This is a genomic window from Bacillus sp. BPN334 (assembly GCF_008368885.1).
GTDB lineage: Bacteria > Bacillota > Bacilli > Bacillales > Bacillaceae_G > Bacillus_A > Bacillus_A wiedmannii.
In genome coordinates this window covers 1-57,671 of record NZ_QOZW01000009.1, presented here as the reverse complement: position 1 = coordinate 57,671, position 57,671 = coordinate 1, and the positions used below count along the sequence as shown (strand labels likewise).

Genomic DNA, 57,671 nt, shown 5'->3' with positions numbered 1-57,671 from the left:
TTTCAATGTACCAGTCACAGAAATCGTCCCAAATGAAGTTGTATAATGAACGACCAGCTTCACCGAACTCATATTTATCCATGTTACGCGTTACGCTTTCGATTGTTTCGTTTAAGCGAGTTAAAATCCACTTATCCGCAACTGATTTTTCACCAGTTAAATCGATTTCTTCATACTTCATATCATCCATGTTCATTAATACGAAACGTGATGCGTTCCAAATTTTATTAATGAAGTTCCAAGTAGACTCTACTTTTTCCATACTGAAACGTAGATCTTGACCTGGTGCGCTTCCTGTTGATAAGAAATAGCGCATTGCATCTGCACCGTACTTCTCGATAACATCCATTGGATCAATACCGTTACCAAGAGATTTACTCATTTTACGTCCTTGCTCATCACGAACTAAACCGTGAATTAATACATCTTTAAATGGACGCTCGCCTGTAAACTCTAAACCTTGGAAAATCATACGAGATACCCAGAAGAAGATGATGTCATAACCCGTTACTAATGCATCTGTTGAATAGTAACGTTTGAAGTCTGCTGCATCTTCATCAGGCCAACCAAGTGTTGAGAATGGCCATAACGCTGAACTGAACCATGTATCAAGTACGTCGTTATCTTGATTCCAATTTTCAATATCTGCTGGCTCTTCTGTACCTACGTATACTTCACCAGTTTCTTTATGATACCAAGCTGGAATACGGTGTCCCCACCATAATTGACGAGAAATACACCAGTCGTGAATGTTTTCCATCCAGCGTAAATATGTGTTTTCGAAACGCTCTGGTACGAACGTTACTTTCTCTTCTTCTTTTTGTTGAAGCTCTACTGCCTTCTCAGCAAGTGGAGCCATTTTTACGAACCATTGTGTTGATAAGTAAGGCTCAACAACTGCACCACTACGCTCACTATGACCTACTGAATGCATATGAGGCTCGATTTCTACTAATACGCCCGCTTCTTGTAAGTCCTTCACTAACGCTTTACGGCATTCGAAACGATCCATACCGTTATACTTACCAGCTTTTTCGTTCATTGATCCATCTTCGTTCATTACTAAGATACGTGGTAAGTCATGGCGGTTACCTACTTCAAAGTCATTCGGGTCATGAGCTGGTGTAATTTTTACAACGCCTGTTCCGAAATCTTTTTCTACGTACTCATCAGCAATAATCGGAATCTCACGGCCTACGATTGGAAGTGTAACTGTTTTTCCGATTAAATGTTTGTAACGATCGTCTTCTGGATGAACTGCTACTGCTGTATCACCAAGCATCGTTTCTGGACGAGTAGTCGCAAGACGAATATGACCAGAGCCATCTGTTAATGGATAGTTCATATGGTAGAACGCACCTTGAACTTCTTTATGAATTACTTCAATATCAGAAAGAGCTGTGCGTGTTGCTGGGTCCCAGTTAATAATATATTCACCGCGGTAAATTAAGCCTTTTTCGTATAATTGAACGAATACTTTATTAACCGCATCAGATAAACCTTCGTCTAATGTGAAACGTTCACGAGAATAGTCTAGTCCTAAACCAACTTTCCCCCATTGTTGACGAATGTGAGACGCGTATTCCTCTTTCCATTCCCAAGCTTTTTCAAGGAATTTCTCACGGCCAAGATCGTAACGTGAAATACCTTCTTCACGAAGTTTTCCTTCTACTTTCGCTTGTGTTGCGATACCCGCATGGTCCATTCCTGGAAGCCATAATACATCGTAACCTTGCATACGCTTCGTACGAGTTAAAATATCTTGAAGAGTTGTATCCCAAGCATGACCTAAGTGTAACTTACCAGTTACGTTCGGAGGTGGAATTACAATTGTATATGGTTGTTTCTTCTCATCTCCTGTTGCTTCGAAATATTTGCCTTCAAGCCACCATTGATAAAGGCCTTCTTCAACGGACATATGATCATATTTAGTTGGTAAATTCTTTTCCGTGTTTGACATTATTTTCCCTCCTTAAAATAAAAAATGCCCCTCATCCAAAAAGGACGAGGGACATCGCGGTACCACCTTTATTTACAAACAAATTCAGGAATTTGCTTATACTCTTAATTTGATAACGGACAAATCCGTCTTTTCCTAATGAGAACTATTCCGTTCAGAAAAGATGCTCCAGGGCTACCTTCTAACATAACTATCTAGAGAATCTTCCAGCTAATGATTCTCCTCTCTGAAGACGTTTCTTGTTATACTCTTCCCTTTCAAGGCATTTATATGATTGTTAATTATTATATACAATAGTGTAAAAAACGAAACCCTATTCGTCAAGATAAATTTAATACTACGGCTTTTTGGACGAACGAAAAAAAAAAGATAAGTAGAGATACTACTTATCTTTTTATCCGTTCCCTTGCTGGGCAGCTTGTAATTGCGAAAGGAAATATTCTATATTGCTAACGAGCCAATGCGATTGTTGTAAGCTCTTTACTCCGAGAAGTTCATTGTCCTCATTGCGACTCTCTCTTCTTTTCTTATAAGACTGGATTTGCCGAATAAATTGCGATGGATACGTCATATACGCAAACATGAGTAGTTGCTCTTCTTTCGTAAAAGGGAAATTTTTTTGGTACATTTGATACCATTCAAACCGATCACTTCGCGCAATTGGATACGTGTTTAAAGACCGAGAATAAAACCCTACTATATCTTGCACCGGTGTGGCAAACTTCGATTTTTCTAAACTAATAAAATAGCCATTCCGTTCATAATCAAATAAGAAATGATTAAGCGATACGTTACCATGTACAAAAGTAATACGTGTTTTTTCTTTTTCCTTCATCGCATCGTTCCACTCAGTTAATTGCTTCGTTGCAAACTCACGCGCCCTCATTACATGATGATAGTACGTACAATATTGCAATTCAAACGGAGACATATACCACTTCGCTTCAGATTCTACGAGAAACTCTTCTAACATCTCACCATCATTCTCCCAGCGATCGGATATATTTGTATAATGTTTTTCTAAATCTTCTTCTGTATACGTTTCTTCTTTCACCGTTTTTTGATGTAACGTCCCGAGAGTTTGAAACATTTTATGGTATTGATCATTATCCTCGCCGTTGCCTTCCGCACGTTCTAACCAAGGCATTAAATAATAATTATACGTCCCGTCACTTAAAATATAATTTCCATCCGTCGCATGGTATATAGGTACATAATTTGAAAAACCGTTCTCCTTCAAATATTGAATATGGTGCAAAAAGTTATTCCGCTCTAACTTCCCGTCTTCTATTTTCTTGAGCGCATACGGACCTTGATTCGTGTAAATTTTCGTTACACTTCCGTGCTCTTCCATATGCTGTGTATCCAATCTATATTGCCTTACAATGGGTTCATAGCGATTTCGTAATTCAATATCCATACGAATAACCCTTTCTATTCAAAACATAGCCTTTAGGAAAATAAGTGAGTGAAAACACTCACTTACTTCGCTTTTGCCCTTGAAACAGGAATATAAATAATTTGTCCCGCAGTTAAATATATATCTTCTGTTTGATTGACACGATATAAGTTTTGTACAGACGTTTCATAACGGTCTGCAACAGATTCGATTGTATCCCCTTCTTGCACGAAATACATTCTTAACTTTGTAAATTCTTCTTCCGGTTCTTTCGTAAATATTTTCGTTAAATAAAGTGCATTTTCATCCCGCTGTGAATACGTTTCTTCTTCTTGCTCTTCTTGTTTTTTCGCTTTTTCTTTCTTGAAATCTTTTCTTCCGAACAATTCAAATTGTGGCGTTGATTCTTTCTCCTCTTCACGCTCCACAAATTCATGTTCTTCTACTTCCTCTTCCTCTACTTCCTGCTCTTTTCTTTCCTCTAGTTGAAACGGTTCAAATGCGTAATCTTCCCACTCATCTGATTCCTTATAGACTGGTTCTTCTACGTGCATGGCAGGTCTATTTTCATCTTCTTGTGCGGAATCAGTCTCTAACTCAGCATACGCTGTTTCTTCCTCTTCATCCTCGATTCTTTCTTCATCACATAAACCAGTGATAGATATATCCGCTAATAATTGTAAGCAACCATTTTCCTTTAATTCATAATCAAATTCCTCAATAGATACATATAGTTCTTCAATTACTTTCACACGGTTTCTCGGAATTGATATTTCAAGCGGAAAGGAATGAACAAGTTCATTAACCCCATCTTCCCTTGTTTCTACATAATCAATTGATTTCGCTGGCGATAAATCTCTTAATGAATAAGCCGAATCATCTTGCCGCGCAACATACTCTCCCGTTAAATCTAATTGCCCTCTCACGATAACTTCATGATCAAGCTCTTCTATCTCAACGTCTGGATCTAACGAAATTGACAAAAGTTCTTCGACTTCCTGTCCTTTTTGGAACCAAACAGATTCTTTTAATGAAAAACGTAATGAATGATCTGTTGCCACTTCTTTTCCCCCTCCCAAACTATATGTCATTACAGATTTATGTATGGAAAGCTGACTTTATGAATAAAAAAAATCGCTCCCCTTATGGAGAGCGATTTTCTTTCAACAATTAAGCTTTTAATTTTGACATTGCAATTTCAGCTGCTGCAATCGTCGCTTCAATATCTGCATCACTATGTGCTGTCGATAAGAATAGACCTTCGAATTGAGATGGTGGCAAGAATACACCTTGTTCTACCATTTCACGATAGTAAGCCGCAAAGAATTCTAAGTTTGAAGATTTTGCTGCATCGTAATTAATAACTTGTTCATCTGTAAAGAAAATACCAATCATAGAACCCGCACGGTTAATATGATGCGGAATGCCATGTTTTTCAGCCGCTTTACGTAAGCCAGCTTCTAACATTTCAGCTTTACGCTCAAATTCTACATATGATTCTGGCGTTAACTGTACTAACGTTTCATAACCTGCTGCCATTGCAAGTGGGTTACCTGATAAAGTACCTGCTTGGTAAATCGGTCCGCTCGGTGCAACTTGGCGCATAATTTCTGCTTTACCACCGTATGCTCCTACTGGTAAGCCACCACCGATTACTTTACCTAAACAAGTTAAATCAGGTGTTACACCGTAATAACCTTGTCCGCAATTATAAGCAACTCGGAATCCTGTCATGACTTCATCAAAAATAAGCAATGCACCATTTTGCTCTGTTACTTCACGAAGACCTTCTAAAAATCCTGGTTGCGGAGGAACAACACCCATATTTCCTGCTACTGGTTCTACAATTATACAAGCAATATCATCACCAAATTGTTCGAAAGCGTATTTCACACTTTCTAAATCGTTATACGCTACGGTAATCGTATTTTTCGCTACACCTTCTGGTACACCAGGGCTATCTGGTAAACCTAGCGTCGCCACACCAGAACCCGCTTTAATTAATAACGAATCACCATGACCGTGGTAACAACCGATGAATTTCAAAATTTTATTACGTCCTGTATAACCACGAGCTAAACGTAGTGCACTCATTGTCGCTTCTGTTCCAGAGTTAACCATACGTACAATCTCAATTGATGGTACGCGCTCAATAACAAGTTTCGCTAATTTATTCTCAATTTCCGTTGGGGCACCGAAGCTTGTTCCTCTTTCAGCAACAGATTTTAAAGCTTCAACAACACGATCATTCGCATGACCATGAATTAAAGGACCCCATGATAATACGTAATCGATGTATTCATTTCCATCGATATCATATACTTTAGAGCCTTTTCCGCGCTCCATAAACAACGGATTCATACCAACAGACTTAAAAGCACGAACGGGGCTATTTACGCCACCAGGCATTAAATCTTGTGCCTCTTCAAACGCCGCAATCGACTTATCAAACTTTTTCATTATTTAGCGCCTCCTTCTTGTAACCATCTTGCTGCATCTTTTGCATGATACGTAATAATTAAATCTGCTCCTGCACGTTTCATGCTAATTAATTTTTCAAGTACAACTTCTTTTTCATTAATCCAACCATTTTGCGCCGCTGCTTTAATCATCGAATATTCACCACTTACGTTATAAGCAACGACTGGTAAATTAAAGTTATTTTTCACATCACGAACGATATCTAAGTAAGAAAGAGCTGGCTTTACAATTAAGAAATCTGCCCCTTCCATTACATCTGATTCTGCTTCACGGAATGCTTCCATACGGTTCGCTGGATCCATTTGATATGTTTTACGATCACCAAATTGCGGGGCACCGTGCGCCGCATCACGGAATGGTCCGTAAAATGCTGATGAATATTTCACAGCGTACGACATTACTGGTACGTGTCCAAAACCATTTTCATCTAATGCATGGCGAATTGCTGTTACGAATCCGTCCATCATGTTTGATGGCGCAATAATGTCCGCTCCTGCTTTCGCTTGGCTTACAGCTGTTTTCGCAAGAACTGCAAGAGACTCGTCATTTAAAATAATACCATCTTCAATTACACCGCAATGACCATGGCTTGTGAATTGACATAAACATGTATCTGCAACTACTACTAGCTCAGGGAATTCACCTTTAATTTGCTTAATTGCACGTTGCACAATTCCATGATCACAATATGCTGATGATCCAACTTCATCTTTTTCAGCAGGTAAACCAAATACAATAACAGAACGAATACCTAAATCAACAACCTCTTGCATTTCAGCTTGCAATAAATCTAAAGACATTTGATATACGCCTGGCATAGAAGGCACTTCATTACGAACATTTTCTCCTTCTAATACAAAAATAGGGTAAATAAAATCTTCCGTATGTAAAAACGTTTCACGCACAAGCGCACGCATATTACCGCTTTGTCTTAAGCGACGATGACGATTAAATTGTAAAGAGTTCATAGATTTCTATCCCCATTCTTTTATTTTATAGATTCACAAATGCATTGTAGTAATGCTTCTACAGTGTACTCTTTCGGCGTAATAACATGTGGAAAATAAAGGATCGCCTCTTTTTCCGTAATAGGCCCTATACAAGCAATTGTACAGTTTTTTGTCCATTCTCTCCAGTTTGTACCCTCAAGTAAACGAACAAAACTAGTAACAGTTGAAGGGCTCGTAAATGTAATAATTTCTACTTTCCCTACTTCTAACGCTACTATAAGCTCTTGCCTTTTCTCTATATTCTCTTTCGTACCATATACGATTAGCTCCTCTAGAGAAACACCAATTTCGCGAAGTGCAACTGGAATTACATCTCTTGCTAAATTCCCTTTCGGAAATAAAATGCACTCGTTTCCACTTAGTCTTTTTACAAACTCTTCTGCAAATACTTCTGCAACAAATGAAGTTGGAACGAAGTCCACTTGATAGCCCCGCTTTTCTAACTCTAACCTTGTTTTCACGCCTACTGCAGCAATTTTAGTCTTTGCGGGTAGCTTCTTTCTCAAACTATCTAGAAAAAAAGCTACCCCATTTTTACTCGTAAAAATAACCCAGTCATACGAATGCAGCTGCCCTGCTATATGTTGAATTTGCCTATGAGACATACCTTCCATACGCAAAAGCGGAATTTCCAATGGAATTCCGCTCTTTTCTTTCACCGCTACACTCATTTGTTTCGCTTGATGCTGGGCACGTGTAATTAATACCGTTTTGCCAGCGAGAGCGTTCATATTTATTGTTGCCCCTTATTTGCAGCAAGAATGAGTTCTTTTGCGCCTTGTTTAATTAAACGGTCCGCAGCCTCTAATCCTACTTCCTCTGGATTAGTTCCTACTACTGTCTCTTTCAATAAAACAGAACCGTCCATAGAACCGACAAGAGCTGTTAATTCGATTGCATCATTTTCTGTAAGAGTTGCATATCCAGCGATCGGAACTTGGCATCCACCTTCAAGTTTATGAAGAAATACTCGTTCTGCTGCGACTGTCCTTTCTGTTACTGCATCATTCATATGCGCTAACAACTGTAGTAAATCCTTATCATCCTCACGGCACTCAATCGCTAATGCACCTTGTCCTACAGCAGGTACACATAACGTCTCATCTAAATGTTCTGTAATAACTTCATTATCCCAGCCCATTCTTTGTAATCCAGCTGTTGCTAAAATGATTGCATCGTAATCTTCTTCTTGTAATTTACGTAAACGTGTATCGATATTTCCTCGAATCCACTTCACTTGTAAATCTGGTCTCGCAGCTAATAATTGTGCACTGCGTCTTAAACTACTCGTACCTAAAATAGCGCCTTCTGCTAACTCTTTAAACGATGCTCCGCTTTTTGAGATAAAAGCATCACGAGGGTCAACACGCTTCGGTGTACAACCAATCATTAATCCTTCTGGAAGTACGGCCGGCATATCTTTCATACTATGTACAGCCATATCAATTTCTTTCGTAAGTAACGCATGTTCAATCTCTTTAACAAACAAGCCTTTTCCGCCTACTTTTGAAAGAGTAACATCTAAAATAACATCACCTTTTGTGACGATTTCTTTCACTTCAAATTCATATGGTAAACCTAGTGCTTTTAACTGATCAATAAACCAGTTTGTTTGCGTTAATGCTAATTTACTCTTTCGTGACCCTACAATAATTTTGCGCATAATTCTCTCTCCTCATTATAAATACCAAAAGTGGAAGTTGGATAAACTGCTTAATAGAAAAATATTGATTAGCATTACGAGAAATGCTCCGATGTTCCACTGCACGATTTTCTTCCCTTGCAACACATCTGCCACTCGTAAATATAGGCCAGCACAATATACAAATAGAACGACAAAAGACCCGATCACTTTCGTATCATACCAATGGAAATTGTCCAATTTCGTATATCCCCATATGCATCCTAATAAAATAGCTAGTAAGAAAAATGGAACAGAAAATAAATTTAATCCGTAAGACATCGATTCTAGCTTCGGTAAATTCCCTAACCTTCTTAATCTCGCATTCCATTTTTTCTTTTTTAATAGGCGATATTGCAATAAATACATAATAGAAAAAATGAACGATACAGTGAAAGTTGCATAAGAAATAATAGCCATACCGACATGTACATATACAAGTTCTGAAACTAATTGCTCTGCCAGTACCGGCGACATCTTTCCGAGCGGTGTAAAAATAGAAAAAGCGCTTACGCCAAATGCGACAACATTTGTAAAAAAGACTAAAAAGTCAATTCTCATAAATCGATTAATGACTAACGACATCGTAATCAATAGCCAAACATAAAAATAAATCCCTGATAATAAAGTTAATATAGGGTTCGTTTCTGAATCTGTAGCCCTAAGTAACATAAAGATAGACTGCAGAACCCATACAATCGAAAGTAACCAAAAAGCAAATCGGTTCGCCTTTCGGTTACTTTGGAAATAATCTATAAAATATAAACTAATGCTACAAGCATATAAAATAATTGCAATATGATAAATAATACTGTTATTTAAAAAACTCATCCGATCATCCTTCCAAATTATAAAGATGGAACGGATGGTGTCCACGCTCTTTTATGTTCTACTTCTTCCGCACAACTCTCTACATCTTCCATTTCTAAGTCAAAAATCTTTGCAAATAACGCTAATTTTTCGTCTGCTCCCTCTTCAGCAGCTATTTCTTTCGCTACTAAAATTGGGTCTTTTAATAATTGATTAATAATACTTTTCGTATGCTTACTAATTACTTTTCTCTCACGATCACTAAGATTCGGTATTTTTCGTTCCAAGCTTTCCATCGTTTCACTTTGGATAGCAAGTGCCTTATCACGAAGAGCTGCTATTAACGGAACAACACCAAGTGTACTTAACCACGTTTTAAATAAAACAATTTCCTCTTCAATCATAAATTGAATTTTCTCTGCTTCTTTCAAACGCTCAGCACGATTTGCTTCCACTACTCCTTGCAAATCATCAATGTCATATAAGAAAGAACCTTCTAGTTCATCAATCGCTGGATCAATATCACGCGGCACTGCAATATCCACCATAAACAACGGACGACCAGAGCGCATTTTCTCTACCTTTGTCATCATCTCTTTCGTAATGACATATTCAGATGCACCAGTTGAACTAATTAAAATATCTGCTTCTAATAATGCACATTGCAATTCACTTAAAGGCTTTGCATGTCCCATATATTTCTCAGCCATTACTTCCGCTTTCGTAAACGTTCTATTCATGACTGTTACTTTTCGAGCACCGCTTCCATATAAGTTTTGCAGTGCCAATTCACCCATCTTACCAGCACCAAGAATAAGCACATGACAATCTGTTAACTCACCAAATATTTTCTTTCCGAGCTCAACAGCGGCATAACTAACAGACATCGCACTTTCACCAATCGTCGTTTCTGAGTGCGCACGTTTCGCTAACGTAACCACCTGCTTAAACAACTCATTAAAAATTGTGCCTGTCGCTTTTACTTGTTGCGCTTCTAAAAAGCTATCTTTTATTTGGCCTAAAATCTGTGTTTCTCCAACTACCATAGAATCTAAACCGCACGTCACGCGGAATAAATGATCTATTGCACCATCTTGTTCAAAAATAGTTAAATATGGTGCGACTTCTTCTATTTCAAGCTGAAACCAATCAGCTAAAAACTTCTTAATATAATACCGTCCCGTGTGTAATTGATCGACAACAGCGTAAATCTCAGTGCGATTACAAGTTGATACAATGACATTCTCTAACACGCTCTTTTGATTTTGTAATGTAGTCATTGCTTCCTCTAGCTCTGCTGCCTGAAATGTGAGTTTCTCACGAAATTCTACAGGGGCTGTTCGATAATTTACACTAACAACAAGAATATGCACGCAGCATGTCCCCCTTCACCCGTTTTATCACTTTATCTACTATCATAATACAACTTTCCTCTTATGAATCTGACAATCGTGTGAACAACCGATTATTTTTTATTTATTCTCCGTATGTAATAAAGGAGATTCAGTAAAACTAATAAAGACTTCCTACTTTATAATGATTATAAATTAATAACTCTATTTGTACGTTACCAAAAAAAGCCCTCATAATCAAGTGATGGAAACTATTCCATATGAATTATAACATCATCTTTCCTATCTTCTTTCATCATGAAGGAAAATATGTATGATTGTTCCAAATTGTAGCACAGACTTTCTCAATACAATGTATTTGACATTGTATTTCTTTTTCGTTATATTGATTTTACAAAATTAAATTGTGCACAACTTAATTAGAAGGGAGTTATGTATGACAGAGAATTCTTTACACCTAGATAACCAACTTTGTTTTTCTATTTACGCCTGTTCTAAAGAAGTTACCCGCTTTTATCGACCATATTTAGAAGAGATGGGTATTACGTATCCCCAGTACATTACTTTACTCGTACTATGGGAGCAAGATGGACTAACAGTAAAAGAAATTGGAGAACGTTTATTTTTAGATTCTGGTACGTTAACACCTATGTTAAAACGAATGGAATCATTAAAACTTGTAAAACGCGTTCGTTCCAAAGAAGATGAGCGCAAAGTTTGTATTGAATTAACAGAACAAGGTAAAGATTTAAAAGAAAAGGCTTGTTCATTGCCGACAACGATGGCAACAAATTTAGGAATTACAGAACAAGAATATCGTTCTTTATTAATTCAATTAAATAAACTAATTGAAACAATGAAAACAATTAATGATAGAAAAGGGGAATAAACATGGATAAATTATATACTGCTTCAGTAACTGCTACAGGTGGAAGAAACGGAAAAGTAATTTCAGATGATGGCATATTAAATCTTGATGTAAAAATGCCGAAAGCACTAGGTGGTGCAGGCGGAGAGGCAACGAATCCAGAACAACTATTTGCTGCTGGTTATGCCGCTTGTTTTGATAGTGCATTACAACTTGTCATTCGTACAAAACGTGTGAAAGTAGAAAGTACAGAAGTAACTGCTCACGTTTCTATCGGAAAAGATACAGATGGTGGTTTCGGCCTATCTGCTGTACTTGATGTACACGTTGCTGGCGTCTCTCATACCGAAGCACAAGAACTTGTAGAAGCCGCTCACGGTGTATGTCCTTATTCGAAAGCAACAAGAGGTAATATTGAGGTCACATTAAACGTACACTAAAAAATTTAGTAAATAAAAAAAAACGCGCGACATTCGTCACGCGTTTTTTGTTTTTGTCATTCTATGAATTGCCTTCCACGCTTCTTCTTTTCCAAGTCCTGTTTCAGAAGAGAATAGAACGATTTCATCACCAATTTCAACAGCAAGCGTTTCTTTTACAACTTTTAAATGCTTTTGCCATTTCCCTTTCGGAATTTTATCGGCTTTCGTCGCAATAATAATTGTTGGGATTTCATAATGCTTTAAGAAATCATACATCATCACGTCATCATTTGTTGGTTGGTGACGTAAATCAACTACTAATACAGCTGCGTCTAATTGCTCACGTGTTGTAAAGTAAGTCTCAATCATCTTGCCCCATGCTGCGCGCTCTGTTTTAGATACTTTCGCATAGCCATAACCTGGAACGTCAACAAAATGCATCATCTCATTGATTAAGAAAAAGTTCAACGTTTGCGTTTTCCCTGGTTTAGAAGAAATACGTACTAACTTTTTACGATTTAAAATTTTATTAATAAAGGAAGACTTCCCGACATTTGAACGACCTGCTAATGCAATTTCTGGTAAATCACTGTCTGGATATTGTTCTGGTTTAACAGCACTAATTACAATATCTGCTTTTGTTACTTTCATTGTTTCACTCCTACTAATGCGTGCTCCAATACTTCATCTAAATGAGATGCAAGCACAAACGTAAGGTTTTCTTTTACGCTTTCTGGAATATCATCTAAATCTTTCTCGTTTTCTGCTGGCAAAATAATTTTTGTTAAGCCTGCGCGGTGAGCACTTAATGTTTTTTCTTTTAAACCACCAATTGGTAATACACGACCACGAAGTGTAATTTCACCTGTCATCCCCACTTCTTTACTTACAGGAATACCTGTTAGTGCAGAAATAAGTGCCGTTGCCATCGTAATACCTGCTGACGGTCCATCTTTTGGAACTGCTCCTTCTGGAACATGAATATGAATATCATTTTTCTCATGGAAATTCGGATCAATCTGAAGCTCTTCTGCACGAGAACGAATATAGCTAAACGCTGCTTGTGCGGATTCTTTCATAACATCCCCAAGTTTACCTGTTAAAATTAATTTCCCTTTACCTGGCGCTACAGACACTTCAATCGCAAGTGTATCACCGCCTGCTGCTGTATACGCTAACCCTGTTGCCATACCAACTTGGTCTGTTTTTTCGGCTTGTCCATAACGGAATATGTGCTTACCAAGTAAATCAACAATGTTTTTCTCTGTTACTACAATACGCTTGCGTTCTGCTGTAACGATAATTTTTGCTGCTTTACGACAAACTTTTGCAATTTGACGCTCTAGCGTACGAACACCAGCCTCACGTGTATAATAACGAATAATTTCAAGAAGTGCTTCATCACGTACTTGTAAATTACCTTTACGTAAGCCATGCTCTTTTAATTGTTTCGGCAATAAATGTTCACGGGCAATATGAACTTTTTCAAGTTCTGTATAGCCAGCAATCGAAATAATTTCCATACGGTCAAGCAGCGGACCTGGAACACTTGAAAGTGTATTCGCAGTTGCTACAAACATAACTTTCGATAGATCATACGGTTCTTCAATGTAATGATCACTGAAGTTATGGTTTTGTTCTGGGTCTAACACTTCAAGTAATGCCGCTGACGGATCTCCACGGAAGTCGTTAGACATTTTATCAATCTCATCTAATAAAAAGACTGGATTAACTGTTTTCGCCTTTTTCATACCTTGAATAATGCGTCCTGGCATCGCTCCAACGTACGTACGACGGTGACCACGGATTTCCGATTCATCACGTACACCACCAAGGGATACACGGACGAAATTACGATTTAATGATGTTGCAATCGAACGCGCTAACGAAGTTTTCCCGACCCCAGGAGGTCCTACTAAGCAAAGGATAGGCCCTTTTAATGAATTCGTTAACTTCTGTACAGCTAAATATTCCAGTACGCGCTCTTTCACTTTCTCGAGACCGTAATGATCTTTGTTCAAAATCTCTTCAGAATGAGCAAGATCAATCATATCTTCTGTCGCTTCTGTCCATGGAAGTGCTAATAACCAATCCATATAATTGCGAATAACACCGCTCTCCGCAGAACTTGCTGGTAACTTTTCATAACGGTCTAATTCTTTCAGTGCAGCCTTCATTGTTTCTTCAGGCATTCCCGACTGTTCAATTTTCTCACGAAGTTCTTCAACTTCCCCGCCCTTACCTTCTTTATCACCAAGTTCAGTTTGAATCGCCTTCATTTGCTCACGTAAGAAATACTCTTTTTGCGTGCGCTCCATTGAACGTTTCACTTTTTGTCCAATTTTCTTTTCTAAACTAAGTAACTCTTGTTCATCTTGAATAATTGAAATAAGTGTATGTAATCGTTCCTTCACAGATACAATCTCTAAGATTTCTTGTTTCTGCTTCGTTTTAATCGGCAAGTGAGAAGCAATTAAATCAGCTAATCTTCCTGGCTCTTCTACATCAGCTACCGTTGCAAATGTTTCATTTGAAACTTTTTTCGAAACTTTAATATATTGTTCGAAATGCTCGAGTAATGTACGCATAAGAGCTTTCTCTTCTAGATCATCTTCCACTTCTTCAGTTACCGTTTTGATAGAAACCTGCACTACATTCTCTTCTTCGATAAACTCTACTACTTCAGCTCTATGTAAACCTTCTACAAGGACACGAAGCGTACCGTTCGGCAATTTTAACATTTGCTTCACTTTCGCCACTGTACCTACACTATATATGTCATCTTCTTTCGGATCATCGATATTCATTTCTTTTTGCATCGCTAAAAAGATGATATTTTCATCCATTGCCGCCTGCTCTAGTGCTTGTATCGATTTATCACGTCCTACATCAAGATGCAGAACCATCGTTGGATATACGAGAACGCCTCTTAATGGTAGGAGGGGTACGATTCTTTCATTCGTATTCATACTAGACATAGCACCTCCATAATAAATTAAACTCCTGTTCAACTATTTTATATTACAATACATCTAGATGCAATTGCAGAGATTTTCCGCAATTGTAAATCTCTCGTTTTTTCTCTCTTATAAAAAGGAAAAAAGACTCCGCTTAAGCATACAAACTTAAACGAAGTCTGGCAAATTTTATTATCGTTCATTCTCACATTGATTGTGCATCTGTTTCATCCACAGTATTATGTATATCAAGGTCTCGATGCATATTTTCCTGCATAAATGTTAGCTCAAATACTTCTTTTAACTTACGAACAGGAATGATTTCAATTCCTTTTATTGTATACAAAAACGGTTGCATGTTTTCAGCAGGAATGATGACTTTCTTAGCACCTGCTTTTTTCGCGGCTTTTATTTTTGCGTACACACCACCAATAGGTTTCACTTCCCCATGTATACTTATCTCACCGGTCATCGCTACTTCATTACTCACATACGTACGATGCACTGCTGAATATACACCTGTTGCCATAGCAATACCTGCCGAAGGCCCATCAATTGGGATACCACCTGGAAAATTAATATGTATATCATACCCTTCTGGCAACACATCTAGAGAACGAAGTACTGTTAATACATTATCTACAGAACCTTTCGCCATACTTTTACGGCGAATGGATTTCGTTTGACTACCAATACTTTCCTCTTCCACAATACCAGTTACATTTACTGATCCTTTATCTTTCGCCTTGATTGCTGTTACTTCAATTTCTAATAACGCGCCTGTATTTGGTCCGTATACAGCAAGTCCATTTACAAGACCGATTCTCGGAATAGGATAAATACGTTTTTCATATTTCGGTGTAAGTTGACTAGAGTGAACAACCCACTCTATATCTTCATCTTTAATGAAAGAACGTTCTTCATTTATTGCCATACCAGCAGAAATTTGTACAAGGTTAATCGCTTCTCGTCCATTTCTTGCATACATTCCGATCATTTCAATACCATTTTTACCTATTTGCATTTCCACTTTATCAGCTGCATTCTTCGCTACTTTTTGAATCTCTTCTGTATCTAACTCACGGAAAAACACTTCTAAACAGCGTGACCGAATAGCAGGAGGAATCTCCTCTGGCGAACGTGTCGTCGCCCCAACTAAGCGAAAATCGGCTGGCAAACCTTTTTGAAAAATATCATGTATATACGTTGGAATCATCGAATTTTCTTCACTATAGTACGCACTTTCCAAAAATACTTTCCGATCTTCTAACACCTTTAACATTTTGTTCATTTGAATTGGATGTAATTCACCAATCTCATCAATGAACAAAATACCACCATGCGCATCTGTTACAGCTCCTTTTTTCGGCTGTGGGATACCCGCTTGCCCCATTGCACCGGCCCCTTGATAAATCGGATCATGGACTGAACCAATTAATGGGTCTGCAATACCACGTTCATCAAATCTTGCTGTCGTCGCATCAAGTTCGATAAATGTTGCATTTGTACGAAATGGAGATTTCGGATTGCGTTTCGCTTCTTCCAATACAAGACGTGCTGCCGCTGTCTTCCCGACACCTGGCGGACCATATATAATTACATGTTGCGGATTCGGACCACAAAGAGCCGCTTTTAACGACCTAATTCCGTCCTCTTGCCCTACAATATCTAAAAAGGATGTAGGACGTACCTTTTCCGCAAGCGGCTCTGTTAAAGAAATCTCACGCATTTTACGAAGCTGTTCTAATTCTTTTTTCGATTCTCGATCAATTGAAACTTTTTGTGTTCGCTGATTTCGAAGTAAATGCCAAAAATACAATCCGACAATTACACCAAAAACAAGTTGAACAAGTAAAAATATATTTGTCCAGCTCATAATTTATTTCCTCCCGCAATGTTTTATCACTTAGTATTTCCGTGGAGGAACATAGCTAAACATAAAGAAAAACAGCAATTATAAAAATTGCTGTTTCTTCTTCGCACTATGCAGATGTTTTTGTATCAAGTACAGTACCGTCTTGTAACACCAATTTCGGTGGTTCATTATCAGCTACTGTTTCTTTCGTCAGAATACACTTCTCGATATCTTTGCGAGATGGAAGTTCGAACATTACATCAAGCATTAAGCCTTCAATAATAGAACGAAGTCCACGAGCACCTGTTTTACGTTCAATTGCTTTTTTCGCAATTTCAATTAGTGCACCTTCTTCAAACTCTAACTCAACATCGTCAAGCTCCAATAGTTTTTGGAATTGCTTAACAAGTGCATTTTTTGGTTTCGTTAAAATATCTACAAGAGCATCTTCATCAAGCGGCTCTAGGTTCGCAATAACTGGAAGACGACCGATAAACTCCGGAATTAAACCGAATCTTAAAAGATCCTCTGGTAAAACGTGAGATAAAACATGCTTCTCATTTACATCAGCATTTTTCTTCTCAGCACCAAATCCAATTACTTTCTCACCAAGGCGACGTTTAATAATTGGCTCAATGCCATCAAACGCTCCACCACAAATGAATAGGATATTCGTTGTATCAATTTGAATGAACTCTTGATGCGGATGCTTACGACCACCTTGAGGTGGAACGCTCGCTACAGTACCTTCTAAAATTTTCAGAAGTGCCTGCTGTACGCCTTCACCAGATACATCACGTGTAATTGATGGATTTTCGGACTTACGTGCCACTTTATCAATCTCATCAATATAAATGATTCCTTTTTCCGCTTTCTCTACATCATAATCAGCTGCTTGGATTAATTTTAGTAAGATGTTTTCTACATCTTCCCCTACATATCCAGCTTCTGTTAAAGATGTTGCGTCCGCGATCGCAAATGGAACATTTAAAATACGCGCTAATGTTTGTGCCAATAATGTTTTACCACTACCAGTTGGCCCAATAAGTGAAATATTACTCTTCGCTAATTCTACATCATCAATTTTACTGTTAGAATTAATGCGTTTGTAATGGTTATATACCGCTACCGCTAGTGCTTTTTTCGCGTTATCTTGTCCGATGACATACTCATCTAAGATTTCACGAATTTCTACCGGTTTCGGTACATCTTTGAATTCTACTTCTTCGTCCTTCGCAAGCTCCTCTTGTACAATTTCAGTACAAAGTTCGATACACTCGTCACAAATGTAAACACCTGGACCTGCAACTAACTTTCGAACTTGCGTTTGTGTTTTACCACAGAAAGAACATTTTAATTGACCTTTTTCATCATTAAATTTAAACATATTTTCACACCCCTTACAAAGTGCTAACCTCTTGCCTTCGTATGTACACGATAAATGTATCGTATGTAAATACATATTATGTCACTACGTGGCGAGAAATACAAATAATATGACTAGTTATGTACAAATAAAAAAATTTTAAAACTTTTGAAATATGTATATTCGACTTGTAAAGGAAGTTTTCCTCCTTCATCGAAAAGTTTTATAAATATATTTCTATATTTATAAAACAAGGCACGATTAAAATCGCGCCTTGTTATTTTATTATGCAGCGTTGTCTACTAAGAAGTCTACAGCTTTACGCACTTTAAGGTCTTCAGATAAAGCGTCTACGCTTCCAAGAGCTTGCTTGATAGCGTCTACTGGCATACCGTACATTTCAGCCATTTTTTCAACTTCTGCAGTTACTTCTTCTTCAGTAACTTCGATGTTTTCAGCTTCAATGATAGCTTCAAGAACAAGGTTGATTCTTACGCGTTTTTGAGCGTCTTCTTTCATTTGCTCTTTTAACTTGTCAGCGTCAGTACCTGTGAATTGGTAGTAAAGCTCAAGGTTCATACCTTGTTGGCTTAAACGTTGCTCGAATTCACGAACCATACGATCTAACTCAGTGTCGATCATAGCTTCTGGAATCTCGATTTCAGCGTTAGCAGCAGCTAATTCTACTACTTCGTCACGTACTTTGTGCTCAGCTTCGTGCTTTTTGCCTTCTTCTAAGTTTGTACGAAGTTTTGTTTTTAATTCATCAAGAGTTGCAACTTCTTCGTCAGCTTCTTTAGCGAACTCGTCGTTTAACTCAGGAAGTTCTTTTGTTTTGATTTCGTGAATTGTTACTTTGAATGTAGCTGGTTTACCAGCTAATTCAGCAGCGTGGTACTCTTCTGGGAATGAAACTTCAACTTCTTTAGAATCACCAGATTTAAGACCAATTACTTGCTCTTCGAAACCAGGGATGAAAGTACCAGAACCGATTGCAAGAGAATAGTTTTCGCCTTTTCCGCCTTCAAATGCTTCGCCATCAACGAAACCTTCGAAGTCGATTACAGCTGTATCACCGTTTTCAACAGTTCCTTCTTCTTTAACAACTAGTTCAGCTTGACGCTCTTGTAAAGATTTTAATTCGTTCTCTACATCTTCGTCAGTTACAGTTGTTTCAACTTTTTCTACTGCTAAACCTTTGTACTCACCTAATTTAACTTCAGGTTTCACTGTAACTTTTGCAGTGAAGATAAGGTTAGCATTTTTTTCGAACTTCTCGATGTTGATTTCAGGATGATCAACTGGGAAGATACCAGCTTCATCAATCGCTTCACCGTATGCTTTTGGTAAGATGATATCTATAGCATCTTGATATAAAGATTCGATACCAAAGCGTTGTTCGAATAACGGACGAGGCATTTTTCCTTTACGGAAACCTGGTACGTTGATTGTTTGTACTACTTTTTTGAACGCAGCGTCGATAGAGTTGTTTACTTCTTTAGCATCAACTTCGATTGTTAAAACGCCTACGTTACCTTCTAATTTTTCCCATTTTGTAGCCATTTATTCTTTCCCTCCAACTATAATAATGTATGCACATACCTCTATAGATTAAAATCTTCATTATCTCTTTTTTGAAATAACAAAAGTACAAATAATCCTCTAGCAAAAGCTTTCAGATATAATGTTCCAATCTACTAATTGTCTAAAAGACAACTACGGTATATTTTGTTCGAGAATAATATGAAACATATTAAGTAAGAGAATTACACTTCTCTTCTCTTACAAACAGGCAGATTTCTGCCTTTTGCAACCCTTACATTATAACATAGAATATGCTCGTTTCAAGAACCGAACGATTCTTTTTCATAATTATACGGGCAAATATCCTTCTCTTTCAACACGTAATAACCATTGATAGGCAATATGAAACTCTTCTAATTCAATATTATACGCTGTCATAAGCTCTTCTTCATCAATAGTCAATCCGAAACGTTTTCTTCCAATTCTCTCTAAAACAGCAGCCCAAATCTCCACTTTATCCATTAATAGAGCGAATGGGAAAACGCTAATTCGCAATTCTTTCCAATATGTAACCATTGCATCAAATATATCGGGATAATTTTGCTCTAATCGGCTTGATAATGTATGTATAATGTTATCGGATTGCTCCTCATTATGACCTGTAAATGCTGGAATCACCTTGATCGTATTCCCAAACTTTTCCACTTCTACCTCTTCTTCTATTTGATTTTCTATCATTTTATATAAAATAGAAGTTTTCAAATAAGGGTGCTGTTTTTCGTCTATTAAAACTTTCTTTAAAATAGGTAATGCAAGATCCAAGTCTTTTAACGAAAGTTGCTGAATCGCTCTTAGCTTTTGTCCAAAGTTTTCTCCAAACATTTCATTAGTAAACTCATCCAATTCAAAATTCGAATCGACTAGTGACGTATCTACTTCACTTAACATACCTTCTGCAAATAAAGCGAGCTGTGCTAATTTTTCCTTTTGCTCAGGCATTACATCTTTCGTTTGCAAAACCTTTTCAACGATTTCAATGACACCTTCATAATCATTTGTTTGAACTAAAATCGTCACATATGTTTCAAGAATATCACCAAATAATACAGCTCCTGTTTCAAGTAACTGTTCACATTTGTCTTTCGCTTCTTCCATATGTTTTAATTCTAACAAACAAATAACAGAAGCGAGTTCCGTTTGTTCCGTTTCTGCATTATACTGACGTAATATTTCAAAGCAGCGCAATGCATCTTCGAATTTCCGCTCTTTCAGCGCTAAAAAACCTTCATCAATATATCGCTCTGATAGTTGTGGAAACAATACGACCGTATTTTCTTTTTTATCCATACGTCCGCCTCTTTTTCTAGATTTTAATTATCTTTAAAGTAAATATATCAAATGAGTAATAAGAACACAACATCCCAAAACCCTTTGTTTGAAATATGGAAATATTTAATTTTTATATTTGAATATAAACAAATCCTTACCGAAAATTAAAAATGTGCAAATAAAAATCCTCAGCAATTAAAGCAGAGGATTCATCATTAATGGAAAGCTTTTATAATAGTGGGGTATATAACAAGGGTAATAATTTGGAGAACAATAATTGCCATAACAATCATGCTACAATAGAAGATTGGTTTACTTCGCTTCATTAAAAACATAATAATAAGCATCGTACAAGCAAACAAACTTAAAAAGAACAAACTCGTTGTCGAACTAAGTATACCACTCGGGACAAAGAACAATAACACTACACTACAAGTACCTATAATTCCAAATAACCATTCCATTCATTCACTCATTCCCTTTCCCTCTCATGGCAGTTTTTTTACTAAGCGATTAAATGTTTTACAACATCAACTACATACGTTAATTTCTCATACGCTACAAATCCAAAAGCAACTGTTAAACCCGTTACGATTAACCCTTTCATCATTTCTTCCTCCTCGTTTTATCGTTGTTACCTTCATTATAGAGGATTAGCAATTTGTTACCATCGAACTTCCTTACAGTTACCTTACAGAATTGTAAGATTTCAAAATGGATAGAAAAAAACCTCATATTACTTGAGAGGTTTTCACGGAATTTCTCTATAATTACTTACAAGATTAACTTTTTTCTCTTGATTTTTTTCGGAGAATCCACTCTTAAACTGATAGATTTACTAAATAACTTAGAGTTGAAATAATTATTCGTTACTTTTCTTAACTTACCTTTAAAAATTTTCAATTATAAGAAAACACTTTATTGAAATCATGTTAATATATTTTTATACAATTTAGAATTTAATTTACAAGGGGGGATTATATATGTTTAAGAAAATGGCTGCAGATGTATTAGGACTAAGCGATGTTGGTTCTGTCATCACACCGAAAGATTACGATAAAGTTGACGCTGATGATTACGTGATGCATGAAGATGGGGAGAAAATTTATTTTCTAATCAAATCAAAATCAGATGAATATTGTTTCACAAACAAAGGATTACTTCACCTAGATGGTACAAGCGCAACAAGTAAAAAACGTACACTACGCCGCTTTAGCTATAGTAAATATCAAATTAAAAATGTAGCACTTGAAACTGCGGGAACAATTGATTTAGATGTAGAAATTAAGTTTCAAATGGGAGATGAGCATTATTCAATTGATGTTCATAAAAAACATATCGAAGAATTAAAAGATTTATATAAGGCTTTACTTAAAATAGAAGAAATTTCATACGACAACGACATTACATTGCAGTATGCACATAAAAGTCTAGATATGGCATCTAACGCTTTCAGCCGTATTTCAAACGCACAAGTAAATTTAGCAGAACAATTTAAAGAAATGAACGAGATCGCCTTTAACTGGCTCGTTGATACGAAGAAACAATATAACGTGAAAGATTATGGTTTTGTCTTTGACAAATTTATTAATAACTAATTTAAAACAAACAAAAAACCTTGTTATCAAAAGATAACAAGGTTTTTTTAGCGTCCCAGGAGAGAGTTGAACTCCCACTCCGCTCATTTCTGTACTATTTTATATATTTTGATCGCAGTCTTAATATATCTTCTCCTTCACGAATGCCTGCCGATCCCTTCCTCACATTTTTTATGACAGTCCAATCTGGGTTAGTTTCATCACCGATGTTCTGTACTGTAAAGTTGCCATCACCATATTTCCGGTGACCTTCTGCCAATTTCTCCGTTAAATCATTCTCATTTGATCTCGCCATCTTTGCGCCATCTCCCTTTTTTATACAACCTTCTTAAACTGTCCAACCAATCACACGTCCAGTCAATTGGAGATTCTCGTTTTCCGCTTCTATTAATTGTAACACACTGTCGTGGATAAGTTCCGATAACAGCTGCTCAATCGTACTAGAATGGTAAAAAGTTTTATAACATTCTAAGTGAATAATTAGGAGAATATGGATATGGATTTAAGTTCCATCATAAGCCTATCGATTCTTTAAATTAAATATGAGGAACAGGGCGCATAAACGGCGCTCTTTTCTTAATGTACTTCAATCTGTAATATATAATAATTATCATATATTACGTTATATTTTACACCTCTTGCACATACATCAATTTTTAAACAAACAAAAAACCTTGTTATCAAAAGATAACAAGGTTTTTTTAGCGTCCCAGGAGAGATTCGAACTCCCGACCGTACGCTTAGAAGGCGTATGCTCTATCCGGCTGAGCTACTGGGACATGGAGCGGGTGAAGAGAATCGAACTCTCGACCAGAGCTTGGAAGGCTCTTGTTTTACCACTAAACTACACCCGCATATGTTATTTTATTTTTCTTCGTTAGCGCTGTTGCCCTATCGACAATATTTATTATATGTATAACCATACATAAAGTCAACACCTTTTTTAAAAGAGGATAATTTTTCTTATCCTCTTTTAAAAACTGCTTGTTCAACTAGTTGTCCGTCTAATGTTTCAAAACGAACTTCCATTTGATTTTCATCCATTTCTAATAAAGCAAATGTCTTTTCTACACGCTGACGTGGCAATAAAATACTGCCTGGATTAATAAATAATACGCCGTCGATTAATTCTGCACCTAATACGTGAGAGTGTCCGAAGCATGCAACTTGCGCCCCTACCTCTTCTGCATGGTACGCTAATGTTTGTAATGTCATTTTCACGTTATGACGATGTCCGTGCACAACTACGAAACGAATGCCATCTACATCAGTTACAATTTCGTCTTGAAAGTTAGCATAATCACAGTTCCCTTTTACAACATGGAAACCTTGCAGCTCTTCATGAGCAGGCGTTAGCTCTGAATCACCGCAATGAATCATGATATCTACTTTTCCTTCATATTTCTCTTTCAACTGCTGTAATTCCTTCACGGAGCTATGACTATCGCTTACGATTAAAGCTTTCATCAATCTCTCTCCCTTATTCTCCTAAAAACCATTCAGGGATTTTTTCTTCTAACTTACGAAGAGCACGTCCACGGTGGCTAATGGCATTTTTCTCATCTGAACTTAGTTCCGCCATCGCTTTTTTATATTCTTCCACATAAAAAATCGGATCATATCCAAAGCCGTTTTCCCCGCGGCGCTGCTCTAAAATATACCCTTCGCACGTCCCGTTTACAATGACAGGCTTTTTATCACCTTCAGGGAAAGCCACTGCTAATGCACAGTAGAAACGAGCTTTACGCTTTTCAAACGCTATGTCATTTAATTCTTGTAACACTTTATCAATATTCGCTTGATCATCTTTCGGCTCTCCAGCAAAACGAGCTGAATACACGCCCGGTTTTCCATTTAAAGCATCTACAATAAGACCTGAATCATCCGCGATTACGATCGCATTCAGCTGTCTACTCAGACTATCCGCTTTTAAGATCGCATTTTCTTCAAATGTTTCACCAGTTTCTTCGACTTCTTCAATATGAGGAAAATCGTGTAATGATTTTACTTCTAAATCAAATCGCTCAAATAACTCAGCAAATTCACGTACTTTCCCCATATTTTTTGTCGCTACAACAACTTGTTTCATACTTTCCACCTCTACTCTATATGAGATACGATGTCACCTAACGCTTCTTTTTGCATGTCAATCAGTTGGAAGATGCCTTGTTCCGCAGCATCAAGCAATTCATTTAACTGCGCTCTGCTAAACGTCGCTTCTTCTCCAGTTCCTTGCACTTCAACAAACTGGCCTTTTCCAGTCATAATCACGTTCATATCAACGTCTGCTTTAGAATCTTCTACGTAGTTTAAATCTAAAACAACACCTTGCTCTTCAACAATCCCTACTGACGTTGCTGCTAAATAATCTTTTACTGGAATTTTAGATACTTTTTCTGCTTGTAATAACTTCTCAAACGCTAATACCATTGCTACATATGCACCTGTAATAGAAGCAGTTCTCGTTCCACCATCCGCTTGAATAACATCACAATCAATCCAAACCGTTCTCTCACCAAGTGCTTCTAAGTCAACTACCGCACGTAAAGCTCGTCCAATTAAGCGCTGGATTTCCATTGTACGTCCTGTTACTTTCCCTTTACTTGATTCCCTAATTGTACGTTGTTCTGTTGCACGTGGAATCATCGCATATTCAGCTGTTACCCAGCCCTTTCCTTCTCCACGCATAAACGGTGGGACACGCTCTTCAATTGTCGCTGAGCAAATTACCTTTGTATCCCCAACCTCAATTAATACTGATCCCTCTGGATTTTTTAAATAATTCGTATGAATATGTATATGGCGTAATTCTGTTTTCTCTCTACCATCTACTCGCATAAAAATAACCTCCTCATAACTACTTGTTAGTATAGCCAAATTTAAATGTATGATATGTATACAATAAAAGAAGAGGAACCCAAAAAGCAATTCCCCTTTCTTACTTAAGTATATCAAATTATTGAAGATTAAAAACTACCTGTATTCACGTTTCCTGGACGATCGACAGGTTTTATTAACTTTCCGCCCTTTTCATCTATAAGATTCGCTTTACCATTTACTTCAATAGAAACACTTTTCACGCCTTTCTTTTCTGTTAAAGATAAAACTAACGACTTCAATACGTAATTTGAAACCATATTTTTATCTGGGTTTATAAATATATTTTCATTAAAGTTTAATGTAAGATTTCCATCTTGTAACTTCGGATTCGTAATCAACTTAACTCCTGGATTAAAATCATTCAGAAGCGATTGATGAATCGGTCCTTTTACAAGTTCATCTATAATTGCTGCATAATCACTTTCTTTCCCTTCTACAACGCGGCGTGTTACTGGCACGTAGTATTGCTGTTTATTATTATTTTGTGCCATAAAATAAAGTGTAACTGGTTTTGTATTTGTTACATCCGCTACTTGTTCATCATCGAAGTTGATACCATTAGCACGGCTCACCCCTTCACCAAGCGGTGTACCACCAACAGGCATCTTCGCCAATTTCTCACCATTTATTTGGAACTGCACTTGTTTTATTTCTTTAAATTGCGTCAACGTCCACGCTATTGACTCAACCATTTGACGCTCTTCTTCTTTTGCATAGTTTTTCATTTCTTTAGAAAAATCAATGACTGCCGTCCCATCTTTTTTCAAATTTAAGGTCATCGATGTATTCGCTGGAATGACTGCACGGAACCCATTCGGTAATAAATTCGTTACCGGTCCATCTTTCACAAGGTACTCTAACGTTTGCTGAATGACCTCATTCGCTTTCGGAGTAGGTATAGCTAACGTTTGCGGTACAACATAACCATTTTTATCAACAAGGTATAGTTCTCTATTCACCGTTTGTCCTTGCTTATCTTTCTTAGCTACTTCTTTCTTTCCACCCTCTGTATACGTAACTTGTTTTGGCGGATCAATTTGTTCCGTTGCTTTCTCCTGACTTATAAAGCCACACCCTGTTAGTAAAACAGCGCTCACAGTAGCACCAACAACCCATTTAAAAGTGGATTTAGGCATGCCATTCCCCCCTAAAATCTAAGTTTGTACTATTATGTATACGAGCTGTTTCATGATTTAGAACTAGCTATACTTCTTATAAAGTGAAACTTTAATCAATGGTGGTCTTACTACCCGGCAAATAGCGGGATAAACAAAAAACTCCCGATTTCTCAGGAGCTCACTTATATGGATTCTACTATTATTCTTTTTCTAAATGAATATGTTTCACATTTTCAATCGGTTGACCGAACCATTTTGATGCAATTTCTTTAAATAGGCCTATTTTTCCTGTCGTTAAGAAGAGATGATCACTTTGTTCCTCTCCCTCATTCAACATTTTACTATGGTATAAAATTGTACTTACTTCGCGCGCTGTTTCATCACCTGAACTAATTAGTTGTACTTTATCTCCCATTACTTTTTTAATAACAGGACCTAAAATTGGATAATGTGTACAACCTAAAATAAGTGTATCAATATCAGTATTTTTCAGCGGTTGCAACGTTTCTCGTACAACTTCATACGCCATTTCACTTTCAAAATTTCCACTCTCTACAAGCTCAACGAAAGGCGGACACGCTAAACTTTCTACCATAACACGGTTATTAATAGACTTTAGCGCTTCTTCGTATGCACCACTTTTCACCGTTCCAATCGTTCCAATAATCCCAACATGATACGTGTTTGTCACTTTTAAAGCTGTACGTGATCCTGGGTGAATAACTCCTACCACTGGAATTGGTAATTGTTTCTGCATCTCTTCTAATACAACCGCAGTTGCTGTATTACACGCAATAACTAACATTTTGATATTTAAATCTAGTAAATGCTCCGTCATTTCCCACGTAAATTGACGCACTTCTTCTCGAGAACGTGGACCATAAGGGCAACGTGCTGTATCCCCTAAATATATAATGCGCTCTTTCGGCAACTGACGAATTAATTCCTTCGCTACTGTTAAACCACCAACTCCTGAATCGATAACACCGATTGCTCTATTCAACTTCATCACCCGTTTTCTCATTCATCATCTTATTTTATCATTATATTTTACACACTTTAAGTTCGCTCACTTAAACTGCTTCTGTATGAAAATTTTCATTTGTACCTGTATAGACTAGGACTTTTTTATTTTGCTCCTTTTTTTCATAATTTGCAAGACAGAAAAATAACCGACCTTCTATATGAAAGTCGGTTTCTTCTATATAAAGTACATATTTATCGCTCCATCTTTTTTTGGAAAGAAGACATTCCTATTAATAAGAAGAAATGAGCAGAGATTAAAATGACGATTAAAATAAAATTCAAACGATAACTATTTGTAGATTCCATAATTTTGCTTGCTACAGCTGGTCCAAATGCCATACCGAAAAAGTTAATTAAATTATATAAACCAAGACCGACTCCAACTTTAGCTGGATGTAATGTTTTCGGTATAAATGTGTTTACTGATACTTGAATGGCTGAATAACTCATAAACGTTAAAATAATCGCCAACACAATAACGACTATGTTCCCGTTTGGAATAATCCCTAAAATTAAAAAGCCAACGATCATAATGACAGACGCTACATAAATCATATTCACATTTCCAAACGAAGGGACAATCTTTCCAGTAATAAAACTAGATACAATACCAAAAAGTGATGCAACAAACAAAACAATTCCGATAACAAATGGAGACAATCCGTGCTCTCTACCTAACAGCAATGGTAATAATAATAAACTAGCACATAGCGCCACATTCATTATAAATCCGACCGCTATTAAACGAAGAAATGGTTTATTTGTAAACAACTCAATATCAATAAATGGATGCTCCGCGTTCTTCATACGAACCGTGAATAAAAATAAGAAAGCTACCGATAACATAAATAGCCAACTATTAATATTTACACCTAATAAAACAGTCGTAATGAACGCAAATAATAACACCGCTCCAATGTAATCAAAATGAAACGCTCCATCCGTATGCTGCGCCTCTTCTGGCATAAATTTCATAAGCAAGAAAATCCCAACTACTGAAATAACCATAAATAAAAATAAATATGGCCACCCCAATGTATTTGTAATAGCCCCGCCAACTAAAGGACCAACACCTATTGCTAATGCAATAGAAGAACTAATCATCGCTAACGCACCAGGCTTCTTATCAGGAACAACTAATTTTGCCACTGCAATCATACTAAGCGCAATAAACGCCGCGCCCCCACTTGCCTGCACTAATCTTGCAAGAATGGTAATCGCATAAGATTGATTCATAAATCCAATAATAGAACCCGCTACAAATATGATAATTGAAATAATTAATAGTTTTTTTACACTATAACGATCAGCCAACTTCCCGTAGATCATCGAACCAATACCGACAACTAACGAATACCCTACTACAACCCAACTTACTTTCGATTGGCTAATGGATAAATCATTCGCAATATCCTCTAAAGCTACATTAAATAACACCGCATTCATCGGTCCTAATAAAACGATAAAACATAATGTGAAAACAAACCATTTTGAATGGTTGCTTATAACTTTCCCCATGTGTAACACCTCTCCTGATTGTAATAATTCTAAATGAAAAATAAAGTTGTTTAGCTCTGCTATCACTATTAAACAACTTCATCAAATGTATACATGTATCGCGCGACAAACTGAATTCGAAACGAAACATGTACGTTGTTCGATATTCATGGAACTATCATAGTTTCAGCATTACACTTTGTCAACGAAAAACATACAAAGTGAACTAATTTAGTGTTTTTAGTTTACTTTGTTCAAAAATTATTATACACTAATTTCGAATCCGATATAAGGAGGACTGACATGGTTATTCAAATTTGCAATTTCTAACTTAATAAAATCAAGTAAATAAAGAATTTTTATATAGAAGAAACATTACAGGAGGATTATGATGAAGAAAAAAATGTTAGTTGTATTAACGAGCGTAGAAAAATATCCAAATTTAAATAGAGCGACTGGGCTTTGGCTCGGTGAAGCTGTCCATTTCGTTAAAAAAGTAGAAGACGCTGGTTACGAAGTAGATTATGTCAGCCCACAAGGCGGCTATACACCGATTGATCCGCATAGTTTAGCAATGGCGGAGAGCGTCGATTGGGAATGGTATCAAAAGAAAGAATTTATGAATCGTCTCGGTTCTACAATGAAACCGAGTGAAGTGAATCCAGCAGACTACGCTGCGATTTATTACGCAGGCGGTCACGGTGTAATTTGGGACTTCCCAGAAAATAAAGAACTTCAAATGATTAGCCGCAACATTTATGAAAATGGCGGAATCGTCTCCTCTGTTTGTCACGGAGCTGCTGGTTTATTTCATATCACATTAAATAATGGGGAACGCTTAATTAGTGGCAAAAAAGTAACAGGATTCTCAAATGAAGAAGAAAAACTAGTTGAATTGGATCAATTCGTTCCATTTTTAACAGAAGATGAACTCATTAAAAATGGAGGGCTTTACGAAAAAGCCGCGCAACCTTGGGAAGCTTACGCTGTAGAAGATAATCGTGTTATAACTGGTCAAAACCCAGCTTCAGGTGGTCCAGTAGCTGAATTAGTATTACAACACATAAAAAATAACATGTAATAAAAAAAGCAGGTTTTCCATTACTATAGGAAAACCTGCTTTTTTACGAAATCATTTGCAAAATAGCAATAACTTCTTTTTCAATTTCCGAATCATCAATTGCTTCTATATACTCTGGTTTAAAAAGTTGGTACTTCTTTAGTTGATAAAAATCAAGTATCGCTTTCTTTAACGTAATATCGTACTGAATACAAAAAGAATGATCTATAATACGTCTTAACATCACATCATCTTGCACCATAAATAATTGTGCGTTCATTTTATTAAAGTAGCCTTGTTCCATACCCGCTTCAAAAAACATTTGCAAATTATGATTACGATTTTGTTGTGCAGCAACTAACCGATCAGATAAGTGCGGATATGCCTCTTTCAAATCTTGTAAAAAGACATCAGAAATATATGTCACACACTTTAAAGAATGGATAAACGTCTTTTGGAAACGTTCTGCAAAAGACATACTTTCATCTTGATTATCCGCATCTCCTTCAAGAAGGTAGTTCATAAAATCTTCTACCACAGTTTCAATAATCTCATCTTTTGAAGAAAAACGTTTATATAAAGTAGCTTTACTAATATCCATATATTTCGCAATTTCATCTATTTTCAATTGGCTAAAACTCGTTTTTCTAATAACGGGCTTTATTTTATTAATATAAGTATTTGCACACGCAACTTTTCTCATTAAAAGAGCCTCCCCTTTTGTCCATACAAAATAGTATAGCAAATTCACGATTAATTATAAATGAAGTCATTATACTCAATGGAGCTTTTTAGTTTAAGGGGTCATTTACACTACAGAAAAAAATGCCCCCTACCTTTATGAGTAGCGAGTACCTTTTCTATAATTTATTGACAGCTCTTCTTATAGCTTTCCCTATTCCCATACTAGACTGCGGGTTTTGCCCTGTAATTAAATGTCCATCCACTACTACATGCGGTGTGAAATTTGGAGCAACATAAAACAAAGCCCCTTCTTCTTTCAATTTACTTTCTAATAAAAACGGCACTCGCTTTTCTAAATGCACAGCTTTTTCCTCATCATTCGTATAACCTGTTATATGCTTACCCGCACTAAAAAACGATCCGTCCTTATTTTTCACACCGACTAAAGAACTTACTCCATGACAAACAGCCGCTACAATCCGATTATTGTTGTACATATTCACAATTAAATTTGCAACATATGGATTACCTGGAAAATCTACAATTGCCCCGTGCCCACCACCAAATAAAACCGCATCATAATCCGAAAAATGAACCGTTGAGATCGGATTCGTATTTTGCAATAAAGAAGCAACATGCTTAAATTCACGAGGTATCCCGTTCGGAATAGACACTCTATCAATAGGTACTTTACCGCCCTTTATCGACACAATATCAACATCGAACTTAGCTTTTTTAAATACATTATAAGGAGCTGCAAGCTCTTCCAACCACAAACCAGTCGGGTGTCCATTCATATCATGAGCGCTTGTTGAAACTAACAATATCCTTTTCAACATATCCCCTCCTTACTACCTATTTATGTATGGAGTGTTCTTATCATTCATACAGCAAGCGGAAAAAACGAGAACAACAAGCTGACCTTTTGTATAAAATTCTGCTTGTTGTTCTCGTTTGAATTATTTCGTACAAAGATGTTCACAATCTGATAGCTTTTACCTCCAACGCCACGCAATCGTGTTATCCTCCATATGAATAGCAGGTATATTAATCCCTAAATACCGCTGATCATCCTCATCAAAAATAGACCAATTTTCTTCATATGAAAATTCAGGGTCTATGCTTTCAAAATCAAATACACTATCTTCGTCTACCATCTCACGAAAATATTTTTGGAACGGTTTACTATTCTCGAATAGATGAATTGTTCCATACATCCATGGCATGTCTCCAAAAACATCTTTAATTTCACCTATCTCCATATCCTTAAAATACAACTTCATATTTGCACCTTCTTATTTATAAATGACAAAGATACCTAACCTGAATACCTCATCATGTTCTAAAACAATTATTTTTAACATTTCTGCCTGAAACATACCTTCCCTCTCAAAGTCTGAGATACCTTTTTAAATTCAAAATATAAGCAAAAAAAAATAGCCGACTCTTTATATAAGCCGGCTTTCTTTTTATAGTTCGAGCTCTCCCATGCGAAGAAGCTCAACAACTGCTTGTGAACGTCCTTTAACTCCTAGCTTTTGCATTGCGTTTGAGATGTGGTTGCGCACTGTTTTTTCACTGATAAAAAGTTCACCTGCAATTTCTTTCGTTGTTTTATCTTGAACCAGTAATTCAAATACTTCTCTCTCTCTCTTTGTGAGTAACGGTTTAGATTGATACGCTTTTTCCTTCAACTGGTATAACCCTCCTTGCTTAAGCCAGAGCCGTGTATGTGTAAGTTGGGTGTTTATTTAGTCAAGATATTGTATGAACGAAATGTGCGGGTGGTGAATGAAAATGGGCTTTATTTCACATGTTATTTTAGACTTTTATACAGTTCGCACACTCTTTGTATCCACTCACTTTTCAGTACGCCATATTTGTTCTAGTAATATACTGAAAACTGTACCTACGAACAAACCATTCCCGAATATATATTGCATAACAGACGGTAAGGATTGGAGTGCTCCAGACGGTAAAAACATAACACCGCTTCCAAATAATACAGCAACTCCTAAAACCGTTACATTCCTTTCGTTCATTGGCACTTGTTTTATATTATGAAATCCAATTCCAATTAGCTGTACGAACGAAGCCATTAAAACCGCAGATGCGACAGCGGATGGCAACGATGCTAAGTAACGAATAATACTTGGAAACAGTGACATTACGACTAGTAACATACATGCTAGTAAGAATGATCGTATATACTTTTGTTTCGTTAAACGTATAAATCCCGCCGTCGCTGGTAATGGCACGACACCTACAGTTGAAAATACAGAAGAAATGATATGTGAAATCCCTCCAACCCACGTACCATCCTTCAACTGTTTCTGTTCAATAGTCCCTTTTTGGATAGTAGCTTGATTAATTGCTATAATCGCTGCCACTGTATTTGAAACTAAAATACATACCATAACGAAACTCGATACAGCCATACCTGTATTCCACTTTGGAAGTCCCCAAGCAAGTATTTGCGGAAGTTGCACAAAATGAGTTACTTGAGCTGGAATCGTCACTTTTCCTGCAATTAGAAAAAGAATCCACCCACTAATTAATCCTATTAAAACCGCATAACTTTTGACAAAACCTTTTCCGAAGTTAGATAGTATAATAACGAAAAGAAATATGCTAAACGCAATTATCGCTGTAAATCCATCGATTTGAGAAACAGTAGCAGTAATTCCTAGCATCCCTTTTAGAAATACACCGCTTAATTGTAAACATAATAAAAGTAAAAATGTTCCTGTCACAAGTGGCGTAAATAAAAATAAAATACGTCCGATAAAACCAGTTACTCCTAATCCTATTAAAATAACACCGGAAATTATCATTCCTAATTCTAAAATTTGCAACGTACTATGTAATTGATCTTGTCCGACAGTTGCGTAAGCAAGTACGGTAAATACGCCAACCCAAGATCCAGCTGGGCCATCCGCAATTGGTAGTCTATGTCCAAACCACCCTTGTAAAAAAGAAGATATACCAACTACAAAAAACGTACGCTGCATTAAATAAAATATTTCTTCCGTCGTAAGATGAAATAATCCGCCAACGACAATTGGTAGTGCGATCGAATTCGCTAATAAAAATATAAACCATTGCAAAGTTCCCATAATATGATTTTGGTTATGTTGATTGTCCAAATTTTTCATCCTTTCTAGCTTCCCTATAAGAAATATATTGCAAGCATAACAAAGAAGGGTTCTACACTCACAATTAGAACCCTCCTCTAAACATTCAAACGATTCTTTTACACAAGATTATTTAATTCCACCTCATTTAAACTACCAACAACAATATTCCCTTTATGCACGACTAAACGTTTCTCTGTTTGACGCGCTACCGCTTCAGCAGTACATGTTGCATTCGTCAAAACAAAACTCGCTTCATCTCCTACATTCGGCCATGCTCGCTTCCCTTCATTGTTTAACGTTTCTTTTCCTCCCGTAATAAAGCGAAGGGCTTTTCCTAAAGACCTTTCGTCACTCCAGCCAAAACGTTCCGCTAATCGATTTGCCTTTTGCAGCATATCACCTGTGCCAAACGGTGACCAATGATCAGTAATACTATCATTTCCTAATGAAACTTTCACACCTTTTTTATCTAATAACGGAATTGGGATTACTTGTTTCCCAATTGGCACCGTTGAAGTAATATCAATGTTTAAAGCAGCTAGTCTTTCCGCCACTTCTTCAACTTCTTTATCCGTAACACCACCAAGTCCAAGCGCATGACTAATTGTTACGCGACCTTGCCATCCCGCTTCTTCTGTTAAACTTGCCAATCGCTTCATCGTAAACGTCCCAAGATTATTCGCATCATGCAGATGAATATCAACATCCGCATTAAATTCTACTGCAATATCCATAATGGTATGTAATGATTTTTCAATATCATTATCCACTGTAGCTGGATCCACTCCACCGACTAGATGCGCACCCATACGCATCGCATCTTTCACAAGTTGCACAGAATTGCTGCGCAATAATCCATGTTGCGGAAAAGCAACAATTCTACCAGAAACCTGATTTTTATATGTTTCCAACGCCGCTAACGTCGCCTCCAAATTACCAAGTCCAATAATCGGATCAACATTACAATGCGTTCTTATATTCGTTGCACCATTTCGAAGCAATAACGCTAACATATTTTCTGCCCTATCTTGAGCAGTTGCTAATTGCTTCGGCAAAATTTTTTCTTCTTCATGAAAACGTGTGAAAATATTCTCTGCTGGCATACATGCTTTCCAAGGGCCACTATAATACGTCTTATCAATATGAATATGCATCTCTTCGAAAGCAGGCAAAATCAATAAACGATTAGCATCAAGAATTAGTACCTCTTCCTCTTGAACAGCCCCCGCTATCATTTTTTTAATTCGTCCGTCTTCAATGAGTAAACTACATAACTCTGTTTCTGTTCGGGAAATTCTTCCCTCTTCATATGTATACCCCGATTCAAGCATTACATTAGTCAACCAATATACTGTCATCTCTATTTCCCCCACCCTTTATTAAAAGTTACCTTATATCCCTTACTATAATTGTAATATCAACTGAAAATTAAGACAATTAATACGACTGTTCCCTAAAAAAAATGTCATACAACCTCATAGTGTTCTCATAAATTTCCATATAGAATAGAAGTATATAGTTTGCTATAAAGTAAAACTTTGATTAGTGGGGGTTTTGTTCATCCCCCACTGATCATTAGTTGAACCAATCGGGCTTTAACGGGCAGTTAAAGCGGGATAAAAAGGAGTGGATTGGAAGATGTCAAAAAGATTATGTAAATCCGAAACTGATAAAATGCTATTTGGTATATGCGGTGGTTTAGGGGAATATTTTGATATTAGCTCTACTCTCATTCGCATACTTTGGGTCATTGCTATTTTATGTTTTGGGACGGGGTTTTTAGTTTATTTTATTTGTTTATTACTTATGCCACGCTCTTACTAATAACATTTTTTCATATATTTGAGCATAGCGTACAAAAAATCCCCCTATAGATTTTTCTATAGGGAATTTTTTCATGAAGAATATTTCATCGTTAAATGTAATACTGCTACTTCATCTTCTTCATTTCTATAACTATGTTTCTTATTCGCTTCAAATTGAATAGAGTCAAACTCATTTAATTCGTATACATCGCTTTCTACTTGAATCCATACTTTCCCTTTCATTACCGTTACAAGCTCAATAGCACCTTCATGATGAGCTTCTGGTTCATATATACTATTCGACCTTAAACAAGCACGGTGCATTTCCATCCCCGTTTCTTTCGTATAACGGAACATCGTTTCTAAGTGCCATGCTTGTCCTACATCTACTGCAAATCCTTCTCCACAGCGCGCCACAGCTACAGGTTCTCCAACAACCATCAATCTCGATAAAGGAATCGATAACCCTTTCGTTATTTTCCAAATGACAGCTAACGTTGGATTCGTTTCGCCTCTTTCAATCTTTCCTAATGTTAATTTACTAACTCCTGTTTTTTGAGCTAATTCTTCTAAACTTAATTTTTGTTCATTTCGAATTTGTCTTAACAGCTGACCTACTTGCTGAATGACTTCTTTCGTTTGCATATCTTCATATTCTTTCATCTATAAAACCACCTTAAAGTATAAAATAGTTTACTTTTATTATTTTTAAGTATATTATAATATACATAATCATCAAATCCCGAAAGGAGTGCTATACTTCATGCGCGCAATTTTATTAGGCCTTTTATCATCAGCCTTTTTTTCCGCAACCTTTATTATTAATCGAGCGATGAATGTATCTGGAACGAGCTGGGCCTGGACAGCTTCCTTCCGTTTTTTATTTGCTCTCCCTATTTTATTCCTTATCGTTTTATTTCGCAAAAACTTAAGAGGTTTATGGGAAGAATTAAAGAAACATCCATTAGCGTGGATTGGATGGGGGTCTGTTGCTGGTATTGGTTTCTATTCTTTATTAAGTTTCGCAGCTGTCTTTTCTCCAGCTTGGCTCGTTGCTGGAACTTGGCAAGTTACTATATTAGCAGGGCTACTTTTATCACCGTTATTCTTCGTTAAAATAGAAACGAAATCAGGCACAAAACTTGTACGCGGAAAAATTCCACTTCGTAGTTTATATGTCGCATTATTTATTTTACTTGGTGTAATTTGTATGCAAGCAACTGCAGCAGGTCATATTACAATGACTCAGTTCATTTCAGGTTTTTTACCTGTCGTAGTAGCAGCCTTCTTATATCCATTCGGCAACCGAAAAATGATGGAACTTGTTGGTGGACGTCTTGATACGTTCCAACGTGTATTAGGAATGGCAATAGGAAGTCTACCTATAACAATTTTACTTGGTATATACGGATTTTCTACTACTGGTATTCCAACATCCAGCCAAATGTTGCAAGGATTTTTATTAGCATTATGTTCTGGTGTAATTGCAACGATGACATTTTTCTTTGCTACTGACTTAGCCAAAGATAACTTCGCTCTACTTGGAGCTGTTGAAGCAACGCAAGCTGGAACGATGGTCTTTACCGTGCTTGGCGAAATTGTTTTCTTGAATGGTTCATTTCCTGGTGGTCTTTCCCTACTTGGAATGATTATTATTATGTTAGGAATGGTTGCAAATAGCGTTTTAAACCGTTCTGCTCCAGTCGTTAAGCAGAAAAAAACTGCATAAAAAAGAGTATAGTTCTCTAACAAAGAACTATACTCTTTTTTTATTGTCCTCCTATTTCGCCTTATCAGAATAGTATTTCATTAGCTGTTTATACTAAAACCTATGTTATAATACGTTTCATGCGCAATATTAGGAGGTAAATTATGTTAAAAAAAGCAATCGCTGAATTTATTGGTACATTTGTACTTGTATTATTCGGAACTGGAGTAGCTGTCATTGGCGGCGGAATTGAAGGAATTGGAACATTAGGAATCGCTATGGCTTTCGGTCTATCTATTGTGGCTATGGCATATAGCATCGGGACAATTTCTGGATGTCACATTAACCCAGCAGTATCAGTAGCAATGTTCATCAACAAAAGAATGAACGCTATGGAACTTTGTTATTATGTATTAGCTCAAATTTTAGGTGGTTTATTAGGAACTGCAACGTTAGTAACGATTTTACGCTCTGCTAAAACACCTTTAGATAATTTAGGACAAAATGGTTTTGGAACTCTTGGTTTATCTGGAGCATTTCTAGTTGAATTTATTTTAACTTTCGTATTCATTTTAGTTATCGTTGCTGTAACAGGTAAAAAAGGAAGTTCTTCTCTAGCAGGATTAGTAATTGGTTTCACATTAGTTTTAGTTCACTTATTAGGTATTCCGTTAACTGGAACTTCTGTTAACCCAGCTCGTAGTATCGCACCAGCTTTATTCGCTGGCGGAGAAGCACTTTCTCAACTATGGGTATTCATCGTTGCACCAATTCTTGGTGGTATCGTAGCAGCTATTGTTGGTAAATTTATTTTAAATACTGAAAAATAGAATTTTCAATATTTCTGACTAAAAAAAGGCGAGCCCTCATTATGAGGTTGCTCGCTTTTTTACTCTTTCATTTTAGACTTTAAGTTTGTAACTAATTGATCTACTGTTACATTTGCAAGTACGTTTTCCATCGCTTCTTGCGCTTGCATTAAAATAATTTCTAATACTGATTGAATATTAGCTCCTACTGGACATTCAATGTTGGGATTTTCATGGAAGGAAAATAGTTGCCCTTCTTCTACAACTTCCACTGCTTTATATACATCAAGTAATGTAATTTCTTCTAAATCACGAGCAAGTGTCGTACCACCTTTACCAGCTTGTACATCAACAAGTCCTGCTCTCTTCAACATTCCTGTAATGCGACGAATCACAACTGGATTTGTATTCACACTACCAGCAATCCATTCAGAGGTACAGCGAGAGTTTCGATCTATCGCAAGTAATGTCAGCATATGAACACCTACTGTAAACCGACTACTAATCCCCATCTGCACACCCTCCTTTGTATTCATTCTATTAAAAGACGACTCTTATTATTATATACTATTTTTAATTTATACATAAAGAAAAAGCATGATTTCAATAGGAAATCATACTTTTCTCTCATTATTGACGCTTTATAAATTTCGCTAAATCTTTAAATTTCACTTTATCTGAGTAATTCATTACGCCGTTTACGTAAATGCGGCTTGCAAGCATATTGATGATAACGATAGTCACCAATAAAATTACTAACGTCACACCAATTTCTACAGCCCCAGCTTCACCAGCTACAAGTCTTGAAAATGTAACCATAGGTGTAAAGAATGGAATATATGAACTAACTACAGCTAATGTACTATTAGGATCAAATAATGATTTAATACTAATGAAAAATGCTGCTATCCCTAACATTGTAATTGGGAACGAAAGAGACTGTACATCCTCAATTTTTGATACAACAGCACCAACCGCTGCATATAACATCGCATATAGTAAGTAACCCGTTACAAAATATACAACGAACATACTAATTACTACCGCATCCAATTTAGAAAAGTCTAGTGTAAGTCCTATTAAAGATGCGTTTTCTAAATCTACCCAACCTAATAAATATGGTACAAGAAAACCGAAGGAAGCAATAACTAGTAATAGTAAAGCACTAGAAACAATTGCTAAAATTTTGGCATGTAGCATTGTTAATGGTTTTACTTTCGGAAGCATTAACTCCATAACACGAGATGATTTTTCAGATGCTATCGTCGTTCCAATTGCAGTTCCAAACACAATAATAAACATATATAAGGCAAACGAGAAAACATAACCAATTCCAAAGGAAGATGCATGATCCTTTACTGCCTCTTGCTTTAACGGAATTTCCATCTGTAACTGTTTGGCTACTTCTGCAGATACATTATTTTTTTCAATCATTACCGCTGTATACTGTTCCTTTAAATAACTTGCCATAAGTGTAGCTGTTGATTGGCTCGGAAAACCACTATACATATACGTCACTTCTGGAATACCATTCTTTTCTGTAATACGGAATAAGCCATCTAAATCCCCATCTTCCACTTGCTTACGTAGCTCATTAAATTTATCCTTATTTTCTACAGTTACTTTAGCAGACGGAAGTAACTTTGTTATATCACTTTCTTGTACTTTATAAGTATCGCTTTCAGTTACTACCGCAAATTTATCTTTTCCTTTATCGTTATCAGCAGTGAAATGATTAAATGCGAAAAGTCCAAACACAACTAAAAATAAAATCGCACTCGTAATTAATGATTTTTTAGATAAAAACGCTTCCCTAAAATAAAATGAAAATACGTGAGAAAATTTACGCATCGTTATTTCGCCCTCTCTACAAAGATTTCGTTTAACGTCGGCTCTAACATTTTAAATTGTCGTAAGGTAACACCTTGTTCTTGCAATTGTTGTAAAATCTTTAGAGCTTCTGCATCATCTTGTACTTGCACATAAAGAAGGCCTTGTTGTTTTTCATACGATACATGAATAGCTTCTAATCCCTTCGCATTCTCTTCTATATCTTCAATCGTTAAATTGCGGAAACCGTATTCTTTTTTAATATCACTTAACTGGCCTTTTACGACTGCTTCGCCTTTTTTCAAAATACATACATGTTGGCAAAAAGCCTCTACTTGTTCCATACGATGACTGGATAAAATAATTGTCTTTCCGCTCTGTACTTGTTCTTCAATAATGCTAGCTAACATTCCAGCATTAACTGGATCCAGTCCACTAAATGGTTCATCTAAAATGAGAAGTTCAGGATTATGAAGAAGAGCAGCAATTAATTGGATTTTTTGCTGATTTCCTTTTGAAAGCTCTCCTGCCGTTTTAAATTTATATTCTGGTATCGCTAATCGCTCTAACCAGTGATCAATAGCAAGATCTACTTCTTTTTTCGTCATTCCTTCTAATCTACCAAAATATCGCAACTGGTCTATTACTCTACTTTTTGTATATAAACCTCTTTCTTCTGGTAAATAACCAATTGTTACCCCACTAGTCCCAAATGATTTTCCATCCCATGTAATAGAGCCTTCATTAGGCGTTAATAATCCGAGAAGCATTTTGATTGTCGTTGTTTTCCCTGCACCATTTCGTCCAAGTAATCCTAGTACTTCACCTTTTGGTAACGAAATTTGCAAACCGTTCACTGCTTTTGATTCCCCAAATAGTTTCGTTAAGTTTTGAATTTGTAAACTCAAAGTATAAAGCCTCCCCTTTAATATCATTCATACTCTCTTTCAAAGACTATGTTTATTCAGGATAAAATATAGCACTACACTTCATCCTCTTAGTATGTAACATCTCCTTAATCCATCATTTGTTCTATTTAGTTAAAATTGTAAATAATATCATTTCGTTTGTCAATTATAATTGTCATTAAGACAATAAAAGTTGTCAAAATGATTTCCATCATTTTTCTCATCTTTCTAATATAGGACATACTACTATATATACAAAAGACAATATGCAAATGTTCATAAAAAATTTTTATATTTTAATATATAATATAAGATGATTTTCTAACATCAAGGAGGATACATATGAAGATGAAGAGGGGTATTACCACTTTATTATCTGTAGCAGTTCTATCTACATCGCTTGTAGCATGTTCAGGAACACCAGAGAAAACAGTGGCAAAAGAAGAAAAAGTAAAATTAACAGAACAGCAATTAATGGCTGATTTATGGTATCAAACAGCCGGTGAAACGAAAGCACTTTACTACCAAGGGTACAATATCGGTCAATTGAAGCTTGATGCAGCTCTTGCAAAAGGGACAGAGAAAAAGCCTGCTATCGTACTTGATTTAGACGAAACTGTTTTAGACAACAGCCCTCATCAAGCAATGAGCGTAAAAACAGGAAAAGGCTATCCTTACAAATGGGATGATTGGATTAATAAGGCTGAAGCTGAAGCCCTTCCAGGCGCAATTGATTTCTTAAAATATACGGAATCTAAAGGTGTAGATATTTACTACATCTCAAATCGTAAAACGAACCAACTAGATGCAACAATTAAAAATCTTGAGCGTGTAGGTGCTCCTCAAGCAACGAAAGAACATATATTACTACAAGATCCGAAAGAAAAAGGAAAAGAAAAACGCCGTGAACTCGTTTCTCAAACACATGATATCGTCTTATTCTTCGGTGATAACTTATCTGATTTCACAGGTTTTGATGGGAAATCTGTAAAAGATCGCAATCAAACAGTTGCAGATTCAAAAGCACAATTTGGTGAGAAATTTATTATTTTCCCTAATCCAATGTACGGTGATTGGGAAGGCGCTTTATATGATTATGATTTCAAAAAGTCAGATGCAGAAAAAGATAAAGTCCGTCGCGACAACTTAAAATCATTTGAAGAAAAATAAAAGAGGATGGCATTCGCCATCCTCTTTTATTTTTCTTTCTCTGTTAAAGGCAAGATAAATACTTCCACACGTCTATTCTTAGCCTTTCCTTCTTGTGTATCGTTTGGAGCAATCGAACGGTATTCTCCGTAACCAATCGCACTAAATTTTTCTGGTTGTAATTCTTTATTTTGCAGTAATACTTGCATAAAATTAACTGCCCGCTGCGTACTTAATTCCCAGTTCGACGCAAACTGCGCATTGGCAATAGGGACATTATCCGTATGACCCGATACTGTAATTTCACGAGGTGACGCTGAAACAAGTAAGCTAGACATCTCTTTTGCAATCCCTAAAGATTCTAATTTCACATCTGCTTTCCCCGAATCAAACAGTATATTCTCTAATATTGTCACCATTAATCCCTTTTCAGTTAATTTAGTTTGAAAAGAAGAGGATAATTGTTTTTCATTAATATATTGATCAATCTTTTTTTGTAATGCTTTCAATTCATCCATCTCTTTTTTTTCTTTCGCTCTAGCTTCTTCTTGTTTTTTTGCTTGTTCTGCCTCAAGGCTACTTGCTGATAATTCTTTTTCATCATTTGGCTTTTGATCACTTAAAAATTCTTTGTTACCTGTTCCACCGGCTAATTCACTTCGAAAAGCAACTGCCATCTGTTTAAACTTCGCAGCATCTATACTACTCATTGCGAATAAAACGATGAACAATGCAAATAACAACGTTAACATATCTGAATATGGAATTAACCAAGTTTCGTCGATATGCTCATCATGTTTTTTCTTTTTGCCTCTTCTATTTTTCTTACTCCGCATTTTTTTCTGCTCCTTGTTCTAGCTTTTTACGCTCAGTTGCAGAAAGTGAACCTAAAATGCGGTTCTTCATAATAAACGGATATGTACCTTCTTGTAACATTAATAAACAATCAATGATTAAACGTTTTTTCTCGATTTCAGCTGCAGATTTTTGTTTTAACTTATTTGCAAATGGATGCCATAATACATAACCTGAAAAAATACCAAAAATCGTTGCAATAAACGCACCTGAAATAGCATGTCCTAACTTTTCAATATCAGTTAAATTACCAAGCGCAGCTACAAGACCAATAACAGCACCTAAAACTCCTAATGTCGGTGCATATGTACCAGCTTGAGAAAAAATTGCTGCTCCTTTTGCATGCCTTTCTTCAATTGCTTCTAATTCAGCTTCTAAAATTTGTTCTAAATCTTCTGCGGATACGCCATCAATCACAAATTTCATACCACGCAAAAGAAATTCATCTTGAATTTTGTCTAATTGTTGCTCTAAAGACAAAATACCGTATTTTCTACTTTCTGATGTCCAATGAACAAATAATTCTAGCAACTGTTCATAACTTAAATCCTTTTTATTTGAACCAAAAAGAACTTTAAATAATTTTGGAACCCTTTTTAGTTGATTCATCGGAAATGCTATACATACTGCAGCAAATGTACCGATAAAAATAATTAATGCTGCGGCAGGATTCAATAAGGATGTTACGTCAGCGCCCTTGACGACCATCCCTACTACTACCGCTACAAATCCTAAAATAAGCCCAATAATTGTTGCAAAATCCATTCCCATTCACTCCTAGTCTATACAAGAAGTTCTTCATTCTCGATAATCGCTACATCTTCTTATGTATATATATTACATAAAAAATTCATTTCATGAAAGATAAGAAATGAATTAAATAAAAAAATACTACATTTTTACACATTTTCTGACATTTTCTTTGCATTTCTATTACGTTATGACTCTTATATTTCTTTTTCAACAAACTAGACTTATAATAAAAACGATACATATTTTATTAAGAAAGGACTGTGATTACAAGGTATCATGAAAAAAATAATCATTATTTCTGCCGCTACTATTGTAATCGGTATCACATCTTTCGCTTATTTCGGTTCTAAATCGCCACTACAAAATGAGGCGAAAGCTGTCGAAAATCAAAAACATAGTAACCATCAAAAAGAAGAGATTCCTGCTTTTCCTAAAGCTGATCATAATGCAAAGAAACTAGACAATAATTTTTTCGTTGTAACAAATCCAGAATCTAATCTTGTATTAGTTAATAAACATCGTAAATTACCAGACGGATACACGCCTGAAGACTTAACAAGACCAAATGTACCATTTACTAGTCCAAAAGATAAAGAAAAAACGCTACTGCGTAAAGATGCTGCAGATGCGCTTGAAAATATGTTTGAAGCGGCAAAGAAAGAAGGACTTGAACTTACAGCTGTATCTGGTTATCGTTCATACAAACGCCAAAAATCATTACATGATACGTACGTTAGACGTCAAGGAAAAGCTGAAGCTGATTCAGTAAGTGCCATTCCTGGTACGAGTGAACATCAAACTGGTTTAGCAATGGATATTAGTTCAAAATCTGCTAAATTCCAATTAGAGCCTATTTTTGGAGAGACAGCCGAAGGAAAATGGGTTGCAAAACATGCCCATGAATTTGGCTTTGTCATTCGTTATTTAGAAGATAAAACAGAAACAACAGAATATTCATATGAACCGTGGCATTTGCGCTACGTTGGTAATCCATACGCTACATACATATATAAACATCATTTAACATTAGAAGAAGCAATGAAAGACAAAAAATAAGAGAGCAAATTGCTCTCTTATTTTTCTTTTACTCTATTATTGTAGTAATTTTTTCTTCCACTCTTCAGGCCACGGTTCACCTCTTCCCGTTTTTTTCGATGCTTGAACCATCATTCCACGACCGACTAAACAAGCTTCTCCTTCTGCATTCTTCACCATATAATGCAAATCTAAAGAAGAATTCCCAACCGATCCCGCTTTTACATATACCTTCAACTGTTCATCAAAATATATTTGCTTAATAAAATTACATTGTAAATCTGCAACAACGATCATCGTTTCTGAAGATTCATGCGTCCATTCTTGCATAAATCCAAGTTCTTTAAACAATGCGATACGTGCTTCTTCAAAATAAGTAAAGGCAACGACATTATTTACATGCCCAAACATATCTACTTCACCAAAACGAACTTTTACAGGATTGTAAAATGAAAAACCACTTTCCCATTGCTCAAAGTCTTCAATATAAGAAATCCTCTTCATTATTCCCTCTCCTTTTCGCCCTTAAAATAAACAGAATAAACAGAAAAATAAAGTTATAAATATTGCCTCTTCAACATGAAGAGGCAATATTTATTAATAGTTATTGTCGCTACCAAAGAAATCTTTAAACGATTGAATTGTTGTATCACGATTTAATGCCGCAATTGAAGTTGTTAATGGAATACCCTTTGGACATGATTGCACACAGTTTTGAGAGTTACCACAGTTTGCAAGTCCTCCATCTCCCATAATTGCACGTAAGCGATCTGCTTTATGCATTTCACCCGTCGGATGTGAGTTGAATAAACGAGCTTGTGATAACGGTGCTGGTCCAATAAAGTCAGATTTACTATTTACGTTTGGACATGATTCTAAGCAAACACCACATGTCATACATTTTGAAAGCTCATAAGCCCATTGACGTTTCTTCTCAGGCATTCTTGGTCCTGGTCCTAAGTCATACGTTCCATCAATTGGAATCCAAGCTTTAACGCGTTTTAGAGCGTTAAACATGCGACTACGGTCAACTTGTAAATCACGTACAACTGGGAATGTCTTCATCGGCTTTAAGCGAATTGGTTGTTCTAACTGATCAATAAGAGCTGTACATGATTGACGTGGTTTTCCGTTAATCACCATCGAACATGCGCCACATACTTCCTCTAAACAGTTCATATCCCATGCAATCGGAGTCGTCTGGTTTCCTTTTGAATCAACAGGATTACGACGAATTTCCATCAGTGCCGAAATAATGTTCATATTTGGACGATATGGGATTTCAAACTCTTGGTCAAACTCTTGTGCATCTGGTCCATCTTGTCTCGTAATGATGAGGCGGATTGTTTTCTCAGACATGTTGCTTATCCCCCTTCTCTTCACCCTTAGCAGCTACATCATGTTTTGAGGAATAGTCACGTTTACGTGGTTTAATTAATGAAACATCCACTTCTTCGTAATGGAATGCTGGTGCTTTTCCTTCTCCCTCAAATTTCGCCATCGTAGTTTTTAAGAAGTTTGCATCATCACGATTTGGGAATTCAGGTTTGTAATGCGCCCCGCGGCTCTCATTACGGTTATACGCTCCAATTGTAATAACACGCGCTAACTCAAACATATTTGCAAGTTGGCGTGTAAATGAAGCACCTTGGTTACTCCATCTCGCTGTATCGTTAATGTTAATGCGTTTGTAACGCGCCATTAACTCTTCAATTTTCGCATCAGTTTCTAGTAGCTTTTTATTTTCACGAACTACTGTAACGTTATCTGTCATCCATTCTCCAAGCTCTTTATGAAGAACATATGCATTTTCGTTACCATCAAGCGTTAAAATATTGTTAAATTTCTCTGTTTCGATTAATTCATTTTGCTCATATACAGTAGATGAAACAGCATCAGACGATTTAGAAAGACCTTTCATATACTCAATCGCGTTCGGTCCTGCTACCATACCACCGTAAATTGCTGATAATAGTGAGTTCGCACCTAGACGGTTACCACCGTGCATAGAATAATCACACTCACCTGCTGCAAATAAACCTGGAATACTTGTCATCTGCTTATAATCAACCCATAGTCCGCCCATTGAATAGTGAACTGCTGGGAAGATTTTCATTGGTAGTTTACGAGGATCATCACCTGTAAACTTCTCATAGATTTCAATAATTCCACCAAGTTTAATATCTAGTTCTTTCGGATCTTTATGAGAAAGATCTAAGTACACCATGTTTTCACCGTTAATACCTAGTTTTTGCTCTACGCAAACGTCAAAGATTTCACGCGTTGCAATATCACGAGGTACAAGGTTTCCGTAAGCCGGATATTTTTCTTCTAGGAAGTACCATGGTTTACCATCTTTATATGTCCAAACACGGCCACCTTCACCACGTGCAGATTCACTCATAAGACGTAATTTATCGTCTCCAGGAATTGCCGTTGGATGAATTTGAATGAACTCGCCGTTTGCATAATATGCGCCTTGTTGATATACAGCAGAAGCTGCTGTACCTGTATTAATAATAGAGTTAGTTGATTTTCCAAAGATGATACCAGGGCCCCCTGTTGCCATAATCACGGCATCAGCTTGGAAACTTTTAATCTCCATTGTTTGTAAGTCTTGTGCAACGATTCCTCGGCACACACCTTCGTCATCAACAACAGCTCGTAAGAAATCCCAACCTTCATATTTCGTTACAAGTCCTGCTACTTCGTGACGACGTACTTGCTCATCTAATGCGTATAGTAATTGCTGTCCAGTTGTTGCACCAGCAAATGCTGTACGGTGATGTTGTGTTCCACCAAAACGACGGAAATCAAGAAGTCCTTCTTCCGTACGGTTGAACATAACACCCATACGGTCCATTAAATGAATGATACCAGGTGCTGCTTCACACATTGCTTTAACTGGCGGTTGGTTCGCTAAGAAGTCCCCACCATAAATTGTATCGTCAAAGTGGATCCATGGAGAATCCCCTTCACCTTTCGTATTTACGGCACCGTTAATTCCACCTTGGGCACATACAGAATGTGAACGTTTTACTGGTACTAAAGAAAATAGTTCAACATTTACTCCTGCTTCTGCCGCTTTAATCGTTGCCATTAAGCCGGCCAAGCCACCGCCGACTACTATAAGTTTCCCTTTCATGCTCTCCCACTCCTTACTGGTTTGCTAGCTGTGGATCGATGAACGCTAATAATGCACTCACACCTACATAAGATAGACCTAAGAAAATAGCTAATGTTACATAAGTAGAGATTCTTTGTGAACGTGGAGATACTGTAATTCCCCAACTTATGCAGAATGTCCATAGTCCATTTGCAAAGTGGAAAATCGTTGAAACAACACCAACTAAGTAGAATGCAAACATAGCTGGATTGTTTAAAATATCTGCCATCATATCATAGTTTACCTCTTTACCTAACAATGCTTGAATACGAGTTTCCCAGACGTGCCAAGAAATGAAGATCAGCGTAACGATACCTGAAATTCGTTGGAAGACGAACATCCAGTTACGGAAATAACCGTAAGATACCGCATTGTTCTTAGCTGTAAATGCAATATATAAGCCATATATAGCATGGTACAGTATAGGTAAAAAGATGATGAAAATTTCTAGCGCATACCGGAATGGAAGGAGCTCCATAAAGCCTGCAGCTTTGTTAAAAGCCTCTGCTCCTCTTGTTGCAAAGTTGTTTACAATTAGATGTTGCGTCAAAAAGACACCAACCGGGATGACCCCCATTAATGAGTGCCACTTACGAAACGTATACTCGCGGCCTTTCATGTCCCCATTACCCCCTTGAATGTTTGACTGCTGTTTTCAGATTAATTTACAACAATAATGTTTTTTCACTATTGGCATAAGAAAAACTGAAAAAATTATTCGAAATATTTCAGCATAATTTGATAACAAGTTCATTTTACCCCTATTTTTGTCGAAGCGTCAAGAAAACGTATACATAATTTGCATATAATTTGCCAATTCTTTTTCCCTTCTTATATATTCAGATTTCCCCAAAGAAAAATCTGTTTTTATAAATGAAAAATGTTATATAATAATCCCTATAGAAAGAGGGGAATATTGTGAGTAAAAATACAATCGATACAACATCTTTAGAAGATGTTTCATTGAACGCCTTCGCTTATGAATTGCTACGTGAAGAATTACTACCTGATTTAATCGGTAACGATTTAGATGGTATTTTATACTGGTCTGGTAGAAACCTTGCAAGAAAATATCCACTAGAAACAATTGAAGAAGTCATTCAGTTCTTTGAAAAAGCTGGCTGGGGCACTTTAAGCATTATTGAACATAAGCGTCGTGAAATGCAGTTCCAACTTAAAAGCACACTCATCGCTGAACGTCAAAAACAAAACAGACATTCTTCTTATCAATTAGAAGCTGGATTCATCGCTGAACAAATTCAAAAGCAACGAAACGTCGTTGCAGAGTCCTATGAAGAAAAGAAAAAGCGTTCAGACTCTATTACATTTCTTGTGAAATGGGATATAAAAGATCTCATTGAAGTGTAGCATTACCTACAGTCAACTAGACATATAAGTTTAGTTGACTTTTTTGTATTTTCATTCAGTTAGATTTATTTTAAATCTTCAGAAATTATACCAAAAAACAGAAGACGTTGTAAACTACAACGTCTTCTTATCTGTTAAATACGTATAAATTGTTTCCGCGACATTTTTCGGCATACCTGCTTCGACAAATTCAGCTAAAGAAGCTTCTTTCATCTTCTTTAATGAACCAAAATGTTTTAACAATACCTTTTTCCGTTTATCACCGATTCCTGGAATATCATCCAGTGCTGATTGAATAACAGATTTCCCGTGTAATTGGCGATGAAATGTAATCGCAAATCGATGCACTTCATCTTGAATGCGCTGCAATAAATAAAATTCTTGGCTATTTCGCTCAAGCATCACAGGTTCAGGTGGATCTCCAATAATTAAATGGGAGGTTTTATGTTTGTCATCTTTTACAAGCCCTGCCATCGGAATATATAAACCGAGTTCATTTTCTAGAATATCACTTGCAGCCGCCAGATGACCTTTTCCGCCATCAATAATGATTAAATCTGGTAAAGGCAAGCTCTCTTTCAGTGCCCTTGTATAACGGCGTCTCACAACTTCTCTCATAGACTCATAATCATCTGGTCCTTGAACCGTTTTAATTTTATATTTCCTATATTCTTTCTTAGCTGGTTTCCCATCGATAAAAGCAATCATTGCAGAAACAGGATTTGTCCCTTGAATATTCGAGTTATCAAACGCCTCAATACGATAAGGTGTTTCAATCCCGAGCTGCTTCCCTAAATGATCTACCGCTTTAATCGTTCGCTCTTCATCACGTTCAATTAAGTAGAATTTCTCTTCAAGAGCAATCTTCGCATTTTTATTTGCTAATTCTACAAGATCTTTTTTCTTACCACGTTTCGGCTGTGTCGCTTCAACTTCTAAAAAGCGCTCTACTAATTCTGAGTCTATACTTCCTGGAACGACAATTTCCTTCGGCTTAAAATGACTGCTGTTCTCATAAAATTGACCGATAAATGTTAAAAATCCCTCTTCTGGTTCATCGTAGATTGGAAACATAGAAACATCACGTTCAATTAGCTTTCCTTTTCGAACGAAGAAAACTTGAACACACATCCATCCTTTATCAACTGCATACCCGAATACATCACGATCCACTAAGTCACTCATAATCATCTTTTGTTTTTCCATAATCGCATCAATATGCGCAATTTGATCCCGCAACTCTTTTGCGCGTTCAAATTCTAGTTTCTCTGAAGCTTCATACATCTTTGTTTCTAATTCTGAACGAACTTCTTTATGCCCACCATTTAAAAACTTAATAATTTCATCTACAATTTCTTTGTTTTGTTCTTCCGTCACTTCTTTCACACAAGGTGCTAAACATTGACCCATATGATAATATAAACAAACTTTATCGGGCATATTTGAGCACTTACGAAGCGGATACATACGATCTAGCAGTTTTTTCGTTTCATGAGCTGATTGTGCATTCGGATAGGGGCCAAAATACTTTCCCTTATCCTTTTTTACATTTCGCGTAATAAGTAATCGCGGCTGTTTCTCAGCTGTAATTTTAATAAAAGGATATGTTTTATCATCTTTTAATTGAATATTATATTTTGGATCATGTTTTTTTATTAAGTTTAACTCTAAAATGAGAGCCTCTAGATTTGAGGAGGTTACAATATATTCAAAATCTACAATTTCTCCTACAAGCCGCAGTGTTTTTCCATCATGCGAACCAGTAAAGTACGAGCGCACACGATTTTTAAGCACTTTTGCCTTTCCGACATATATAACCGTTCCTTGCTTATCTTTCATTAAATAACAACCAGGTTGATCTGGTAAAATAGCCAATTTTTCTTTTAAATGTTCGTGCACTCGTTACCCTCCATTTCTACATGCTTAGCATCTTTATTTTCACCTGAAAACATACTATGCCAAAACACCCAACATACGTTCCTTTATTGTAACGGAAAGGTGTAAAAAAGGAAAATAAAAAAGGCTACCAAATGGTAGCCCTTTATTTTAGAAGTGTTTAGAAACTAATTCTACTAACGCTTCTTTCGGTTTGTAACCTAACGCTTGATCAACTACTTTACCGTCTTTTAATACGAAAAGAGCTGGAATGCTCATTACTTCGAATTGACGAGCAGTTTCTTGGTTTTCATCCACGTCTACTTTTACTACTCTTACTTTTTCGCCTAGTTCTGCATCAATTTCCTCTAATACAGGAGCGATCATTTTACAAGGTCCACACCAAGGTGCCCAGAAATCTAATAATACAACACCTTCGCTAGTTTCAGCTGCGAAGCTTTGGTCATTTGCATTTACAATTGCCATTTTATTTCCTCCTTCAAGTATATTCTACCAAGAGTATATCATTAACTTATATACGTGGCGAATAATATGTATCGTTATGTATTGTAACAAAAAAGTGTTCCTTTATACTATATAAAAATACGGATTAAATACTAAAAAGATGAGAGACAGGGGATCTCTCACCTTTTCTATATATAGGGGTACTTCACTTGGAACTCAAGGGTACTCAAATCATGAATGTACTTTTAACTTTTTAAACTCTTCTGTTAAAAGAGGTAAGACTTCAAATAGATCGCCAACAATACCATAGTCAGCTACTTTGAAGATACTTGCTTCTGGGTCTTTATTAATCGCAACGATTATTTTTGAGTTAGACATACCAGCTAAATGCTGAATCGCACCAGAAATACCGCATGCAATGTATAAGTCTGGCGTAACAACTTTACCAGTTTGACCAATTTGTAATGAGTAATCGCAATACTCAGCGTCACAAGCACCACGAGATGCTCCAACAGCACCGCCCAATACGTCAGCTAACTCTTTTAATGGCTTGAATCCTTCTTCACTCTTCACACCGCGTCCACCAGCGATAATAACTTTCGCTTCAGAAAGGTCAACACCTTCTGCCGTCTTACGGACGACATCTTGAATAATTGTACGTAAATCTTTCACATCTACTGTAATAGAAGACACGTCACCACTGCGAGACTCATCTTTTTCAAGCGTCGCAATGTTATTTGGACGCACTGTCGCAAATAAGATACCGTCTGTTACAATCTTCTTCTCAAACGCTTTACCAGAGTAAATTGGACGAGTAAAGATAACATTTCCACCTTCAACATCTAAAGCAGTTACGTCAGAAACTAGACCAGCTTCAAGCTTCGCTGCTAATTTTGGTGATAAATCCTTACCAAGTGCTGTATGTCCAAATACAATACCTTCTGGCTTTTCTTCAGCATATACAGCTGAAAATGCTTGTGCATACCCATCAGATGTATATGATTTTAATTTATCATTTTCAACTGTCACAACGCGATCTGCACCGTAATGAATCAATTCATTTGCAAAAGAGGCAACGCTGTCTCCAACTAGAAGACCTACTACTTCACCGCCTTCTGCAATTGTTTTTGCTGCTGCTACCGCTTCAAACGAAACGTTACGTAGCGATCCATCACGAACTTCACCCATTACTAATACTTTACGAGCCATAGATTTTCCCTCCTGCATATATAATTTCGTATTTTATTAGATTACTTTCGCTTCTGTATGGAGCAACGATACAAGTTCTTTTACTTGATCTTGCAGCTCGCCTTGTAACACTTTTCCTGCATCTTTCTTAGGAGGCAAATAGATTTCAATTGTTTTTGTCTTTGCTTCCACATCATCTTCTTCTAAATCTAAATCATCTAATTCTACTTCTTCTAGTGGCTTTTTCTTCGCTTTCATAATACCTGGAAGCGATGGATAACGAGGTTCATTTAAACCTTGTTGTGCTGTTACTAAAACTGGTAATGAAGTTTCAATCACTTCCGTATCACCTTCAACATCACGCTCAATCTTCACGTTTGTACCGTCAATTTCAAGTTTTGTAATTGTCGTTACGTACGGAATATTTAACGCTTCTGCTACGCGTGGACCAACTTGTCCAGATGCACCATCAATTGCAACGTTACCGCCTAAAATTAAATCTGCATTTTTATCTTTTAAATATTCAGCAAGTACTTTTGCTGTCGTGAACTGGTCACCATTTTCCACATCATCTTCAATATTAATTAATACAGCTTTATCGCAGCCCATCGCTAATGCCGTACGAAGTTCTTTCTCACTATCTTCGCCACCGACTGTTACAACAGTAACTTCGCCACCTTGTGCGTCTCTTACTTGAATTGCTTCTTCAATCGCATATTCGTCGTAAGGGTTGATGATGAATTCCGCTTCGCCATCGTAAATTGCACCGTTTTTAATTACGATTTTTTCTTCTGTATCAAATGTTCGTTTCATGAGTACGTAGATGTTCATTCCATTTACCCCCTTGTTTTTCAGAAAGATTCTATCAATTTTAATTTTCTGTTAATTTATATTAAAAAATAATTGAACTACCTGCCACTAAATGAAGGCTTACGTTTTTCTAAAAACGCTGCTACACCTTCTCTTCCATCTTCACCCGTAAATACTTCACCAAAGATTTGAGCTTCGCGTTGTACACCTTCATAATAATGAGACGATTTCGTCGTTTGCAATAACTCTAGTACAGCACGAGTCGTCGCTGGGCTTTTTCCAGCAATCTGTTTTGCAACTTTAAGCGTATCATCTAAAAATGTTTCTTCAGCAAAAACTCCGTTAACAAGTCCCCATTTTAATGCTTCTGCACCTGTAATCGGTGTACTTGTTAACATCATTTCACAAGCTTTCGCTTTCCCAACATAACGTGGTAATCGCTGTGTACCTGCAAATCCAGGAATTAATCCAAGTGTTAATTCAGGTAAACCAAGTTTTGCACTTTCAGTTGTAAAGCGCATGTGGCAAGACATAGCAAACTCAAGGCCGCCGCCAAGTGCCGCTCCATGAATTGCCGCGATAACTGGTTTTGAACATTTTTCAACACGTTCAAACGTAACTTGTCCAAGCTGCGCTAATTCTGTCGCTTGCTTCGCTTCAGTAACAGATGTAAATTCTTTAATATCTGCTCCCGCCGAGAAGAAGCGCCCTTCACCATGAATAACAACAACACGAATGTTATCATCCTTCTCCACTTGATCAATTAATTCAGTAACGTCATGCATAACTTGTGAAGACATCGCGTTTGCCGGCGCATGATTTAACGTCGCCACCGCGATATGATCTTCAACTCTTACAGATAGGAATTTCAACATGATCCCTCCCATTATTGACGATAACCACAAGCTGCAATAAGTAGCCCATGTACCGTTTTTGAAAGTGCGACCAGATCATACTTATGATCGCTCATTACCCAATTGGTCACAACTTCATCTACTGTTCCAAAGATCATTTGTCTTGCCACGCGAACATTTAAATCCGCTTGGAATTCACCTTGCTTTATACCTGTCTCTAAAATCTCATCCATAACTTGTAAGTAGCCTTTTAATACTTCATTTATTTTAAGGCGTAAGTCTTGATTGGACTGTCTTAGCTCTAATTGCGTAACGATAGCAAGAGGATCATTTTGTGATAACAGCAAGAAGTGCGTTTCTACCAACATGAATAACTTCGATACAGCGCTTTCAATTCCTGCTGTTTTTTGACGAATTGTTTCGACAAAATCTCCCATCTTCTCTTGAAATAAGGATATTAATATATCTTCTTTATTTTTAAAATATAAATAAATCGTGCCATCAGCTACCCCAGCTTGCTTTGCTATTTTAGAAACTTGCGCTTGGTGGTACCCATTCTCCGCAATCACAATGACTGCCGCATCAATAATTTGATTGTATTTCGGTCTATTTTTCTTCACTTTACTGTCCCCTTCAAGAAGATGACTGAATGAATAGTCATTCATATTCTTATAATACTGACTATTTAGAAAAGTGTCAATCCTATTTTTTCAAAAAGAAAGGGCCTTAGCCCGTTTGCTCATCCTCATTTTTTCTTTTCTCTTCATCTATTAGGACACGGCGTAAAATTTTTCCAACTGTCGTTTTCGGCAGTTCATCTCTAAACTCATATACTTTCGGCACTTTATAAGCCGCTAAATATTTACGCGCAAACTGGTTTAATTCTTCCTCAGAACACTCCGCACCTTCTTTTAACACAACAAATGCTTTAACTGTCTCTCCCCGGTACGGATCGGGAACTCCAATCGTCACCACTTCTTGCACTTTTTCATGCTCATATAATACTTCTTCTACTTCACGAGGATACACATTAAATCCACTCGCAACAATCATATCTTTCTTACGATCTTTCACATAGAAAAATCCATCTTCATCCATGTAACCAACATCCCCTGTATGAAGCCATCCGTCTTGTAATACAGCTGCTGTTTCTTCTGGCTTATTCCAATACCCTTTCATAATTTGAGGACCCTTTACAACAATTTCACCAATTTCACCCGGAGGTAAAGCCTCTCCAGTTTCAAGTGACATAATGTTTGCCTCTGTATCTGGCCACGGCACACCAATACTTCCTGGCACACGTTTTTCCCACAAAAAATTCCCATGTGTAACTGGCGACGACTCCGTTAATCCATAACCTTCTACCAATTTTCCACCTGTAACTCTCTCAAACTCTTCCTGTACTTCTACAGGAAGCGGGGCAGATCCACTAATACAAGCTTGAATAGAAGAAATATCATATTCTTTTAAGAGGGGACTATTTAATAGAGCAATATAAATGGTCGGTGCCCCTGGAAATAGTGTGACTTTATGTTTTTTTATCGCTTCAAAAACCATTTTCATATCAAACTTCGGAATCAGCACCATTTTATATCCTTGCATAATACTTAAATTCATTACAGCTGTCATCCCATATACATGAAAGAACGGAAGGACACCAAGAATTACTTCTTCTCCTTCTTTACAATTATATAGCCAATGAGCTCCCATTAAAGTGTTCGAAACAAGGTTTTTATGCGTCAACATAACGCCTTTCGGAAATCCAGTTGTTCCTCCTGTGTACTGTAAAAGGGCTAGATCATTTTCAGGATCACAAGGAACTTCAACATTAACATTACTTTCTCGTTCTACTGATTTCCATAGATGAATCGTTTCGCTTTCCGACACATTCACAACAAGATTTGCCTGCTTTTTTTGTACAAATGGATAAAGTAAATTTTTAGGGAAGGGTAAAAAGTCCGCAATCCGAGTTACGATAATATGTTCAATTTTTGTAGCAGATTGAACATTCGTTACTCTTGGAAACACTAAATCGAGACAAAGAATTACTTTTGCTCCCGAGTCATGAAGCTGGTATTCTAATTCTCTTTCTGTATATAGTGGATTTGTTTGTACTACGATACCTCCCGCAAGTAATGTACCATAATAACCAATTACAGATTGCGGACAGTTCGGCAACATAATAGCAACTCGATCACCCTTTTCCACACCGAGCTTTTGAAGATAATTTGCAAACCTCTTCACCTTATCGTGGAAGTCTGAAAATGTAATATCCTTCCCTAAAAAGTGAAGCGCTTTCTTTTCTGGATAACGGGAAGCCACCTGTTCCACATATCCATGAAGCGGCTGAATATCATAAGAAATCGTACTTGGAATTTCTTCTGGATAACTTTTCAACCATGGTTTTTCCACCTTCATTCCCCCTTCAAATACATAAAAATAAATGAATGTTCATTCATGATGGTTGTTTTCATTATATTATAGTCGCCATAACGTTACAATCATAATATTCTGACTTTTATATAACTATGCTTCACTCCATTAACTTCTTATTATATGTATAAACTCTCCTAATCTTAAAAGAATAAGAGAGTTATTATTTAGCTTAATCTTATTATCGTTAACACAGCTCCTGGTGTAGTTGTTGATAACGTTGCAACAGCTAACAAACCAAATAGTTGCAAACTAATGGCACTTCCAGCCGCAAGAGTCGTAATAATTGTTGCACTAAATGATGTAGTTGCTAACGCAGGAGAATTGATCGTTCCAGCAAGAGGTGCTCCATTAATTGTAATCCGCGAACTGACTAATAATGAAGCCGTTATATTAATCGTATATGAAATATAATAATTCCCAGCATTTGCAGCCGTAAATACTGTATTCCCCCCAGAAACAGTAATACCTGGACCAATATTTTGATTATTCGGAAGCGGGACATTCGTTCCACCAAGAAGTACCGATATCGCTGTTCCCGATGTATTATTTGCAAAAGCGTATGTTGCCGTTATACTGGTGCCAGTTGCCCCCGTTTCTCCTGTTGCTCCTGTTGCTCCCGTTATTCCCGTCGGACCCGTTGAAC

Annotated in this window: 57 protein-coding genes, 2 tRNA genes and 1 other annotated feature (1 of these 60 running past the window's edge); of the genes, 10 read left to right on the top strand and 49 right to left on the bottom strand. The window is 36.7% G+C overall.

Going from position 1 to position 57,671, the window contains the following annotated elements:
* From DN393_RS14915 to hemA, 9 genes are all read right to left on the bottom strand, one after another.
* Positions 1–1,960 carry the 5' portion of a valine--tRNA ligase gene (locus tag DN393_RS14915; RefSeq protein ID WP_064474686.1) on the bottom strand. 686 nt of this gene lie to the left of the window's left edge, so 1,960 of the gene's 2,646 nt are visible here — the first part of the coding sequence; the start codon lies at positions 1,958–1,960; the stop codon falls past the left edge of the window.
* Between the two features lie 37 nt (positions 1,961–1,997).
* Positions 1,998–2,230 (bottom strand) — a binding site (T-box leader).
* Between the two features lie 124 nt (positions 2,231–2,354).
* The gene (gene ysxE, locus DN393_RS14910) at positions 2,355–3,380 is read right to left on the bottom strand and encodes a spore coat protein YsxE (RefSeq protein WP_064474685.1); all 1,026 of its coding nucleotides are present in this window, start codon (positions 3,378–3,380) and stop codon (positions 2,355–2,357) included.
* Between the two features lie 62 nt (positions 3,381–3,442).
* On the bottom strand, positions 3,443–4,420 hold the full coding sequence (gene spoVID, locus DN393_RS14905; RefSeq protein WP_088048066.1) for a stage VI sporulation protein D: 978 nt from the start codon (positions 4,418–4,420) through the stop codon (positions 3,443–3,445).
* Positions 4,421–4,529: 109 nt separating this feature from the next.
* Complete coding sequence (gene hemL / locus DN393_RS14900) at positions 4,530–5,819, bottom strand: glutamate-1-semialdehyde 2,1-aminomutase (protein WP_048541355.1); 1,290 nt, start codon at positions 5,817–5,819, stop codon at positions 4,530–4,532.
* Complete coding sequence (hemB, locus tag DN393_RS14895; RefSeq protein ID WP_001087076.1) at positions 5,819–6,808, bottom strand: porphobilinogen synthase; 990 nt, start codon at positions 6,806–6,808, stop codon at positions 5,819–5,821. Before hemB ends, hemL begins: the two co-directional genes overlap by 1 nt.
* Before the next feature lie 20 nt (positions 6,809–6,828).
* The gene (gene hemD / locus DN393_RS14890) at positions 6,829–7,581 is read right to left on the bottom strand and encodes a uroporphyrinogen-III synthase (protein ID WP_088048063.1); all 753 of its coding nucleotides are present in this window, start codon (positions 7,579–7,581) and stop codon (positions 6,829–6,831) included.
* A 2-nt stretch (positions 7,582–7,583) separates the two neighbouring features.
* Positions 7,584–8,513: a hydroxymethylbilane synthase gene (hemC, locus tag DN393_RS14885; RefSeq protein ID WP_064474682.1), complete on the bottom strand. Its 930-nt coding sequence runs from the start codon at positions 8,511–8,513 to the stop codon at positions 7,584–7,586.
* A gap of 15 nt (positions 8,514–8,528) precedes the next feature.
* Positions 8,529–9,362 (bottom strand): cytochrome c biogenesis protein, encoded by an 834-nt coding sequence (locus DN393_RS14880; RefSeq protein ID WP_000008998.1) that lies wholly within the window; start codon positions 9,360–9,362, stop codon positions 8,529–8,531.
* Between the two features lie 17 nt (positions 9,363–9,379).
* Positions 9,380–10,714, bottom strand: coding sequence for a glutamyl-tRNA reductase (gene hemA / locus DN393_RS14875; RefSeq protein WP_088048062.1), 1,335 nt, complete (start codon positions 10,712–10,714; stop codon positions 9,380–9,382).
* Between the two features lie 415 nt (positions 10,715–11,129).
* On the opposite strand from hemA, the gene DN393_RS14870 reads away from it, so the two are divergent.
* Together DN393_RS14870 and DN393_RS14865 are read left to right on the top strand one after the other, a co-directional pair.
* On the top strand, positions 11,130–11,582 hold the full coding sequence (locus DN393_RS14870) for a MarR family winged helix-turn-helix transcriptional regulator (protein WP_044737640.1): 453 nt from the start codon (positions 11,130–11,132) through the stop codon (positions 11,580–11,582).
* Positions 11,583–11,584: 2 nt separating this feature from the next.
* Entirely contained in the window at positions 11,585–12,001 is a 417-nt protein-coding gene (locus tag DN393_RS14865; protein WP_064474680.1) for an organic hydroperoxide resistance protein, read from the top strand.
* Between the two features lie 36 nt (positions 12,002–12,037).
* On the opposite strand, the gene ysxC is transcribed toward DN393_RS14865, so the two are convergent.
* The 7 genes from ysxC to DN393_RS14830 all read right to left on the bottom strand — a co-directional run bounded on the left by ysxC (position 12,038) and on the right by DN393_RS14830 (position 21,478).
* Positions 12,038–12,634, bottom strand: coding sequence for a ribosome biogenesis GTP-binding protein YsxC (ysxC, locus tag DN393_RS14860; RefSeq protein WP_000869124.1), 597 nt, complete (start codon positions 12,632–12,634; stop codon positions 12,038–12,040).
* The gene (gene lon / locus DN393_RS14855; protein ID WP_000097312.1) at positions 12,631–14,961 is read right to left on the bottom strand and encodes an endopeptidase La; all 2,331 of its coding nucleotides are present in this window, start codon (positions 14,959–14,961) and stop codon (positions 12,631–12,633) included. The genes ysxC and lon overlap by 4 nt, the downstream gene beginning before the upstream one ends.
* A gap of 184 nt (positions 14,962–15,145) precedes the next feature.
* Positions 15,146–16,816, bottom strand: coding sequence for an ATP-dependent protease LonB (gene lonB, locus DN393_RS14850; RefSeq protein ID WP_064474679.1), 1,671 nt, complete (start codon positions 16,814–16,816; stop codon positions 15,146–15,148).
* A gap of 106 nt (positions 16,817–16,922) precedes the next feature.
* On the bottom strand, positions 16,923–18,182 hold the full coding sequence (gene clpX, locus DN393_RS14845; RefSeq protein WP_000472283.1) for an ATP-dependent protease ATP-binding subunit ClpX: 1,260 nt from the start codon (positions 18,180–18,182) through the stop codon (positions 16,923–16,925).
* Positions 18,183–18,446: 264 nt separating this feature from the next.
* Complete coding sequence (tig, locus tag DN393_RS14840) at positions 18,447–19,724, bottom strand: trigger factor (protein ID WP_064474678.1); 1,278 nt, start codon at positions 19,722–19,724, stop codon at positions 18,447–18,449.
* A gap of 309 nt (positions 19,725–20,033) precedes the next feature.
* Complete coding sequence (locus DN393_RS14835; protein WP_088048061.1) at positions 20,034–21,032, bottom strand: hypothetical protein; 999 nt, start codon at positions 21,030–21,032, stop codon at positions 20,034–20,036.
* 197 nt (positions 21,033–21,229) lie between these two features.
* Positions 21,230–21,478, bottom strand: a complete 249-nt coding sequence (locus tag DN393_RS14830) for a hypothetical protein (RefSeq protein ID WP_001973787.1) — start codon at positions 21,476–21,478, stop codon at positions 21,230–21,232.
* Between the two features lie 519 nt (positions 21,479–21,997).
* On the opposite strand from DN393_RS14830, the gene DN393_RS14825 reads away from it, so the two are divergent.
* Positions 21,998–22,612, top strand: coding sequence for a PH domain-containing protein (locus DN393_RS14825; RefSeq protein WP_000473874.1), 615 nt, complete (start codon positions 21,998–22,000; stop codon positions 22,610–22,612).
* Between the two features lie 94 nt (positions 22,613–22,706).
* Here DN393_RS14825 and DN393_RS14820 read toward each other — a convergent pair whose 3' ends face one another.
* The 9 genes from DN393_RS14820 to DN393_RS14780 form a co-directional block, all read right to left on the bottom strand.
* Positions 22,707–22,907, bottom strand: coding sequence for a hypothetical protein (locus DN393_RS14820; protein WP_000124457.1), 201 nt, complete (start codon positions 22,905–22,907; stop codon positions 22,707–22,709).
* A 410-nt stretch (positions 22,908–23,317) separates the two neighbouring features.
* Positions 23,318–23,391 (bottom strand) — tRNA-Arg (locus DN393_RS14815).
* A gap of 1 nt (position 23,392) precedes the next feature.
* Positions 23,393–23,466 (bottom strand) — tRNA-Gly (locus DN393_RS14810).
* Positions 23,467–23,575: 109 nt separating this feature from the next.
* Entirely contained in the window at positions 23,576–24,079 is a 504-nt protein-coding gene (locus DN393_RS14805; RefSeq protein ID WP_064474675.1) for a metallophosphoesterase, read from the bottom strand.
* A 13-nt stretch (positions 24,080–24,092) separates the two neighbouring features.
* A complete protein-coding gene (locus tag DN393_RS14800) occupies positions 24,093–24,701 on the bottom strand; it encodes an XTP/dITP diphosphatase (RefSeq protein WP_046956272.1) in 609 nt (202 codons plus the stop codon).
* Positions 24,702–24,712: 11 nt separating this feature from the next.
* Complete coding sequence (rph, locus tag DN393_RS14795) at positions 24,713–25,450, bottom strand: ribonuclease PH (protein WP_001261774.1); 738 nt, start codon at positions 25,448–25,450, stop codon at positions 24,713–24,715.
* 128 nt (positions 25,451–25,578) lie between these two features.
* Positions 25,579–26,628 carry a spore germination protein GerM gene (gene gerM, locus DN393_RS14790; protein WP_149173651.1) on the bottom strand — a complete coding sequence of 350 codons (1,050 nt, stop codon included), beginning with the start codon at positions 26,626–26,628 and terminating at the stop codon, positions 25,579–25,581.
* Positions 26,629–26,809: 181 nt separating this feature from the next.
* A complete protein-coding gene (racE, locus tag DN393_RS14785; protein WP_000774000.1) occupies positions 26,810–27,619 on the bottom strand; it encodes a glutamate racemase in 810 nt (269 codons plus the stop codon).
* A gap of 209 nt (positions 27,620–27,828) precedes the next feature.
* Complete coding sequence (locus DN393_RS14780) at positions 27,829–29,154, bottom strand: MFS transporter (protein WP_149173650.1); 1,326 nt, start codon at positions 29,152–29,154, stop codon at positions 27,829–27,831.
* Positions 29,155–29,524: 370 nt separating this feature from the next.
* Here DN393_RS14780 and DN393_RS14775 point away from each other — a divergent pair, with 370 nt between their 5' ends.
* Positions 29,525–30,214, top strand: coding sequence for a type 1 glutamine amidotransferase domain-containing protein (locus DN393_RS14775; RefSeq protein WP_098111518.1), 690 nt, complete (start codon positions 29,525–29,527; stop codon positions 30,212–30,214).
* A 43-nt stretch (positions 30,215–30,257) separates the two neighbouring features.
* Here DN393_RS14775 and DN393_RS14770 read toward each other — a convergent pair whose 3' ends face one another.
* The 6 genes from DN393_RS14770 to DN393_RS14745 form a co-directional block, all read right to left on the bottom strand.
* Positions 30,258–30,896, bottom strand: coding sequence for a TetR/AcrR family transcriptional regulator (locus DN393_RS14770; protein WP_149173649.1), 639 nt, complete (start codon positions 30,894–30,896; stop codon positions 30,258–30,260).
* 157 nt (positions 30,897–31,053) lie between these two features.
* The gene (locus DN393_RS14765; RefSeq protein ID WP_103655591.1) at positions 31,054–31,716 is read right to left on the bottom strand and encodes a type 1 glutamine amidotransferase domain-containing protein; all 663 of its coding nucleotides are present in this window, start codon (positions 31,714–31,716) and stop codon (positions 31,054–31,056) included.
* Positions 31,717–31,872: 156 nt separating this feature from the next.
* On the bottom strand, positions 31,873–32,160 hold the full coding sequence (locus tag DN393_RS14760) for a hypothetical protein (protein ID WP_098654349.1): 288 nt from the start codon (positions 32,158–32,160) through the stop codon (positions 31,873–31,875).
* Between the two features lie 186 nt (positions 32,161–32,346).
* Complete coding sequence (gerE, locus tag DN393_RS14755) at positions 32,347–32,571, bottom strand: spore germination transcription factor GerE (RefSeq protein ID WP_000659484.1); 225 nt, start codon at positions 32,569–32,571, stop codon at positions 32,347–32,349.
* A 165-nt stretch (positions 32,572–32,736) separates the two neighbouring features.
* A complete protein-coding gene (locus DN393_RS14750; RefSeq protein ID WP_098111484.1) occupies positions 32,737–34,032 on the bottom strand; it encodes a purine/pyrimidine permease in 1,296 nt (431 codons plus the stop codon).
* 98 nt (positions 34,033–34,130) lie between these two features.
* Entirely contained in the window at positions 34,131–35,372 is a 1,242-nt protein-coding gene (locus DN393_RS14745) for an amidohydrolase family protein (protein WP_098101645.1), read from the bottom strand.
* A 280-nt stretch (positions 35,373–35,652) separates the two neighbouring features.
* On the opposite strand from DN393_RS14745, the gene DN393_RS14740 reads away from it, so the two are divergent.
* Positions 35,653–35,838, top strand: coding sequence for a PspC domain-containing protein (locus tag DN393_RS14740; protein WP_000044335.1), 186 nt, complete (start codon positions 35,653–35,655; stop codon positions 35,836–35,838).
* 71 nt (positions 35,839–35,909) lie between these two features.
* On the opposite strand, the gene DN393_RS14735 is transcribed toward DN393_RS14740, so the two are convergent.
* Positions 35,910–36,482, bottom strand: a complete 573-nt coding sequence (locus DN393_RS14735; RefSeq protein ID WP_064474666.1) for a helix-turn-helix domain-containing protein — start codon at positions 36,480–36,482, stop codon at positions 35,910–35,912.
* Positions 36,483–36,582: 100 nt separating this feature from the next.
* Between DN393_RS14735 and DN393_RS14730 the strand changes: the two genes are divergently transcribed.
* Positions 36,583–37,548 (top strand): DMT family transporter, encoded by a 966-nt coding sequence (locus tag DN393_RS14730; protein ID WP_064474665.1) that lies wholly within the window; start codon positions 36,583–36,585, stop codon positions 37,546–37,548.
* A 143-nt stretch (positions 37,549–37,691) separates the two neighbouring features.
* Positions 37,692–38,357 (top strand): MIP/aquaporin family protein, encoded by a 666-nt coding sequence (locus DN393_RS14725; RefSeq protein ID WP_000913204.1) that lies wholly within the window; start codon positions 37,692–37,694, stop codon positions 38,355–38,357.
* Positions 38,358–38,416: 59 nt separating this feature from the next.
* Here DN393_RS14725 and DN393_RS14720 read toward each other — a convergent pair whose 3' ends face one another.
* The 3 genes from DN393_RS14720 to DN393_RS14710 form a co-directional block, all read right to left on the bottom strand.
* A complete protein-coding gene (locus DN393_RS14720; protein ID WP_000512998.1) occupies positions 38,417–38,848 on the bottom strand; it encodes an Rrf2 family transcriptional regulator in 432 nt (143 codons plus the stop codon).
* A gap of 118 nt (positions 38,849–38,966) precedes the next feature.
* The gene (locus DN393_RS14715; RefSeq protein ID WP_064474664.1) at positions 38,967–40,187 is read right to left on the bottom strand and encodes an ABC transporter permease; all 1,221 of its coding nucleotides are present in this window, start codon (positions 40,185–40,187) and stop codon (positions 38,967–38,969) included.
* A gap of 2 nt (positions 40,188–40,189) precedes the next feature.
* Positions 40,190–41,074, bottom strand: coding sequence for an ABC transporter ATP-binding protein (locus DN393_RS14710; protein ID WP_064474663.1), 885 nt, complete (start codon positions 41,072–41,074; stop codon positions 40,190–40,192).
* Positions 41,075–41,416: 342 nt separating this feature from the next.
* Here DN393_RS14710 and DN393_RS14705 point away from each other — a divergent pair, with 342 nt between their 5' ends.
* Complete coding sequence (locus DN393_RS14705; protein ID WP_088048047.1) at positions 41,417–42,244, top strand: 5'-nucleotidase, lipoprotein e(P4) family; 828 nt, start codon at positions 41,417–41,419, stop codon at positions 42,242–42,244.
* A gap of 26 nt (positions 42,245–42,270) precedes the next feature.
* On the opposite strand, the gene motB is transcribed toward DN393_RS14705, so the two are convergent.
* Together motB and motA are read right to left on the bottom strand one after the other, a co-directional pair.
* Entirely contained in the window at positions 42,271–43,059 is a 789-nt protein-coding gene (gene motB, locus DN393_RS14700; protein WP_064474661.1) for a flagellar motor protein MotB, read from the bottom strand.
* Positions 43,049–43,843 carry a flagellar motor stator protein MotA gene (gene motA / locus DN393_RS14695; RefSeq protein ID WP_064474660.1) on the bottom strand — a complete coding sequence of 265 codons (795 nt, stop codon included), beginning with the start codon at positions 43,841–43,843 and terminating at the stop codon, positions 43,049–43,051. Before motA ends, motB begins: the two co-directional genes overlap by 11 nt.
* Before the next feature lie 264 nt (positions 43,844–44,107).
* Here motA and DN393_RS14690 point away from each other — a divergent pair, with 264 nt between their 5' ends.
* Positions 44,108–44,887, top strand: a complete 780-nt coding sequence (locus DN393_RS14690; protein ID WP_064474659.1) for a M15 family metallopeptidase — start codon at positions 44,108–44,110, stop codon at positions 44,885–44,887.
* Positions 44,888–44,923: 36 nt separating this feature from the next.
* Here DN393_RS14690 and DN393_RS14685 read toward each other — a convergent pair whose 3' ends face one another.
* The 4 genes from DN393_RS14685 to sdhC all read right to left on the bottom strand — a co-directional run bounded on the left by DN393_RS14685 (position 44,924) and on the right by sdhC (position 48,651).
* Entirely contained in the window at positions 44,924–45,370 is a 447-nt protein-coding gene (locus DN393_RS14685) for an acyl-CoA thioesterase (RefSeq protein ID WP_064474658.1), read from the bottom strand.
* 93 nt (positions 45,371–45,463) lie between these two features.
* Positions 45,464–46,225: a succinate dehydrogenase iron-sulfur subunit gene (gene sdhB, locus DN393_RS14680; protein ID WP_001291830.1), complete on the bottom strand. Its 762-nt coding sequence runs from the start codon at positions 46,223–46,225 to the stop codon at positions 45,464–45,466.
* A complete protein-coding gene (gene sdhA / locus DN393_RS14675; RefSeq protein ID WP_061677094.1) occupies positions 46,218–48,011 on the bottom strand; it encodes a succinate dehydrogenase flavoprotein subunit in 1,794 nt (597 codons plus the stop codon). Before sdhA ends, sdhB begins: the two co-directional genes overlap by 8 nt.
* A gap of 13 nt (positions 48,012–48,024) precedes the next feature.
* Complete coding sequence (gene sdhC, locus DN393_RS14670; protein WP_000678353.1) at positions 48,025–48,651, bottom strand: succinate dehydrogenase cytochrome B558; 627 nt, start codon at positions 48,649–48,651, stop codon at positions 48,025–48,027.
* Between the two features lie 299 nt (positions 48,652–48,950).
* Here sdhC and DN393_RS14665 point away from each other — a divergent pair, with 299 nt between their 5' ends.
* Complete coding sequence (locus DN393_RS14665; RefSeq protein WP_064474657.1) at positions 48,951–49,400, top strand: YslB family protein; 450 nt, start codon at positions 48,951–48,953, stop codon at positions 49,398–49,400.
* Between the two features lie 114 nt (positions 49,401–49,514).
* Here DN393_RS14665 and uvrC read toward each other — a convergent pair whose 3' ends face one another.
* From uvrC to DN393_RS14625, 8 genes are all read right to left on the bottom strand, one after another.
* Complete coding sequence (gene uvrC, locus DN393_RS14660) at positions 49,515–51,299, bottom strand: excinuclease ABC subunit C (RefSeq protein ID WP_064474656.1); 1,785 nt, start codon at positions 51,297–51,299, stop codon at positions 49,515–49,517.
* A 147-nt stretch (positions 51,300–51,446) separates the two neighbouring features.
* A complete protein-coding gene (trxA, locus tag DN393_RS14655; protein WP_064474655.1) occupies positions 51,447–51,761 on the bottom strand; it encodes a thioredoxin in 315 nt (104 codons plus the stop codon).
* Between the two features lie 210 nt (positions 51,762–51,971).
* On the bottom strand, positions 51,972–52,949 hold the full coding sequence (gene etfA, locus DN393_RS14650) for an electron transfer flavoprotein subunit alpha (RefSeq protein WP_000101967.1): 978 nt from the start codon (positions 52,947–52,949) through the stop codon (positions 51,972–51,974).
* A 36-nt stretch (positions 52,950–52,985) separates the two neighbouring features.
* On the bottom strand, positions 52,986–53,759 hold the full coding sequence (gene etfB, locus DN393_RS14645) for an electron transfer flavoprotein subunit beta (RefSeq protein WP_064474654.1): 774 nt from the start codon (positions 53,757–53,759) through the stop codon (positions 52,986–52,988).
* Between the two features lie 77 nt (positions 53,760–53,836).
* Complete coding sequence (locus DN393_RS14640; protein WP_088048045.1) at positions 53,837–54,613, bottom strand: enoyl-CoA hydratase; 777 nt, start codon at positions 54,611–54,613, stop codon at positions 53,837–53,839.
* 11 nt (positions 54,614–54,624) lie between these two features.
* Positions 54,625–55,212 (bottom strand): TetR/AcrR family transcriptional regulator, encoded by a 588-nt coding sequence (locus DN393_RS14635; protein ID WP_000742213.1) that lies wholly within the window; start codon positions 55,210–55,212, stop codon positions 54,625–54,627.
* 106 nt (positions 55,213–55,318) lie between these two features.
* Positions 55,319–57,004: a long-chain-fatty-acid--CoA ligase gene (locus DN393_RS14630; RefSeq protein WP_064474652.1), complete on the bottom strand. Its 1,686-nt coding sequence runs from the start codon at positions 57,002–57,004 to the stop codon at positions 55,319–55,321.
* 188 nt (positions 57,005–57,192) lie between these two features.
* Positions 57,193–57,671: BclA C-terminal domain-containing protein (locus DN393_RS14625; RefSeq protein WP_472926286.1), on the bottom strand; the 479-nt coding region annotated here is incomplete at its 5' end.

What these genes read in the sequence shown, in the direction of transcription:
- ysxE (WP_064474685.1), bottom strand. Translation starts at nt 3,380, where the DNA reads ATGGATATTGAATTACGAAATCGCTATGAACCCATTGTAAGGCAATAT.
- hemL (WP_048541355.1), bottom strand. Translation starts at nt 5,819, where the DNA reads ATGAAAAAGTTTGATAAGTCGATTGCGGCGTTTGAAGAGGCACAAGAT.
- hemB (WP_001087076.1), bottom strand. Translation starts at nt 6,808, where the DNA reads ATGAACTCTTTACAATTTAATCGTCATCGTCGCTTAAGACAAAGCGGT.
- hemD (WP_088048063.1), bottom strand. Translation starts at nt 7,581, where the DNA reads ATGAACGCTCTCGCTGGCAAAACGGTATTAATTACACGTGCCCAGCAT.
- hemC (WP_064474682.1), bottom strand. Translation starts at nt 8,513, where the DNA reads ATGCGCAAAATTATTGTAGGGTCACGAAAGAGTAAATTAGCATTAACG.
- DN393_RS14880 (WP_000008998.1), bottom strand. Translation starts at nt 9,362, where the DNA reads ATGAGTTTTTTAAATAACAGTATTATTTATCATATTGCAATTATTTTA.
- DN393_RS14870 (WP_044737640.1), top strand. Translation starts at nt 11,130, where the DNA reads ATGACAGAGAATTCTTTACACCTAGATAACCAACTTTGTTTTTCTATT.
- DN393_RS14865 (WP_064474680.1), top strand. Translation starts at nt 11,585, where the DNA reads ATGGATAAATTATATACTGCTTCAGTAACTGCTACAGGTGGAAGAAAC.
- ysxC (WP_000869124.1), bottom strand. Translation starts at nt 12,634, where the DNA reads ATGAAAGTAACAAAAGCAGATATTGTAATTAGTGCTGTTAAACCAGAA.
- lon (WP_000097312.1), bottom strand. Translation starts at nt 14,961, where the DNA reads ATGTCTAGTATGAATACGAATGAAAGAATCGTACCCCTCCTACCATTA.
- lonB (WP_064474679.1), bottom strand. Translation starts at nt 16,816, where the DNA reads ATGAGCTGGACAAATATATTTTTACTTGTTCAACTTGTTTTTGGTGTA.
- clpX (WP_000472283.1), bottom strand. Translation starts at nt 18,182, where the DNA reads ATGTTTAAATTTAATGATGAAAAAGGTCAATTAAAATGTTCTTTCTGT.
- tig (WP_064474678.1), bottom strand. Translation starts at nt 19,724, where the DNA reads ATGGCTACAAAATGGGAAAAATTAGAAGGTAACGTAGGCGTTTTAACA.
- DN393_RS14835 (WP_088048061.1), bottom strand. Translation starts at nt 21,032, where the DNA reads ATGGATAAAAAAGAAAATACGGTCGTATTGTTTCCACAACTATCAGAG.
- DN393_RS14830 (WP_001973787.1), bottom strand. Translation starts at nt 21,478, where the DNA reads ATGGAATGGTTATTTGGAATTATAGGTACTTGTAGTGTAGTGTTATTG.
- DN393_RS14825 (WP_000473874.1), top strand. Translation starts at nt 21,998, where the DNA reads ATGTTTAAGAAAATGGCTGCAGATGTATTAGGACTAAGCGATGTTGGT.
- DN393_RS14820 (WP_000124457.1), bottom strand. Translation starts at nt 22,907, where the DNA reads ATGGCGAGATCAAATGAGAATGATTTAACGGAGAAATTGGCAGAAGGT.
- DN393_RS14805 (WP_064474675.1), bottom strand. Translation starts at nt 24,079, where the DNA reads ATGAAAGCTTTAATCGTAAGCGATAGTCATAGCTCCGTGAAGGAATTA.
- DN393_RS14800 (WP_046956272.1), bottom strand. Translation starts at nt 24,701, where the DNA reads ATGAAACAAGTTGTTGTAGCGACAAAAAATATGGGGAAAGTACGTGAA.
- rph (WP_001261774.1), bottom strand. Translation starts at nt 25,450, where the DNA reads ATGCGAGTAGATGGTAGAGAGAAAACAGAATTACGCCATATACATATT.
- gerM (WP_149173651.1), bottom strand. Translation starts at nt 26,628, where the DNA reads ATGCCTAAATCCACTTTTAAATGGGTTGTTGGTGCTACTGTGAGCGCT.
- racE (WP_000774000.1), bottom strand. Translation starts at nt 27,619, where the DNA reads ATGAAGTTGAATAGAGCAATCGGTGTTATCGATTCAGGAGTTGGTGGT.
- DN393_RS14780 (WP_149173650.1), bottom strand. Translation starts at nt 29,154, where the DNA reads ATGGGGAAAGTTATAAGCAACCATTCAAAATGGTTTGTTTTCACATTA.
- DN393_RS14775 (WP_098111518.1), top strand. Translation starts at nt 29,525, where the DNA reads ATGAAGAAAAAAATGTTAGTTGTATTAACGAGCGTAGAAAAATATCCA.
- DN393_RS14770 (WP_149173649.1), bottom strand. Translation starts at nt 30,896, where the DNA reads ATGAGAAAAGTTGCGTGTGCAAATACTTATATTAATAAAATAAAGCCC.
- DN393_RS14765 (WP_103655591.1), bottom strand. Translation starts at nt 31,716, where the DNA reads ATGTTGAAAAGGATATTGTTAGTTTCAACAAGCGCTCATGATATGAAT.
- DN393_RS14760 (WP_098654349.1), bottom strand. Translation starts at nt 32,160, where the DNA reads ATGAAGTTGTATTTTAAGGATATGGAGATAGGTGAAATTAAAGATGTT.
- DN393_RS14750 (WP_098111484.1), bottom strand. Translation starts at nt 34,032, where the DNA reads ATGAAAAATTTGGACAATCAACATAACCAAAATCATATTATGGGAACT.
- DN393_RS14745 (WP_098101645.1), bottom strand. Translation starts at nt 35,372, where the DNA reads ATGACAGTATATTGGTTGACTAATGTAATGCTTGAATCGGGGTATACA.
- DN393_RS14740 (WP_000044335.1), top strand. Translation starts at nt 35,653, where the DNA reads ATGTCAAAAAGATTATGTAAATCCGAAACTGATAAAATGCTATTTGGT.
- DN393_RS14735 (WP_064474666.1), bottom strand. Translation starts at nt 36,482, where the DNA reads ATGAAAGAATATGAAGATATGCAAACGAAAGAAGTCATTCAGCAAGTA.
- DN393_RS14730 (WP_064474665.1), top strand. Translation starts at nt 36,583, where the DNA reads ATGCGCGCAATTTTATTAGGCCTTTTATCATCAGCCTTTTTTTCCGCA.
- DN393_RS14725 (WP_000913204.1), top strand. Translation starts at nt 37,692, where the DNA reads ATGTTAAAAAAAGCAATCGCTGAATTTATTGGTACATTTGTACTTGTA.
- DN393_RS14720 (WP_000512998.1), bottom strand. Translation starts at nt 38,848, where the DNA reads ATGGGGATTAGTAGTCGGTTTACAGTAGGTGTTCATATGCTGACATTA.
- DN393_RS14715 (WP_064474664.1), bottom strand. Translation starts at nt 40,187, where the DNA reads ATGCGTAAATTTTCTCACGTATTTTCATTTTATTTTAGGGAAGCGTTT.
- DN393_RS14705 (WP_088048047.1), top strand. Translation starts at nt 41,417, where the DNA reads ATGAAGATGAAGAGGGGTATTACCACTTTATTATCTGTAGCAGTTCTA.
- motB (WP_064474661.1), bottom strand. Translation starts at nt 43,059, where the DNA reads ATGCGGAGTAAGAAAAATAGAAGAGGCAAAAAGAAAAAACATGATGAG.
- motA (WP_064474660.1), bottom strand. Translation starts at nt 43,843, where the DNA reads ATGGATTTTGCAACAATTATTGGGCTTATTTTAGGATTTGTAGCGGTA.
- DN393_RS14690 (WP_064474659.1), top strand. Translation starts at nt 44,108, where the DNA reads ATGAAAAAAATAATCATTATTTCTGCCGCTACTATTGTAATCGGTATC.
- DN393_RS14685 (WP_064474658.1), bottom strand. Translation starts at nt 45,370, where the DNA reads ATGAAGAGGATTTCTTATATTGAAGACTTTGAGCAATGGGAAAGTGGT.
- sdhB (WP_001291830.1), bottom strand. Translation starts at nt 46,225, where the DNA reads ATGTCTGAGAAAACAATCCGCCTCATCATTACGAGACAAGATGGACCA.
- sdhA (WP_061677094.1), bottom strand. Translation starts at nt 48,011, where the DNA reads ATGAAAGGGAAACTTATAGTAGTCGGCGGTGGCTTGGCCGGCTTAATG.
- sdhC (WP_000678353.1), bottom strand. Translation starts at nt 48,651, where the DNA reads ATGAAAGGCCGCGAGTATACGTTTCGTAAGTGGCACTCATTAATGGGG.
- trxA (WP_064474655.1), bottom strand. Translation starts at nt 51,761, where the DNA reads ATGGCAATTGTAAATGCAAATGACCAAAGCTTCGCAGCTGAAACTAGC.
- etfA (WP_000101967.1), bottom strand. Translation starts at nt 52,949, where the DNA reads ATGGCTCGTAAAGTATTAGTAATGGGTGAAGTTCGTGATGGATCGCTA.
- etfB (WP_064474654.1), bottom strand. Translation starts at nt 53,759, where the DNA reads ATGAACATCTACGTACTCATGAAACGAACATTTGATACAGAAGAAAAA.
- DN393_RS14640 (WP_088048045.1), bottom strand. Translation starts at nt 54,613, where the DNA reads ATGTTGAAATTCCTATCTGTAAGAGTTGAAGATCATATCGCGGTGGCG.